The organism is Thiobaca trueperi (genome assembly GCF_004342175.1).
GTDB lineage: Bacteria > Pseudomonadota > Gammaproteobacteria > Chromatiales > Chromatiaceae > Thiobaca > Thiobaca trueperi.
Map to the genome: position 1 here is coordinate 223,121 of NZ_SMAO01000005.1, position 55,986 is coordinate 279,106.

At 60.2% G+C, this 55,986-nt stretch carries 58 protein-coding genes (2 of these 58 only partly in view); 30 read left to right on the plus strand and 28 right to left on the minus strand.

Translation table 11 applies throughout. The features are described from left to right. From rpmJ to EDC35_RS11510, 8 genes are all read left to right on the plus strand, one after another. Positions 1-2 carry a 2-nt sliver of a 50S ribosomal protein L36 gene (rpmJ, locus tag EDC35_RS11475; protein WP_132977386.1) on the plus strand. It extends 112 nt beyond the left edge of the window, so only 2 of the gene's 114 nt are visible here; its start codon lies off the left edge, out of view; only part of the stop codon is in view: it crosses the left edge, with 2 bases visible at positions 1-2. A gap of 86 nt (positions 3-88) precedes the next feature. Next, the gene (gene rpsM, locus EDC35_RS11480; RefSeq protein WP_132977387.1) at positions 89-445 is read left to right on the plus strand and encodes a 30S ribosomal protein S13; all 357 of its coding nucleotides are present in this window, start codon (positions 89-91) and stop codon (positions 443-445) included. Between the two features lie 38 nt (positions 446-483). Further along, the gene (gene rpsK, locus EDC35_RS11485) at positions 484-873 is read left to right on the plus strand and encodes a 30S ribosomal protein S11 (protein WP_132977388.1); all 390 of its coding nucleotides are present in this window, start codon (positions 484-486) and stop codon (positions 871-873) included. Positions 874-892: 19 nt separating this feature from the next. Next, positions 893-1,513: a 30S ribosomal protein S4 gene (gene rpsD, locus EDC35_RS11490; protein WP_132977389.1), complete on the plus strand. Its 621-nt coding sequence runs from the start codon at positions 893-895 to the stop codon at positions 1,511-1,513. Between the two features lie 22 nt (positions 1,514-1,535). Further along, positions 1,536-2,546, plus strand: coding sequence for a DNA-directed RNA polymerase subunit alpha (locus tag EDC35_RS11495; protein ID WP_207896195.1), 1,011 nt, complete (start codon positions 1,536-1,538; stop codon positions 2,544-2,546). A gap of 78 nt (positions 2,547-2,624) precedes the next feature. After that, positions 2,625-3,017: a 50S ribosomal protein L17 gene (gene rplQ, locus EDC35_RS11500; RefSeq protein ID WP_132977390.1), complete on the plus strand. Its 393-nt coding sequence runs from the start codon at positions 2,625-2,627 to the stop codon at positions 3,015-3,017. Positions 3,018-3,149: 132 nt separating this feature from the next. After that, positions 3,150-3,917 carry an SAM hydrolase/SAM-dependent halogenase family protein gene (locus EDC35_RS11505; RefSeq protein ID WP_132977391.1) on the plus strand — a complete coding sequence of 256 codons (768 nt, stop codon included), beginning with the start codon at positions 3,150-3,152 and terminating at the stop codon, positions 3,915-3,917. Positions 3,918-3,943: 26 nt separating this feature from the next. Further along, positions 3,944-4,636, plus strand: coding sequence for an ERCC4 domain-containing protein (locus EDC35_RS11510; RefSeq protein WP_132977392.1), 693 nt, complete (start codon positions 3,944-3,946; stop codon positions 4,634-4,636). Positions 4,637-4,874: 238 nt separating this feature from the next. Here the strand turns inward: EDC35_RS11510 and EDC35_RS11515 are convergent, their stop codons facing one another. After that, positions 4,875-6,236, minus strand: a complete 1,362-nt coding sequence (locus EDC35_RS11515; RefSeq protein ID WP_132977393.1) for a DEAD/DEAH box helicase — start codon at positions 6,234-6,236, stop codon at positions 4,875-4,877. Positions 6,237-6,728: 492 nt separating this feature from the next. Between EDC35_RS11515 and EDC35_RS11520 the strand changes: the two genes are divergently transcribed. The 7 genes from EDC35_RS11520 (at position 6,729) to EDC35_RS11550 (ending at position 15,581) form a co-directional block, all read left to right on the plus strand. Next, positions 6,729-8,651: a PrkA family serine protein kinase gene (locus EDC35_RS11520; protein WP_132977394.1), complete on the plus strand. Its 1,923-nt coding sequence runs from the start codon at positions 6,729-6,731 to the stop codon at positions 8,649-8,651. A 23-nt stretch (positions 8,652-8,674) separates the two neighbouring features. Next, the gene (locus EDC35_RS11525; RefSeq protein WP_132977395.1) at positions 8,675-8,983 is read left to right on the plus strand and encodes a DUF2442 domain-containing protein; all 309 of its coding nucleotides are present in this window, start codon (positions 8,675-8,677) and stop codon (positions 8,981-8,983) included. A gap of 26 nt (positions 8,984-9,009) precedes the next feature. Next, positions 9,010-10,278: a YeaH/YhbH family protein gene (locus tag EDC35_RS11530; protein ID WP_132977396.1), complete on the plus strand. Its 1,269-nt coding sequence runs from the start codon at positions 9,010-9,012 to the stop codon at positions 10,276-10,278. Further along, positions 10,275-11,765 carry a SpoVR family protein gene (locus EDC35_RS11535; protein ID WP_132977397.1) on the plus strand — a complete coding sequence of 497 codons (1,491 nt, stop codon included), beginning with the start codon at positions 10,275-10,277 and terminating at the stop codon, positions 11,763-11,765. The genes EDC35_RS11530 and EDC35_RS11535 overlap by 4 nt, the downstream gene beginning before the upstream one ends. A 322-nt stretch (positions 11,766-12,087) precedes the next feature. Continuing rightward, positions 12,088-13,794: a L,D-transpeptidase family protein gene (locus tag EDC35_RS11540; RefSeq protein ID WP_132977398.1), complete on the plus strand. Its 1,707-nt coding sequence runs from the start codon at positions 12,088-12,090 to the stop codon at positions 13,792-13,794. A 245-nt stretch (positions 13,795-14,039) separates the two neighbouring features. Continuing rightward, on the plus strand, positions 14,040-14,480 hold the full coding sequence (locus tag EDC35_RS11545; protein WP_132977399.1) for a septal ring lytic transglycosylase RlpA family protein: 441 nt from the start codon (positions 14,040-14,042) through the stop codon (positions 14,478-14,480). Positions 14,481-14,876: 396 nt separating this feature from the next. Then, on the plus strand, positions 14,877-15,581 hold the full coding sequence (locus tag EDC35_RS11550; RefSeq protein ID WP_132977400.1) for an FHA domain-containing protein: 705 nt from the start codon (positions 14,877-14,879) through the stop codon (positions 15,579-15,581). Here the strand turns inward: EDC35_RS11550 and EDC35_RS11555 are convergent. From EDC35_RS11555 to EDC35_RS11580, 6 genes are all read right to left on the minus strand, one after another. Next, the gene (locus tag EDC35_RS11555; RefSeq protein WP_132977401.1) at positions 15,543-16,250 is read right to left on the minus strand and encodes a class I SAM-dependent methyltransferase; all 708 of its coding nucleotides are present in this window, start codon (positions 16,248-16,250) and stop codon (positions 15,543-15,545) included. The genes EDC35_RS11550 and EDC35_RS11555 overlap by 39 nt on opposite strands. A gap of 815 nt (positions 16,251-17,065) precedes the next feature. Next, complete coding sequence (locus EDC35_RS11560) at positions 17,066-17,584, minus strand: hypothetical protein (RefSeq protein ID WP_132977402.1); 519 nt, start codon at positions 17,582-17,584, stop codon at positions 17,066-17,068. A 6-nt stretch (positions 17,585-17,590) separates the two neighbouring features. Then, a complete protein-coding gene (locus EDC35_RS11565; protein ID WP_132977403.1) occupies positions 17,591-18,325 on the minus strand; it encodes a hypothetical protein in 735 nt (244 codons plus the stop codon). Positions 18,326-18,405: 80 nt separating this feature from the next. Then, positions 18,406-19,131: an anaerobic ribonucleoside-triphosphate reductase activating protein gene (locus EDC35_RS11570; protein WP_132977404.1), complete on the minus strand. Its 726-nt coding sequence runs from the start codon at positions 19,129-19,131 to the stop codon at positions 18,406-18,408. Positions 19,132-19,209: 78 nt separating this feature from the next. Further along, positions 19,210-19,398 (minus strand): anaerobic ribonucleoside-triphosphate reductase, encoded by a 189-nt coding sequence (nrdD, locus tag EDC35_RS11575; RefSeq protein WP_132977405.1) that lies wholly within the window; start codon positions 19,396-19,398, stop codon positions 19,210-19,212. Positions 19,399-19,454: 56 nt separating this feature from the next. Further along, a complete protein-coding gene (locus EDC35_RS11580) occupies positions 19,455-22,439 on the minus strand; it encodes a ribonucleoside triphosphate reductase (RefSeq protein ID WP_132977406.1) in 2,985 nt (994 codons plus the stop codon). Between the two features lie 329 nt (positions 22,440-22,768). On the opposite strand from EDC35_RS11580, the gene EDC35_RS11585 reads away from it, so the two are divergent. The 6 genes from EDC35_RS11585 to EDC35_RS11610 all read left to right on the plus strand — a co-directional run bounded on the left by EDC35_RS11585 (position 22,769) and on the right by EDC35_RS11610 (position 29,633). Further along, on the plus strand, positions 22,769-23,938 hold the full coding sequence (locus EDC35_RS11585) for a hypothetical protein (protein ID WP_132977407.1): 1,170 nt from the start codon (positions 22,769-22,771) through the stop codon (positions 23,936-23,938). A 1-nt stretch (position 23,939) separates the two neighbouring features. After that, a complete protein-coding gene (locus tag EDC35_RS11590; RefSeq protein ID WP_132977408.1) occupies positions 23,940-25,706 on the plus strand; it encodes a sialidase family protein in 1,767 nt (588 codons plus the stop codon). A gap of 190 nt (positions 25,707-25,896) precedes the next feature. Further along, positions 25,897-27,222, plus strand: coding sequence for a tRNA (N6-isopentenyl adenosine(37)-C2)-methylthiotransferase MiaB (gene miaB, locus EDC35_RS11595; RefSeq protein ID WP_132977409.1), 1,326 nt, complete (start codon positions 25,897-25,899; stop codon positions 27,220-27,222). 6 nt (positions 27,223-27,228) lie between these two features. Next, positions 27,229-28,230, plus strand: a complete 1,002-nt coding sequence (locus tag EDC35_RS11600; protein ID WP_132977410.1) for a PhoH family protein — start codon at positions 27,229-27,231, stop codon at positions 28,228-28,230. A gap of 8 nt (positions 28,231-28,238) precedes the next feature. After that, the gene (ybeY, locus tag EDC35_RS11605) at positions 28,239-28,739 is read left to right on the plus strand and encodes an rRNA maturation RNase YbeY (RefSeq protein WP_132977411.1); all 501 of its coding nucleotides are present in this window, start codon (positions 28,239-28,241) and stop codon (positions 28,737-28,739) included. Between the two features lie 6 nt (positions 28,740-28,745). Beyond that, entirely contained in the window at positions 28,746-29,633 is an 888-nt protein-coding gene (locus EDC35_RS11610) for an HlyC/CorC family transporter (protein WP_132977412.1), read from the plus strand. Here EDC35_RS11610 and EDC35_RS11615 read toward each other — a convergent pair whose 3' ends face one another. The 17 genes from EDC35_RS11615 to EDC35_RS11695 form a co-directional block, all read right to left on the minus strand. After that, positions 29,634-30,437 (minus strand): TatD family hydrolase, encoded by an 804-nt coding sequence (locus EDC35_RS11615; RefSeq protein WP_132977413.1) that lies wholly within the window; start codon positions 30,435-30,437, stop codon positions 29,634-29,636. An 8-nt stretch (positions 30,438-30,445) separates the two neighbouring features. Beyond that, on the minus strand, positions 30,446-30,805 hold the full coding sequence (locus tag EDC35_RS11620) for a PilZ domain-containing protein (protein ID WP_132977489.1): 360 nt from the start codon (positions 30,803-30,805) through the stop codon (positions 30,446-30,448). A 5-nt stretch (positions 30,806-30,810) separates the two neighbouring features. Continuing rightward, the gene (gene holB, locus EDC35_RS11625; protein WP_132977414.1) at positions 30,811-31,830 is read right to left on the minus strand and encodes a DNA polymerase III subunit delta'; all 1,020 of its coding nucleotides are present in this window, start codon (positions 31,828-31,830) and stop codon (positions 30,811-30,813) included. Then, the gene (locus EDC35_RS11630) at positions 31,823-32,440 is read right to left on the minus strand and encodes a hypothetical protein (RefSeq protein WP_132977415.1); all 618 of its coding nucleotides are present in this window, start codon (positions 32,438-32,440) and stop codon (positions 31,823-31,825) included. The genes holB and EDC35_RS11630 overlap by 8 nt, the downstream gene beginning before the upstream one ends. A gap of 20 nt (positions 32,441-32,460) precedes the next feature. Next, the gene (gene budA / locus EDC35_RS11635; protein WP_132977416.1) at positions 32,461-33,246 is read right to left on the minus strand and encodes an acetolactate decarboxylase; all 786 of its coding nucleotides are present in this window, start codon (positions 33,244-33,246) and stop codon (positions 32,461-32,463) included. A gap of 34 nt (positions 33,247-33,280) precedes the next feature. Beyond that, the gene (locus EDC35_RS11640) at positions 33,281-33,592 is read right to left on the minus strand and encodes a hypothetical protein (protein WP_132977417.1); all 312 of its coding nucleotides are present in this window, start codon (positions 33,590-33,592) and stop codon (positions 33,281-33,283) included. Next, positions 33,589-34,251, minus strand: a complete 663-nt coding sequence (gene tmk, locus EDC35_RS11645; RefSeq protein ID WP_132977418.1) for a dTMP kinase — start codon at positions 34,249-34,251, stop codon at positions 33,589-33,591. Before tmk ends, EDC35_RS11640 begins: the two co-directional genes overlap by 4 nt. 174 nt (positions 34,252-34,425) lie before the next feature. Then, entirely contained in the window at positions 34,426-35,430 is a 1,005-nt protein-coding gene (gene mltG / locus EDC35_RS11650) for an endolytic transglycosylase MltG (RefSeq protein ID WP_132977419.1), read from the minus strand. A gap of 9 nt (positions 35,431-35,439) precedes the next feature. Next, positions 35,440-36,309, minus strand: coding sequence for an aminodeoxychorismate lyase (gene pabC / locus EDC35_RS11655; RefSeq protein ID WP_132977420.1), 870 nt, complete (start codon positions 36,307-36,309; stop codon positions 35,440-35,442). A gap of 35 nt (positions 36,310-36,344) precedes the next feature. Beyond that, positions 36,345-37,583: a beta-ketoacyl-ACP synthase II gene (gene fabF, locus EDC35_RS11660; protein WP_132977421.1), complete on the minus strand. Its 1,239-nt coding sequence runs from the start codon at positions 37,581-37,583 to the stop codon at positions 36,345-36,347. A 79-nt stretch (positions 37,584-37,662) separates the two neighbouring features. After that, positions 37,663-37,899: an acyl carrier protein gene (acpP, locus tag EDC35_RS11665; protein ID WP_132977422.1), complete on the minus strand. Its 237-nt coding sequence runs from the start codon at positions 37,897-37,899 to the stop codon at positions 37,663-37,665. 154 nt (positions 37,900-38,053) lie between these two features. After that, positions 38,054-38,794, minus strand: a complete 741-nt coding sequence (fabG, locus tag EDC35_RS11670; protein WP_132977423.1) for a 3-oxoacyl-ACP reductase FabG — start codon at positions 38,792-38,794, stop codon at positions 38,054-38,056. Beyond that, the gene (gene fabD, locus EDC35_RS11675; RefSeq protein ID WP_132977424.1) at positions 38,781-39,728 is read right to left on the minus strand and encodes an ACP S-malonyltransferase; all 948 of its coding nucleotides are present in this window, start codon (positions 39,726-39,728) and stop codon (positions 38,781-38,783) included. The genes fabG and fabD overlap by 14 nt, the downstream gene beginning before the upstream one ends. A 26-nt stretch (positions 39,729-39,754) precedes the next feature. After that, complete coding sequence (locus EDC35_RS11680; protein WP_132977425.1) at positions 39,755-40,711, minus strand: beta-ketoacyl-ACP synthase III; 957 nt, start codon at positions 40,709-40,711, stop codon at positions 39,755-39,757. Further along, positions 40,711-41,739, minus strand: a complete 1,029-nt coding sequence (gene plsX / locus EDC35_RS11685) for a phosphate acyltransferase PlsX (protein ID WP_132977426.1) — start codon at positions 41,737-41,739, stop codon at positions 40,711-40,713. Before plsX ends, EDC35_RS11680 begins: the two co-directional genes overlap by 1 nt. 62 nt (positions 41,740-41,801) lie before the next feature. Next, entirely contained in the window at positions 41,802-41,978 is a 177-nt protein-coding gene (rpmF, locus tag EDC35_RS11690) for a 50S ribosomal protein L32 (protein ID WP_132977427.1), read from the minus strand. 113 nt (positions 41,979-42,091) lie between these two features. Then, positions 42,092-42,652 (minus strand): YceD family protein, encoded by a 561-nt coding sequence (locus EDC35_RS11695; RefSeq protein WP_132977428.1) that lies wholly within the window; start codon positions 42,650-42,652, stop codon positions 42,092-42,094. A 366-nt stretch (positions 42,653-43,018) separates the two neighbouring features. Here EDC35_RS11695 and EDC35_RS11700 point away from each other — a divergent pair, with 366 nt between their 5' ends. The 3 genes from EDC35_RS11700 (at position 43,019) to EDC35_RS11710 (ending at position 44,226) form a co-directional block, all read left to right on the plus strand. Next, positions 43,019-43,423 carry a Rap1a/Tai family immunity protein gene (locus EDC35_RS11700; protein WP_132977429.1) on the plus strand — a complete coding sequence of 135 codons (405 nt, stop codon included), beginning with the start codon at positions 43,019-43,021 and terminating at the stop codon, positions 43,421-43,423. Positions 43,424-43,502: 79 nt separating this feature from the next. Next, positions 43,503-43,730, plus strand: a complete 228-nt coding sequence (locus tag EDC35_RS11705) for a glycine zipper family protein (protein WP_132977430.1) — start codon at positions 43,503-43,505, stop codon at positions 43,728-43,730. 217 nt (positions 43,731-43,947) lie between these two features. Continuing rightward, a complete protein-coding gene (locus tag EDC35_RS11710; RefSeq protein WP_132977431.1) occupies positions 43,948-44,226 on the plus strand; it encodes an RNA recognition motif domain-containing protein in 279 nt (92 codons plus the stop codon). 97 nt (positions 44,227-44,323) lie between these two features. On the opposite strand, the gene ubiD is transcribed toward EDC35_RS11710, so the two are convergent. The 4 genes from ubiD to EDC35_RS11730 all read right to left on the minus strand — a co-directional run bounded on the left by ubiD (position 44,324) and on the right by EDC35_RS11730 (position 49,826). Beyond that, complete coding sequence (gene ubiD / locus EDC35_RS11715; RefSeq protein ID WP_132977432.1) at positions 44,324-45,817, minus strand: 4-hydroxy-3-polyprenylbenzoate decarboxylase; 1,494 nt, start codon at positions 45,815-45,817, stop codon at positions 44,324-44,326. Positions 45,818-45,830: 13 nt separating this feature from the next. Next, a complete protein-coding gene (locus tag EDC35_RS11720; RefSeq protein ID WP_132977433.1) occupies positions 45,831-46,697 on the minus strand; it encodes a class I SAM-dependent methyltransferase in 867 nt (288 codons plus the stop codon). Next, positions 46,694-48,727, minus strand: coding sequence for an oligopeptidase A (prlC, locus tag EDC35_RS11725; protein ID WP_132977434.1), 2,034 nt, complete (start codon positions 48,725-48,727; stop codon positions 46,694-46,696). Before prlC ends, EDC35_RS11720 begins: the two co-directional genes overlap by 4 nt. A gap of 529 nt (positions 48,728-49,256) precedes the next feature. Then, positions 49,257-49,826, minus strand: a complete 570-nt coding sequence (locus tag EDC35_RS11730) for a CNP1-like family protein (RefSeq protein WP_132977435.1) — start codon at positions 49,824-49,826, stop codon at positions 49,257-49,259. A 394-nt stretch (positions 49,827-50,220) separates the two neighbouring features. On the opposite strand from EDC35_RS11730, the gene miaA reads away from it, so the two are divergent. From miaA to EDC35_RS11760, 6 genes are all read left to right on the plus strand, one after another. Further along, positions 50,221-51,210, plus strand: coding sequence for a tRNA (adenosine(37)-N6)-dimethylallyltransferase MiaA (gene miaA / locus EDC35_RS11735; RefSeq protein ID WP_132977436.1), 990 nt, complete (start codon positions 50,221-50,223; stop codon positions 51,208-51,210). A 171-nt stretch (positions 51,211-51,381) separates the two neighbouring features. Further along, positions 51,382-51,639 carry an RNA chaperone Hfq gene (gene hfq / locus EDC35_RS11740; RefSeq protein WP_132977437.1) on the plus strand — a complete coding sequence of 86 codons (258 nt, stop codon included), beginning with the start codon at positions 51,382-51,384 and terminating at the stop codon, positions 51,637-51,639. A 5-nt stretch (positions 51,640-51,644) separates the two neighbouring features. Further along, positions 51,645-52,979, plus strand: a complete 1,335-nt coding sequence (hflX, locus tag EDC35_RS11745; RefSeq protein ID WP_132977490.1) for a ribosome rescue GTPase HflX — start codon at positions 51,645-51,647, stop codon at positions 52,977-52,979. A gap of 297 nt (positions 52,980-53,276) precedes the next feature. Next, a complete protein-coding gene (hflK, locus tag EDC35_RS11750; protein WP_132977438.1) occupies positions 53,277-54,458 on the plus strand; it encodes an FtsH protease activity modulator HflK in 1,182 nt (393 codons plus the stop codon). Beyond that, complete coding sequence (gene hflC, locus EDC35_RS11755; RefSeq protein WP_132977439.1) at positions 54,458-55,369, plus strand: protease modulator HflC; 912 nt, start codon at positions 54,458-54,460, stop codon at positions 55,367-55,369. Before hflK ends, hflC begins: the two co-directional genes overlap by 1 nt. Positions 55,370-55,888: 519 nt before the next feature. Further along, positions 55,889-55,986 carry the 5' portion of a DUF2065 family protein gene (locus tag EDC35_RS11760; protein ID WP_132977440.1) on the plus strand. The gene runs 85 nt beyond the window's last position, so only the first 98 of its 183 coding nucleotides appear in the window; it begins with the start codon at positions 55,889-55,891; the stop codon falls past the right edge of the window.

Genomic DNA, 55,986 nt, shown 5'->3' on the forward strand with positions numbered 1-55,986 from the left:
AATCCAGTCGTTGGTTGACCTGAATGAACCGTTTGATATACTGCGCGGTTTACCCGCTGAGCATTTAGGACTAAGGGGTTCGTAAACTATGGCCCGTATCGCCGGCGTCAATATCCCAGATAAAAAGCACGCTGTAATCGCCCTGACGGCGATCTATGGCATTGGCCGCACCACTGCAGGCCAGATTTGCGACGCGGCAGGCATCCCGCGTGAGACCAAGATGCAGAAACTCACGGAAGAAGAAGTCGATAGGCTTCGCAATGAAGTTGCGAAATTCACGGTTGAGGGCGATCTGCGCCGTGAAGTCTCGATGAATATCAAACGCCTGATGGATCTGGGCTGCTATCGCGGTATCCGTCACCGTCGCGGTCTGCCGCTGCGTGGTCAGCGTACCCGCACTAATGCCCGGACCCGTAAGGGGCCGCGTCGTCCGATCAAACGCTAAAAGCGCTCGCGCGCAGCAGACAGGCTGGATAATGTCGAATGGCTAAACCGATTCGCAACACGAAAAAGAAGGTCAAGAAACAGGTCGCGGACGGGGTTGCCCACGTCCACGCCTCCTTCAACAACACCATTATCACCATCACTGACCGGCAGGGTAACACCCTGTCCTGGGCGACTTCCGGGGGGTCCGGTTTCCGGGGCTCGCGCAAGAGCACGCCCTTTGCGGCTCAGGTGGCGGCGGACAAGGCCGGTCAGGCCGTCAAGGAATTTGGTTTGCGCAACCTGGATGTGAATATCAAAGGTCCGGGGCCAGGGCGTGAGTCTGCCGTGCGTGCGCTCAACAACGCCGGCTTCAAGATCACCAGCATCACCGACGTGACGCCGATCCCGCATAACGGCTGCCGTCCGCCTAAAAAGCGGCGCGTCTGACAGAGCAACAGGAAGAAACATGGCACGTTACACAGGCCCAACCTGCAAGCTGGCGCGTCGCGAAGGCACGGATCTCTCGCTGAAGAGCCGCGCGCGCGCTTTGGATACCAAGTGCAACCTGGAGAAGCAGCCGGGTCAGACGACCGACCGTCGTCGTCGGCTCTCCGACTATGGTGTGCAGTTGCGCGAAAAGCAGAAAGTACGCCGGATCTACGGCTTGCTGGAAAAGCAGTTCCGCAATTATTACAAGAAAGCCGCTCAGTCCAAGGGCGCAACGGGTGAAAACCTGCTTCAGCTCCTGGAGCGTCGGCTGGACAATGTGGTGTTCCGCATGGGTTTCGGCGCGACACGCGCGGAAGCGCGCCAGTTGGTGAGCCACAAAAGCATTCTCGTCAATGGGCGGGTGGTCAACATCGCTTCCTATCAGGTGAGCGCCGATGATCATGTCGAAGTGCGCGAGCCCGCTAAAAAGCAGGTGCGGATCCAGAATGCGCTGGCGTTGGCCGAACAGTACGGATTTCCGGACTGGGTCGAGGTCGATAGCAAGGGTCTGAAAGGCGTCTTCAAGCGTGTTCCGGATCGTTCCGATCTGCCGGCCGACATCAACGAATCGCTGATCGTCGAGTTGTACTCCAAGTAAGGAGTTTTCTGAGAGGCACTGAATGACTGACGCTATTGGCGAATTTCTCAAGCCGCGCATCGTAAAGGTCGAGTTTGTCAACGGCAGCTCGAACCATGCCAAAGTCTCGCTGGAGCCACTTGAGCGCGGTTTCGGGCACACGCTTGGGAACGCACTTCGCCGGATTTTGCTGTCTTCGATGGACGGTTATGCCGTAACGGAAGTCGAAATGCAGGGTGTTCTCCATGAGTACACCACGCTCGCTGGCGTCCAGGAAGACGTTCTCGAAATCCTGCTGAATCTCAAGCAGTTGGCGATTTCGTTGAAAGGCAAGGATGAGGCGACCTTCACCTTGAGCAAGAGCGGTCCCGGCCCGGTGACGGCGGCGGATATCGCCATCGACCACACGGCTGAGATCGCCAACCCCGAGCTGGTGATTGCCAACCTGACCGAAGGCGAGCTGAGCATGGCGCTGACCATTCGTCGTGGTCGCGGTTATGAACCGGCCACGCAGCGCGAGCTTGAGGACACGGAAGACCGCCCGATTGGCAAATTGCCGATCGATGCCTCTTACAGTCCGGTGCGCCGGGTGGCGATTGAGGTCCAGTCCGCCCGTGTCGAACAGCGTACTGACCTGGATCGGCTGGTGATCGATCTGGAGACCAATGGCACCATTGATCCCAAAGAGGCGATTCAGCGCTCGGCGGCGATCCTGCGTGACCAGTTGTCCAGCTTCGTTGCCCTGGAAGGCACCGTGCCTTCGGATCATCAGGTTCTGGAGACCCGCGACGAATCGCCTTACGATCCGATTCTGCTGCGCCCGGTGGATGATCTTGAGCTGACGGTACGCTCGGCCAACTGTCTGAAGGCGGAAAACATTTATCTGATCGGCGACCTGATCCAGCGCACCGAAGTGGAGCTGCTGAAAACTCCGAATCTGGGCAAGAAGTCGCTCACCGAGATCAAGGACGTGCTGGCCACACGCGGTCTGTCGTTGGGCATGCGTCTTGAGAACTGGCCGCCGGAAAACATCGCCGAACTCAGTATTCGCTAGCGGCGCTGGTTGCGGACCCCGTCTGCAACCGCCGCTCCATCACAGAAATCGATAAAAAGTACATTCGGGATCAGGACCATGCGTCACCGTAAAGCCGGAAGGCAACTCAATCGTACCAGCTCACACCGTGAGGCGATGTTTCGCAATATGGCGGCGTCGCTGTTCCGTCATGAGCTGATCAAGACCACCCTGCCCAAGGCCAAGGAACTGCGTCGGATCGCCGAGCCCTTGATTACCTTGGCCAAGACGGATTCGGTCCATACCCGTCGTCTGGCCTTCGCACGCCTGCGCGACAAAGAGGTCGTCGGCAAGCTGTTCGTCGATCTGGGGCCGCGTTATCAGGAGCGTCCGGGTGGTTATCTCCGTATCCTCAAGTGCGGTTACCGCGCCAGTGACGCAGCGCCAATGGCTTATGTCGAACTGGTTGATCGCCCGATCACCTCGGTTGCGGTTGAGGATGATGAGGATTGAGGACTAAGACATCCCAGGTGGCTGTTTTAGATCAAAACCGGGCGTATGCCCGGTTTTTTTATGTCTCGGCCGTCTCAAGGCTTACTTGATAGACGGATGCGAGATCGAATCAGGGGCGCCGGGAGTGGATAGGTGAAGGCACTGGTTGTTCAGCGCATCGTGCTCGTGACTGATTTCGGTGGCGGACTCTATGTCGGTCAGATGCGCGCCCGTCTGGATGCTTTACTCCCGGCGACGCCGGTGATCGATCTCGTCCATGACCTGCCGGCCTTTCGCCTGGATCTGGCCGCCTATCTCCTCCCGGCGCTGGTCCGCGACATGCCGGATGACACGCTCTATCTCTGTGTCGTCGATCCCGGTGTCGGCGGCGAACGCGCCGCACTCCTGATCCAGACCGATAACGGATGGTTCATCGGTCCCGACAATGGGTTGCTGGCGCCATTGGTTCGGCGCGCTGACAGCGCGAATGTGTGGCGGATCGGCTGGCAGCCAGTTCGCATGTCTGCCAGCTTTCATGGCCGTGACTGGTTCGTGCCGGCTGCGGCGCGACTCTGTCAAGGGTCGGATCTTCAGATGGCCCCGCTTGATCCGGATACGCTGGTCGGAGCCGAGTGGCCGGCAGAACTGTCGGCCATTCTCTATATTGATCATTTCGGCAATCTCATCTCAGGACTGAATGCATCCGGACGCGACTGCCAGTCCAGGCTGCAAGTCGGGACTCATCGGCTGCCACAGGCGCGCACCTTTTGCGAGGTCGCGCCCGGCGCGCCGTTCTGGTATGAAAATGCCTTCGGGCTGGTCGAGATTGCGGTCAGTCAGGGGCGCGCCGATCAGTTGCTTGGTCTTGCTGCTGGCGATCCCATTGGTCCCTTCATCCGGGCAGCCGATTCAGAAGACTGACCCGTTCTCATTCCCAGGTTGCATGCGTGCAGAGTCAGCAAATCATCAGCGTCCAGGTCGATGACCGGGAGTCCCGGAGCGCCGTTCTGGATGCGCTCAAGGAACAGGACGGTGTGCAGATAGAGGTCGTGCGCCTCTCTGTTGGCGATTATCTGATTGACGATCTTTTCCTGTTCGAGCGCAAGACGCTGATCGACCTGACAGGCTCAATCAAGGATGGGCGTCTCTTCTCGCAGGGATTGCGGCTTGTCGGGTCGCCTCAGCGAAGCGCCCTGATCCTGGAGGGCACGTCAAAGGATCTGGCCGGCAGCCGGATGCGCCGTGAGGCGATTCAGGGTGCGCTGGTGAGTCTGACCCTCTTTCTCGGTGTGCCGCTGCTGCGAGCGATGGATCCCGCAGAGACGGCTCGATTGATGCTTTTTGCCGCCCGTCAGGGCCGTCAGTTTGCGGCTGATGCACGCCCGCGCAAAGGACGCCGTCCACGCGGCAAGGCGCGGGTGCAGCATCATATCCTTCAGGGACTTCCCGGCATTGGCCCGGCGCGCGCCAGGCGTCTGCTGGATCGCTTCGGCAGTATCGAGGCGGTCATGACCGCCGATCTTGACGAACTGGCCGGGATTCAGGGAATTGGTCCAGCCACTGCTGAAATGATTCGCTGGGCGGTGCAGGAGCCGCCCGCTTCATTCGGATCGGATGAAGACGATTGGCTGCCTTTTTAAATCGCGCCCGATGCGGTATGCGATGTTGTTGGGTTGGATCAATCTTGGCGGCATCGACCAACGTTGGAGCTGGCGCGATTTAAGGGGACGCAGTTTAAGGTGACTTTCTGAAAAATTTATACCTGATACACGCCTTAAATAGACAGGATAGATAGGCTTTTCAAGCCATTGTTTTTAATCCTGTTAATCCTGTCCATTGACGGCGTTTCTGGCGGGTACGAGCTTTCCTGGAAATCGCCTAAATCCCAGCCTTCGGCGCATCCGTCCGGCGTTTGCCGAGCGGTGCATGTCCGGCATCGACACCCTGAGCGCCCGTCGGCTGGCGGCGTTTGCCGATATTCTTGCGGTCACGCAGCCGCTCTTTGACCTTTGGCGTCTCCTTCTTTCCGGTCGCGGCGTTCAGCTTGCGCGCGGCAGGCGACGGCTTGCCCGCTCCCTTGCGTTTGCTGGGCCCCTTGAATTTCGCCTTGAGCCCTTCGATCACCCGTGACTCGAAACTGAGATTGAGATAACGGGTGATGCTTTCCATACGATTCCATTCCGGCGGCCCGACCAGCGAGATGGCCACGCCCGGCTCGCCTGCGCGCCCGGTGCGCCCGGTGCGGTGCAGATAGTCGTCGCCACTGCGCGGCAGATCGAAATTGAAGACCCGTTGCACGCCCGGCACATCCAGCCCGCGCGCCGCCAGATCGGTCGCAATGAGGATGCTGACCCGTCCGCTGTGCAGCAGCCCCATGACCCGGTTGCGCTCGCGCTGATCCAGTTCGCCATGCAGCACGGCCACGCGCTGCTCTCGACCCATCAGAAAATTGCCCAGGGCCACCGCGCCGTCACGGGTGTTGGTGAAGACCAGCGCCTTGTCGAAGGTCTCGTGTTCCAGCAGCCAGTGCAATTGCTGCTGTTTGTGCTCCGGGCCGTCGCTCAACAGAAGCTGGTGGGTGATATGTGGGTGCTGTTCGCGCACCGGATTGACGATCACGGTTTGAGGGTCGCGCAGGAGTCGGTCGGTGATGCTTTTCAGCCCGCGATGATGCAGGGTCGCCGAAAACAGCAGCGACTGACGTTGCGGATTGCAGTGCGCCAGAATCGCCAGCACGTCATCGGTAAAGCCCATGTCGAGCATCCGATCCGCCTCGTCGAGCACCAGGAATTCCAGGTCGCCGAGCTTCGCCTGACCGCTTTGCAGCAGTTCCAGCAACCGGCCGGGCGTGGCGACCAGGATCTCCGGATTCTTGCGCAGGGTCGCAATCTGATGGGCCTTGGAATCGCCACCGGTGATGACGCCGGACGTCAGCCGGGTATAGCTCCCAAGCCGCATGAAATGGATATGGATCTGGCGCGCCAGCTCGCGGGTCGGCACCAGAATCAGCGCCCGCGTGCCGCTGTCATGGGCGGGGACATCGATAAAGCGCTGCATCATCGGCAATAGGAAGGCCGCTGTTTTGCCCGAGCCGGTGGCGGCCGAGACCAGCAGGTCCAATCCATCCATCGCCAGCGGAATGACCTGTGACTGCACCGGGGTCGGGGTCGCGTAGTCTTCGCTGGCCAGGCCGCGCATCAGCGCATCGGGAAAGAGAAAGTCAGAAAATTGTGCGTTCATGGCGCGCAACATACCTCAAAATGGTGAGTGGGTGGGATCGAAATCATCCCCTGGAAGAGGCGACCGGATCGGTGATGATTCCCAGCGACGATCCGGGCAGGCCATTGGATCCGCGAAGACACAGCGCCATATTCGCCCTATCGATCAAACGGCAGCGCCGGAACCAGGCCGCTGGAGCGTTGCCCTAAAGCGGGGCGTCGGTTGAAAGGTCGCTTGAATCAGGTAGACCGGGCTATTGAACCGAGTGCTGTACAGACTCCATCGCTTGATGCACTGATTCAGTGCGGATTAGCTTTGAGTTCATCTTTCGCGAGGCGCACGCAGCGGGGCGACCGCTGATGGCGGTTTCTCCGCAGTGAACCGGCTTCGTATGGCGTAGTTTTTGCTAGAAAGTGGGCGTATCTGGTTTTGATCTTCAGCTTGCCCCGGTATCCGCGATCAGCGACGCCGGAGTCGGGCAGGCATCGTCAGCTTCCGAATGAGGTTACCGCTATGTCGATCTTCGAACGCTATCAGGCACGGTACGAAGCCTCCCGCGAGGAGGTGTTGAGCCTGAACGAGTATCTGGAACTCTGCAAGACGGATCCAGGTGCCTATGCCGGCCCGGCGGAGCGTCTGCTGATGGCGATCGGTGAGGCGGAGATGGTCAATACCCGCGACGATCCGCGCCTGAGCCGCATCTTTCAGAACAAGGTGATCCGCCGCTATCCGGCCTTCTCCGAATTCTATGGGATGGAGGAGGCCATTGAGCATCTGGTGTCCTATCTCAAGCACGCCTCTCAGGGGCTGGAAGAGAAAAAGCAGATCCTTTATCTGCTCGGCCCGGTCGGTGGCGGCAAGTCATCGCTGGCCGAAAAGCTCAAGGAGCTGATGCAGGAGCGGCCCTTCTACGCCATTCAGGGCTCGCCGGTCTTCGAGTCGCCGCTCAGTCTCTTCTCGCCGGAAGAAGACGGTCCCATCCTGGAAGAGGACTACGGGATTCCGTCGCGTTATCTCAAGACCATCATGTCGCCCTGGGCCGTCAAGCGGTTGCAGGAGTATCACGGCGATATCACGCGCTTCAAAGTGGTCAAGCTCTATCCCTCGATCTTGGAGCAGATTGCCATCGCCAAGACCGAGCCGGGCGACGAGAACAATCAGGACATCTCCTCGCTGGTGGGCAAGGTCGATATTCGTCAGCTCGAACGTTTCGCCCAGAACGACGCGGATGCCTACAGCTATTCCGGCGCACTGTGTCGGGCCAATCAGGGTCTGATGGAATTCGTCGAGATGTTCAAGGCACCGATCAAGGTGCTGCATCCGCTGCTGACCGCGACTCAGGAAGGCAATTACAACGGCACCGAGGGGCTTTCGGCACTGCCCTTCCAGGGGATCATTCTGGCCCACTCCAATGAGTCGGAATGGCAGACCTTCCGCAACAACAAGAACAACGAGGCCTTCCTGGACCGCGTCTTCATCGTCAAGGTGCCTTACTGTCTGCGGGTCAATGAAGAGGTACGGATTTACGAGAAGCTGCTGCACAGCAGCTCGCTGTCGCAGGCGCCCTGTGCCCCCGGCACGCTGGAGATGCTGGCCCAGTTCTCGACCCTGACACGACTCAAGGAGCCGGAGAACTCCAGCATCTTTTCCAAGATGCGCGTCTACAACGGCGAAAATCTCAAGGACACGGATCCCAAGGCCAAGTCGATGCAGGAATACCGCGACTATGCCGGGGTCGATGAAGGCATGTCCGGGATCTCCACGCGCTTCGCGTTCAAGATCCTGTCTCAGGTCTTCAATTTCGACCATACCGAAGTAGCGGCCAATCCGGTTCATCTGCTCTATGTCCTGGAGCGCCAGATCGCCCGCGAGCAGTTGCCGACGGAGATTCAGGAACGCTATCTGAGTTATCTCAAGCAGTATCTCGCGCCGCGTTATGCCGAATTCATTGGCAAGGAATTGCAGACCGCCTATCTGGAGTCCTATGCCGAATACGGCCAGAACATTTTTGATCGTTATGTGGTCTATGCCGATTACTGGATTCAGGATCAGGAATACCGCGATCCCGACACCGGCGAGATGATGAACCGTGCTGCGCTGAATGAAGAGCTGGAGAAGATCGAGAAGCCGGCGGGGATTTCCAATCCCAAGGACTTCCGTAACGAGATCGTCAATTTCGTGCTGCGCGCCCGCGCCAACAATGCCGGCTCCAATCCCAAATGGACCAGCTATGAAAAACTGCGGGTGGTCATCGAGAAAAAGATGTTCTCCAATACGGAGGAGCTGCTTCCGGTTATCTCGTTCAATGCCAAGTCATCGGTCGATGAGCAGAAGAAGCATGATCAGTTCGTTGATCGCATGACCCAGAAAGGCTATACGCCAAAGCAGGTTCGTTTGCTGTCAGAATGGTATCTGCGGGTCAGGAAGTCGCAATAAAATCGATCCGCTGTGAGGCGCATATGTACTGGGATGTGAAGTTCGTCAACCCATTATCTGATTTTCGTCTTTATGTCGAAATTGAGGATGGTCGGAGCGGCGTTTTCGACATGAAGTCTTATCTCGATCATGGCGCCTTCCGTGAGTTGCAAAATGTGCATTATTTTAACCAGGTGTGCATTTTGTTTGGTGCGCTGACCTGGCCCAATGAGCAGGACATCGCCCCTGAGACATTGGTTGATGAAATGTTGCCGGCAGACTCCATCGCATACGACCGAGTCCTGCAAAAACTGCCGCCCGAAGGCGCACAGCGGTATTCTGAAATCGAATGACAGCGGGCGGGGCTAAGCGAGTCTTTATGTCACACTTCATCGATCGGCGTCTGAATGGCAAAAAGAAGAGCACGGTCAACCGTCAGCGTTTTCTCAAACGCTACAAGACCCAGCTCAAACGCGCCGTGGCGGATGCGGTCAATCAGCGCAGCATTACCGATCTCGATTCGGGTGAAAAGGTCGGGATTCCGTCGCGGGATATTTCCGAGCCGGTGTTTCATCATGGCAAAGGCGGTATTCGCGACATGGTCCATCCGGGTAACCGGGACTTTCTGACGGGCGATCAGATCCGTCGGCCCGAAGGTGGCGGGGAGGGTTCCGGACAGGGCAAAGCAGGGCAGGGAGGGCAGGGCGATGACGATTTCATCTTCGAACTCTCGCGCGAGGAGTTCATGGATCTGCTCTTCGAGGATCTGGCGCTGCCGAACCTGGTCCGCAATCAATTGCTCGGCACGACTGAATTCAAATCGGTTCGTGCCGGTTATGCGACCGATGGTTCACCATCGAATATCGACGTGGTGCGTTCGCTGAAAGGTGCCATCGCGCGCCGTACCGCCATCGGTGCGCCCTGGCGCACGCGCATTCGCGAACTGGAAGCGGAGATCGCGGTACTGCTGTCAAGCGGAGTCGTCGAGGACGACCCCCGGCTGTGCGTCCTGCGTGAAGAGATCGACCGGCTCAAGACCCGGATTGCCGCACTGCCTTTCATCGACACCTTCGATCTGCGTTATCAGAGCTTTGTCAAACAGCCGGAGCCGACCAGCAAGGCGGTCATGGTCTGTATCATGGATGTGTCCGGCTCAATGGATCAGGCGCGCAAGAATCTGGCCAAGCGCTTTTTCATCCTGCTTTATCTCTTTCTGCAGCGCAATTACGAAAAAATCGATGTCGTCTTTATCCGTCATCACACCATTGCGCAGGAAGTCGATGAGCAGGAGTTCTTTTATTCCAGAGAGACCGGCGGTACGGTCGTTTCCAGCGCCCTGAACCTCGCCCATGACATCCTGCGCGAGCGCTATGATCCGGGCATCTGGAATATCTATGCCGCGCAGGCTTCGGACGGCGATAACTGGGACTCCGATTCCAGCATCTGCCGCGATATTCTCATTGATCAACTCATGCCGCTGATGCGCTATTTCGCCTATGTCGAGATCACCCCGCGCCAGCATCAGAGCCTCTGGTATTCCTATCAGGAGGTCATGGCGGCGCATGAGCACTTTGCCATGCAGGAAATCGATGGGGCTGATGACATCTTTCCCGTTTTCAGAGAATTGTTCAGGAGGAAAGAGGTATGAGCAAACATCTGATTTCGGATTCATCTGAATGGTCTTTTCCGCTGCTCGAACGCTTCGATCAGGAAATCGCCAGGCTGGCCCATGGTGTCTATGGACTGGATACCTATGCCAATCAGATCGAGGTCATCAGTTCGGAGCAGATGATCGATGCCTATTCGTCGGTGGGTCTGCCGATCAATTATCAGCACTGGTCCTTCGGCAAACAGTTCGTGGCGACCGAACAGACCTATCGGCGCGGTCAGATGGGTCTGGCCTATGAGATCGTGATCAATTCCGATCCCTGCATCGCCTATCTGATGGAAGAGAACACGCTGCCGATGCAGGCGCTGGTGATTGCGCATGCCTGCTATGGCCATAACAGCTTTTTCAAGGGGAATTATCTCTTTCGCACCTGGACCAGTGCTGACGCCATCATCGATTATCTGGTCTTTGCGCGAAAATATATCGCCCAATGTGAAGAACGCTATGGTCAGGAAGAGGTCGAGCTGTTGCTCGATTCCTGCCATGCGCTCATGAATCATGGTGTGGATCGCTATAAACGTCCGGCACCACTGAGCATGGCGGAGGAGCAGCGCCGTCAGCGCGAGCGCGAAACCTATCTCCAGTCGCAGATCAACGACCTGTGGCGCACCATTCCGCTGGTCGATGAGACGGAAGATGACCAAAAATCATCCCGCTGGCCGGAAGAACCACAGGAAAATCTGCTCTATTTCATTGAAAAGAACGCGCCCCTGCTCGAACCCTGGCAGCGCGAGGTGGTGCGGATCGTGCGCCGGATCAGCCAGTATTTCTACCCGCAACGCCAGACGCAGGTCATGAACGAAGGCTGGGCCTGCTTCTGGCACTACACGCTCATGAACGACCTCTATGACGAGGGTCTCGTCAGCGACGGTTTCATGATCGAGTTTCTGCAATCGCACACCAGCGTGGTGTTTCAGCCGCCATTCGATGCGCCCTATTACAACGGCATCAATCCCTATGCGCTGGGATTCGCGATGATGCGCGACATCCGCCGGATCTGCGAGTCACCTACCGCCGAGGACCGCGAGTGGTTCCCTGAGATCGTTGGTGGCGACTGGAAAAAGGTGCTGGATTTCGCCATGCGCAACTTCAAGGATGAGAGCTTCATCGCCCAGTATCTCTCGCCGGCCCTGATGCGCGAGTTCCATCTGTTTGCGGTGCGCGACGACGATCATCAGGAAAATCTGGAAGTGACGGCGATCCATGAGGAACAGGGCTATCGGGCGCTGCGCCGGGCGCTGGCGGAGCAATATAATCTTGGCAGCCGCGAACCTAATATCCAGGTCTTCAATGTGGATCGTCGGGGCGACCGCTCCATGACCCTGCGCCATTTTGCCCATCACCGTCGCCCGCTGGGCGATTCGGTGGATGAGATGCTGCGTCATCTCCGGCGTCTGTGGGGGTTTACCGTGCGCCTGGAGACGGTCGATGACGCCGGGCGGGTGCAGTTGATCGGCGAGTTGTGATCTAAACCGCGTCCAGAGTGATAGAAGTTGTTTCGAATGGGGGCGACCTTGCTGCAACCAACGACGTTCGGTGCAACGCGGTTTAGATGAAATTTTAAAATCAATTGTTTAAACCGCGTCTCCACTGAAGTTGGTGACATCCCCAGAGTTAAACTCAAACTGAGAATTACGTATATCGCGCTGGACGCGGTTTAGCCCTGACGTTCATCCATTGCCAGCGAAACTTGACCCAATGCACCGACACTGTCGGTTCCCATCGTCGGCTCACGCACACAATCCTGTATAGTTGCCGCTCTTTGCGCCGGTCCTGGAAGGAGGGACGATGCCATTTTCCGTTTACCTGAGACTCGTCTCTCTGCTGCTGATCCTGATGCCGGTCCTGGCGTCGGCCAATACGCTGCTGGGCAACACGCTTGATTCGCTCCGCGAGCCCAAAACAGCGGCCCTGGATGGTGTGCCGCTACTGTCTGGCCGTCTGCTCGCCGAGTTCTATGCGCAGCGGGACAACGCGCTGGTCTGGACCGATCCGGCCCGGATCGATGCGCTGTTGCAGGTGGTCGAGGCCAGTCCAGCCGAAGGTTTTGTCCCCGAAGATTTTCATGTCGCGACTCTGCGTCTGCTGCGTGAGCCGCGTGCATTCGATGCCCTGTCCGAATCCGCGCGCATCGCCGCAGACATCAAGCTGAGCGATGCGCTGCTGCGTTATGTCCATCACACCCGTTTCGGCAAACTCGATCCCGTTGCGGTTGATCGCAAATGGAATGATCGGGCGCCCGTTCCTGCCGAGCGACTGATCGCCGACATGCGGGGCGCGCTGGAGGCAGCCGACCTCCAGGCGTTTCTGGCGTCCCGCTTGTCGTATCCCTTCTGGTATGAGCACCTCAGGCAGGCACTGAACCAGTCCGCTGGCGCGGCGCGTCTGGCGGGTGTGCCACCTGTGCCGCCCGGCCCGGCGCTGGTCAAGGGCAACCGTGGTCCGCGCGTCGCCCTGCTGCGTGAGCGTCTGCATCGGCTCGGCGATCAGGGCGCGCCGCTCTCGGCGACCCCCGATCTGTTCGACGACGCCCTGCACGCCGAGGTCGTCACCTTTCAGCGTCGTTTCAAACTGTCTGCCGATGGCGTCGTCGGTCCCGCCACGATTGCCGCCATCAACACCCCCTTCGATGCCAGGAAAGTCGAGCGGATGCGCATCAATCTGGAGCGCATGCGCTGGCTCTATGACGACCTGTCGGCGGACTATGTCTTCGTCGATGTCGCCAATTACATGGCGCATGTGGTGCGGGATGGCGACATCGTCTGGAGTACGCGCGTCGTTGTGGGAGCGGAGGACGCGCAGACGCCCATGTTCCGGGACAACATGGATCATCTGGTCTTCAACCCCACCTGGACGGTGCCGATCTCGATCCAGAAAAAGATGGGAAAGGTTTCCGCCAGCTATACCCTGGTTGATCGGCAGACCGGGCGCAAATTCAGCGGTGGCGACGCCAGCAACTACAAACGCTACCGGGTCATCCAGCAACCGGGTCCGCGCAATGCCCTGGGACAGGTCAAGTTCATGTTCCCGAACCGGCACTCGGTTTATCTCCATGACACACCCAGCAAGGCGCTGTTCGGGCGCTCGACCCGCGCGCTCAGTCATGGCTGCGTGCGGGTGCAGAATCCCACCCGGCTGGCCGAAATGCTGCTCAATCGGCCCGACTGGGATCAGGCACGCATCGCAACTGTGATTCAGGGTGAGCGGACCCGCTATGTGAATCTGGATCGGCCCCTGCCCGTGCTGCTCTATTATCTGACGGCGAAGGCGGACGAGCAGGGCGCGGTCAGTTTCAGGTCCGATGTCTACGGACGCGATCAACGGTTGCAGGAACTGTTCGCCGAGCCCGTGCTCAGTGCCCGCATCGCCTTCGAGCCGCCGGTCACGGCACCGCCGCCTGACGCGGAACCGGCAGACGGAGAGGAAGCGGACAGGCCGCTCCAGGTCAACACTGAATCGCAGAATGGTGTACGCCTGACCCAGGCCGATGACTAGTCCGTGGTTGCTGTCTTCTGACCCTGGATGCACATTTCAGGCGTGTCCGCAACCCGTTCAGCTTGAAGGATTATGAGTAAATTCGAGAAGATGCATCCATCTTCTCGATCAGAGGAATCAGTCCCGATGTCGTTTGATCAGGGGTAGCCTTGAACCCGGACTAGCATGTAGAATCGGCCCCGGATCGAAAAAGCCGGGGCCTTCCGAGGCGCCCAAACACCAAACGACATACGAGAGGAAGCGTTTTGGTTAAACGACGCAAATGGCTATCCCCAATTCTACTGACACTTTCAATCCTGCCAATCGTGCCGGCACAGGCAATCGTGACTGAAGGCACGGCCTCCTATTACGCAGATCGCTTTGACGGCCGACGGACCGCCAGTGGCGAACGGTTCGACAAAGATGCACTGACGGCCGCCCACCGGACCTTGAGTTTCGGTACCAGGGTGATGGTGACCAACAAGGCCAATGGCCGCTCAGTCGAAGTCATCATCAATGATCGTGGTCCTTATGGGCACGGTCGCACCATTGATCTCTCAAAAAGCGCCGCTAAAGAGATCGGCATGCTGGGCAGAGGAGTGGCCCGGGTCGAACTCCAGATCCTGGACGACGACAGCGTTTCTCTTCCCTCCGGCTCCAGCCCCAGGCTTGCGGCCGCTCAACAGATCATGATGGATCTCTTCTAAACCGCGTTCAGCGTGACCACCACCTTTGGTGGCCTGCTTCAATCTTCGCGGCCACCCCTGACCTTTGCTGAGACGCGGTTTAAATGGTTTTCAAATAAACCACTTAAACCGCGTCTACGCCAAGGCTGGCGAGTTCAGATAATACCCGCTCACCGCAAAAACGGCGCACGCCAGACTGGACGGAACGCCATCCGCCTCCGGTTATCGATTGCCGGTCTTCCCGAAGTGCAGACACAGGCCAGCCGATGGCTGAAGAGCGCCCGTTTGCGGAAATCAGCCGCCAGAGCGCATATCATGGCCCATGATGGATAATGCGACGGGGTCGGCACAGACATCGATGACGCGCAGTCGGCCTGGGATAAACACGCCACCAACATCAATATGGAGCCTTGATCCATGCCTTTTTTGCGACTGTACTCAGGCGGAACTCTCCAAAAACAGTGGGAGCTGGGAGCCAACCGTCTCACTATCGGCCGCGCGACAGACAACGATATCGTTCTCCAGAATCCCGAAGTCTCCAAATATCACGCGCACATCGAAACCGACGGCCACGACTACATCCTGGTCGATGACGGCAGCGCAAATGGCGTCTTCGTGAACACGAGGAAGGTCGGCCGACACACGCTCGCCTTTTGGGATGAGATCCAGATCCACACCCATAAGCTGGTGTTTATGTCAACGGCCAGATTGCCTGGTGAAACGACAGGGCAGGAGGTTCAAAAGCAACCTGAGCTGAAGCAATCCGAAACAGTCCTCATGAAGGCCGCCGACATGGCCTCGCTGCGCAGAAAACTGGAGGAATCCCGCGTCGCCTACATCACGGTCGTCGCTTCGGGTGTCAAAATACTGTTGGAAAAGAAAGACTTCACTCTGGGTCGCAGCTGTAACAGCGACCTGCGCTGCGGCGGCTGGTTCGCTCCCAAACTGGCTGCGACGATTCAGCAGCGCCAGGACGGCCACTACCTGATTCCCGCTAGGCCGGGACGAGTGTTTGTCAACGGAGAATATCCTCGCGATCCCGTTCGGCTGGTGGACAACTCCGACCTGAAGGTCCAGGGGATTTCACTGAAATATTATTTCCGGGCGATCGACGGCGGCTGAACCGCGATCAGGCAGGGGGAAAGGCCCCCGACCGCCAGTCTTCTCGAAGTGCATGACATAGGCCAGCCGATGGCCGAAGAACGCCCGTTCATGGAAACCAGCCGCGACCGCAAGCGCGGTCAGCCTGCCGCGCGGCTGGAAATGCGGGTCGAAGATCACCTCAGTGACTGAGAGGATGCCGCCGGGCCTGAGCGCCTCGAACAGCTCGCGCAGCGCGGCGGCCTGATTCGGAATCTCGCCCAGCACCGTCACCAGCAGGACACGGTCGAACCGCTCGTGCCCCAGCATGCCGTCGCCCAGCCCGGCGTGCAGACGCTCGACGTTGGTCAGCCCGGCGGCTTTCGTCCGCTCCGCCAACCGCGCCAGCATCCCCGACTGGAGATCCATCGCCACCACCCGTCCGCTCGGGCCGATCCGCTCCGCCACCGGAATCGTCAGCCGGCCCGGTCCGCAGCCCGCATCCAGCACGCTCATGCCCGGCTCCAGCCCCAGTTGCTCCACAATGAAGGCCGCTCGATTGGTTTTCGTGAAGGGGTTGTCCAGCTCCACCATCCAGCGCAGCCAGACAGGGCAGGGGAGTGAGTGACGACGCGACGCCAGCCGCCAGAGTGCCGTGATGACCAGCAGGGCGAGCGCGGTGCCGATGAAGAGGTTGGCAGAGGTGGTCATGAGATTGGGCGCCGTGACGGTTCACGAAGAAGCGGCGATTCTACGGCGTGGGGCGCAATAGCGCAGCGTATTGCGCCGAAAGGAAGCCGCTGCCGAGGTCGCCGTTTGGCGGTGAAATGCCATGCATCATCGAGCCGGAGCGGTGTGTGAGATTGATCATGCTCGGCAGTGGGTGGCGGTTCCCTCGCATGCGGCGCAATACGCTGCGTTATTGCGCCCTACGCGGGCTATGAGGGTTGAATGTTTGCCACAAGGCAAGGTCATCGCCGCAGTGGGGCGGATTGCTCCGCCCCATGACTACCTGGAAGCAGTCTCCCTGTCTCAGAAGAGACTCAGTTGACCAGGGTATGAGCGCCAATGCTCGCGAACACTCTCCCAGCGTCCGAATCGATATCGGACGTAGGTGCTCACATGCACCGGTTTATCGTTCGAGTAAGCCATAAAAGGCTCTCCTAACGAAAAGATGGGAAGGTTTTAGCTTGCTCGGTTCGAAAAACTGGCACTATACTGAGCCTGTCTGTAGCAAAGACAGCCAGTAGTGCGAGTCGATCCGAGTGGTCAGGCAGACCCTCTTTCGCCTCACCAAAAGGCCCAGAAGTGTTAGCGCACTTCTCGGGCTTTTTACTTGATAACGACGCGATACTGATTTCATCGCATCTTGTGTCCGAATACAGCAATCTCTTCATCAAGCTCCGTGAATCACAAAGCTCGCAAACTGTTTACTTTCCACCAACCAAATTCGCTCACTCATCGCCATCATAGCTCGCGTAAACCTATCCTAACCTATGCGGGCTTGAATTATCTTGTTGGGCAATTCACAAGTACTCACGAGAGAACCTAACAAGCTCATCTATGTAACCGATCCCTGTGTTTAAACTAGGAACGTAAAGTGTCGGATGTGCACATTGGTTCCTGGTTGCCAAATGACCCTGCAATATCCGTAAACGTGCTTTTCCAATATGCCCCACTTCTTTGGCTACATCTATTATCTGTGCTTCTCCCACATTCTCTTTCAGCTCAGTTAAATCTCTGAATTTCCATGCTGCCCTTTTTATCCGTATGTCAGCTTCTCTGGCAGAGAAGAGAGACAGCGCGAAGATTTCAAAGAATCCGCACCAAGCCATAACCATTCCCGCCCGAGTACAACCTGTTTCCAAGCACCGAATTGATTCCTGGAAGTATTCTTGGATGTCAATTGGCGCGCCGGATAGATGATTAAGCAGAGACTCCAGGTGGATGATGCGCGACCTGGATACTTCATGAGCAGCAAGAATCTTGTGGGCTTCTTTCTCTGCCGCTTTTGCCCGTTTTTTCCAGTCTTCGATTGAAAACACAAGCAATCACCCAGGGAACAGGTGGCGGCGAAGTGCCTTGAAAAGTTCTTCGTATACCTCAGGCTTATCCGTCTCCGGAAGTTGTAGTTGGATGTTGATGGCGATTGTCGGTGAACCAAACGTAGTTCCGGCGTTGACTACAGGGTGAGTCGTACTAATTGGAGTAGGCGTCGCAGTCTCAACTTGCGCTATCAGGAGTGACACTTCTGTACTTTGACTTTCGTCTATCGGTTCTGCTGATGCTGATTGCGGGACGGTGGTTGCAACACGCAACTTTCCGGCGTTTTCCTCGATCAACCCAGATAGGAGCAGCAAATCAGTTATAGTTTTCGCGCCAGTTTTATTCGCTTTCGTGTTCTTCGATTCAGAAGCGAAGAGAATGTGACGCATGACATCATCAGATGCCATGCCACCCTTAATGCGTATAGTTGAAACAATATTTGACAAGAACTCACTGCCTCGAATTACTTCTCGCCAAGAGGCGGATATTTCTTCTTGGAGATTATGCTCAAGGGCGCGTGATAGCTTTCGTCCCGTATCAGTGATTTGTTTCTTTCTCGCGCCTGCAATTATTCCCGCTTGCGTTAAGAATGGGTTGTTCGGGCTAATCGTCGTCCTGCCTATTGCAGTTAACTTAGAGAGTGTTTCGAGATCGACTTCTTTGCCTACATGACCGTAGCCCTTGATTATCTTTTCAAGTTCTCCGCGAGACGAAGAGGGCAAATTAATTTGATCAGCCATCGAATACTCCCCTTTTGAAGGTGATTTCCATATTGATTGCGTAGTTCGGCTATTTTGCCAAACGTTAGCCCATGAGCTTGTCATTTCCCCCGAACAACAAACCTCCCAAACCTCTCCCTCTCCACCAACCCAATCCGCTCACTCATCGGCATCGCAGATGGCGCGAGCGTCTCATCCAACGCCCGCCTGCTATCGCAAGCCTGCACGCAATAATTCTTCACCCCCGCATCCGCGAGCGCATGCGCGAGCGTTGCGATCTGCTCGGGCGTCCAATCCGGCATGAGCGTGGTGCGGACCTCCATCGGCACGCGGGCGGTGAGCAGGATGCTGAGGCTTTCCCAGGCCCGTTGGCCGGAGTCGGAGACGCCGGTGATGGCCGGGTAGTCGTCCGGCAGGGCTTTGATGTCGAGCCCGACCCAGTCGATGAGCGGGAGCAGTGCGCGCAGGCGGTCGGGGTAGACGCCGCTGGTGTGCAGCCCGACCTTGAAGCCGAATGCGCGGGTCTCCTGCATGGCGGTTTCGAGCGCGCCCTGTGCGGTGGGTTCGCCACCGCTGAAGACGACGCCGTCGAGCAGTCCGATGCGCTGTTTGAGAAAGCCACGGATGTCGGACCAGGGGATGAGCCCGTCGGTGCGGGCGTCGAGCAGGTCGGTGTTGTAACAGTAACGGCAGCGCCAGGGGCAGCCCTGGCAGAAGACGATGGCGGCCAGTTCGCCGGGATAATCGATGGTGGTCAGGCGGGTGAAACCGCCGATGCGCAGGATCGGCGTGGTTTCTGGCGCCGCGTGCCCGATGCGGCGCGCCATGTCAGGCGGGAATGCAGCAGATCGGGACGCGATGGGCATGATATGTGAGTGGATTGCGGCGAACCCTCTGGGATGCGCTTAAGCCGCCAGTTGCTCGGGCCGTTGCTGCGTGCCCTTGGGCTGTTCGCTGAAATAGCAGCGTTCGGCGTGTTCGGCCTTCTTGCCGTTGTTGAAGGCGGAGACCGGGCGGTGATAACCCATGACGCGGGTCCAGACCTCGCAGGGGGTGCGTTCGGCGTCATTGAGTTGGATGCGTGCGTTGTTCATCTTGCGTCTCCTTATGGCTTGCGGTGTTGTCCGGTGTTCAGCGAGTGATCCGGCGTTCAGTGAAGTTCATGCACGGCCAGGTTCTGCCTGGCCTGCTTGCGCGCGATCAGTTCCTGATCGCAGATCGGGCAATAGGGGTGCTCGCCGGCGAGATAGCCGTGTTTGGGGCAGATCGAGAAGACCGGCGTGACCGTGATGTAGGGCAGACGGAAATTCTCCAGCGCCCGGCGCACCAGCCGCTTGCAGGCATCGGTCGATGAGATCTGCTCACTCATATAAAGATGCAGCACGGTGCCGCCGGTGTACTTGCTTTGCAGTGTTTCCTGCATCGCCAGCGCCTCGAAGGGGTCGTCGGTATAGCCGACCGGAAGCTGCGAGCTGTTGGTGTAATAGGGCGTTTCCTCGGTGCCGGCCTGAAGGATGCCGGGGAAGCGCTTCTGGTCCTCGCGGGCGAAACGGTAGGTCGTCCCCTCGGCGGGGGTGGCCTCCAGGTTGTACATACTCCCGGTCGCCTCCTGGAACTCCACCATGCGTGCGCGGACATGATCCAGCAGCCGCACCGCCAGGGCATGTCCTTCCTGGGTCGTGATGTCCTCGGCATTGCCGGTGAAGTTGCGGATCATCTCGTTGATGCCGTTCACGCCGATGGTCGAGAAGTGATTGCGCAGGGTGCCCAGATAACGCTTGGTATAAGGAAAGAGCCCGGCGTCCATGTGGCGCTGAATGATCTTGCGCTTGATCTCCAGACTGTTGCGTGCGATCTCCAGCAACTGGTCGAGCCGCGCCAGCAGACCTTTTTCGTTACCACGATGGGTGTGGCCGAGCCGTGCGCAGTTGATCGTCACCACGCCCAGCGATCCGGTCTGCTCCGCCGAGCCGAAGAGTCCGTTGCCGCGTTTGAGCAGTTCACGCAGATCCAACTGCAAGCGGCAGCACATGGAACGAACCATGTTGGGCGAGAGTTCCGAATTGAGAAAATTCTGGAAATAGGGCAGGCCGTATTTCGCCGTCATCTCGAACAGATGATCGGCGTTCTCGCTCTCCCAGGGGAAATCCGCCGTGATGTTGTAGGTCGGAATCGGGAAGGTGAAGATCCGCCCCTTGGCGTCGCCCTCGGTCATGACCTCGATATAGGCGCGATTGATCATGTCCATCTCGGTCTGGAGATCGCCATAGGTGAATGGCTGCTCCACACCGCCGATCACCGGCACCTGCTCGCGCAGATCCTCGGGACAGACCCAGTCGAAGGTGAGATTCGTAAAGGGCGTGTTGCCGGTGATAAAGGTTTTGCCACGACGCCGGGCGACAAATGTGCCGTTGCGTGTGGTCGGACACCAGACCTTGCCCTTGTATGGCTTGCGCTCGATGAGCTGGATATAGGTCTCGCGGTTGCGCACGATGTTGAGCACATGGACGCCTGAGTCCTGGCGCGTGTGCACCGTGCTGCCATAGCCGGCGAGGGCGCAGAGTTCCTGGAGCGCATCAAGATTGTCGCGATCCTTGGTGTAGATGCGCGTGCGGCCATTCTCCTCGATATGACCATCGCCCTTGATATAGGTATCGAGAAAGAGCCGGATCTGACGTGCCGACAGGGTACGGATGACATCCGGGACGCACTTGCGCTCCAGATAGCCGAGCACAAAGTCGCTCGCGTCTTTGTTCAGGCGGTAGCGGCACACGGGATGGTTTGCATAGGTGCCGGTGTGCTCGTAGCGGTGCCAGCTCAGATTCAGCTCATGCAGCAGCCATTCGATCTCGGCGGCGTTCTCCGCGTTGCCGGTCGATTGATAGAGCGCGACCCGGCGACGACCCTCGCTGATGTCGATATTGCCCTCAGCGACCACCCACGCCAGCAGCATGACGACGTTGTCATCGATCTCATGCGCGGATGAAGTCTCCCAGGCATTGGGGATGATCACCGGCGACTTGAGTTCGGCGACCTGCTCGATGTCTTCCAGGATCCAGCGGTCCTCCGTGTTGAAGACCTTGCGCAGCACCTTATGCCGGGGCGTGATCCATTGCTCCTGAGTGCGGTTGCGCAGCACATACATCTCGCCCTCGAAGTCATAGGCCGTCATGGCCAGCGGCTCCAGGTATTCCAGGCGGTTATTGCGCCAGTCGAAGGTCGCGATCTTCTCGCCTGGCTGGATCTGATCGTGCCGTTTCCAGCCGTGTTCGGTCAGACACTCGGTCTCCTCATCGACGCACTGACAGCCCCAGCGCGAGGGAACATTGAGGTTGTAGATGAGTTCCTGAATCGCCTGCTTGACGTGCGGATAGTCCAGCCCATCGACACGGACGAATGGCGCCATGTAGGTATCGAAGCTCGAAAACGCCTGCGCACCGGCCCACTCGTTTTGCAGGGTGCCGAGAAAGTTGACGATCTGTCCGATGGCCGAGGACATGTGCCTGGGCGCACTCGCCTCGACCTTGCCCGGTACGCCGTTCAGCCCTTCATGCAGCAGGGTGCGCAGCGACCAGCCGGCGCAATAACCGGCGAGCATGTCGAGGTCGTGGATATGGATGTCGCCCTCGCGGTGCGCCTCGCCGATCTCGGGCGGGTAGACATGATTCAGCCAGTAGTTGGCAATCATCTTGCCTGAGGTGTTGAGGATGAGTCCGCCGAGTGAATAACCCTGATTGGCGTTGGCAGCGACGCGCCAGTCCGAGCGGTCGAGATATTCGTTGATCGAGCCGCCGACATCGACCAGGGTGCGGCCGTCGGTGCGCAGCTTTTTATGCTGCTCGCGATAGACGATATAGGCGCGGGCGGTCTCGAAATGGTTGGCGCTGATGAGGGTCTGCTCGACGACATCCTGGATGCCTTCGATGTCGGGCAGACGGCCATCGCCAAAACGATGGGCCAGCACCTTGATGACCTGGGCCGTCAACAGACTGGCCTCGGGCGCGCCGAATTCGCCGCTCGCCTGACCGGCGCGCAGGATGGCGGATTCGATCTTGGCGGCGTCAAAACGAACTTCCAGCCCGTCACGTTTGATGACGCGGGTTGGTGGGGTCGGAAAGTTCGTCTGGGTGGCCATCGGTGGTCCTCGGGGGCGCGTTTTGTCTGATCGGAACGGTCGGCGATTGGGTGCGAAAAGCAGTTTTCTGTTCCAAATCAGGGGGCTTGGAACGGCGCGGGGCGAAAAACCGATATTCATCGCAGACACTAGATGTTGTGGCGCGGGAGTTTAACGCTAACCAGATACTGTGGTCCAGAGTGAAATTATGCTTGACAGGCAAAGATTGGCGTGAGGTTGGGATGGCGATGCGCATGATGACAGCCCGGATCATGCCTTGCGGGTAACCGAGTCTTGAACTAGGCTGATTCTCAAGCCCTTTGGGGGTGGCTGGATGTTCCGATTCCTTGATGATTCAGGTGGAAACCATGATGAAGAAATTAGACGGCATCCGTCGGTTCGGTATCCTGACTCCTGTCGGTTTAAGCAGCTTGGCGGCACTGAGTGCGTTTACTGCGCATGACCTCCGTGCCGACGCCATGCTCTTCCCGATGATGACCAGAAGCCCATCGGTCGCGACCATCGTTTCGGTGGTCAACAAGGATCCGCAGGGGGTTCTGAACGTCAACTATTTCACCAAAGCCCCCGATCCCACCTCGCCTTGCACCGACGAAGGTGTTCGCCAGATCACGGCCTCAGGTCGCGCCAACGACATGGTGACATTCGATGCCTCCGGGGTTTTTTTGCCGAATGCGGGGAGTGGACCGCTCTTCAATGATCCGGCGACGCTGGCGCCCTACGGCAATGTCGAGTTCAGTACCTCCAACACGGGCGTTGCGCGCGGCTTTCTGATTGTGGACGATGGTGACGATACCAGTGAGGGCGGTACGGGCGCGGATCTTTACGGCGAGGCGATCATGCTCGAAATCTCGGGCGGAGCGGCCTTTGGCTATCGCGCACTCAATCCAGCGCAAGATCTATCTATTGCTCCCGGTCCTCTACTGGGCAATCTGGGGGGGCTGACCGCTTTCCTCGGCGAAGTATTGGACAACGGTATCGGCACCGGTGACGCTGGCGTCACCCTCATGCCGCCAAACGAATGGACGACCCGGTTTTTCGTTACCCCGGTTGCGGATGGTGCGGGCACGGCCACCAGTCAGCGTGATTGCGATACCTGTAGCGTCAGCATCTATCTGTCTCCCGATAAGGCGGGAACGCTTGCTGGAATCAATGACCGTGACACGGTCAGTCGCGCCGCGCCCTTTGCCCCAGCGCCCCTGCCGACCTCCGCGCAGAATATCGTTTGCACCGGCGCGGTCGACATGAAGGATATTCTGCCGCAGGCCGTCGTAAATCAGATCGCGAACCAAGGCGGCTGGGGTTATGTGCAGATACGCCCGGGCACCTCGGGCAATGTCGAGGACTCCGCCGTCGTGCTCAAGCTTGAATTCAACCTTGTCAATGGCGGCTCGGGGCCAACCACCACCATTTCGCCGGACACTGTCACCACCTTTAGCGGCACCGTCAATAATGGCATCTGGCTTAACAATAATGGTCAGCCAGGCACCAGCCGCTTCTAGGATGCGTATCCTGATCCTGGCGGCGGGATTACTGATCCCGCCGCTCTTACTGGCCGATGCATCCGTCTGGCGAGTCAGCGAGGACGGTTTTGATCCAAAACAAACCCCGCGTGCGGTCTCGGTTGCGGGCGAGGAGGCTTGCCTTGCCTACAGCGATCGCGATGGGCGACTCATGGTGCGCCGCCCGGAATCGCCGGCACTGGCGCTGACGGCGCCCAAGCGTGCCGCTGCGGGGATTGCGCTTGAGTCATTTGGCAAACGCCTCTATGCCGCCTGGCTTGATGCCGGCCCTGGGGATCCGCCGGCCATCGTGCTGCGCTGGCTCAATCAGGATGGTCAATGGTCCGACGCGCGGAGACTGGATACCGCCACCCAACCGCTGCCAAGAATTCGTCTGAGCGGCGATCCCGATGGCCAGCTTGCCGTCGTCTGGCTTGGTGATGCGCCGGATGCGCCAGATGGGAATAACCCCGCCGGTTCCGAGCCGGTCGCGCGGACCACGCCAAATTATCATCTCTATGGTCGTCTTTCAGCGGATGGCGGCCAGACCTGGGGCGATGTCAGACGTTTGACCGCCGGTTTCGAGAACGGCTTCTGGCCGGCCCTGACGATGGCGGGCGGGCGTGTGCATTTCTTTGCGGACGCCCGTCGGGATGGAGAGACCCATCTCGTTCATGCGCAGAGCGATGGTGCAGGAGGCTGGACCCCGGCGGAATCGATCAAGACGGTCGGGAGCGTGCTCTTGATTGCTGCCACCGAGACAGGGGGTGAGCCGCTGGCCCTGTGGTTTGGCACCCAGGGTGATGGGTTCAGCCTTGAATCGGCCGTGCGCAAGGGTGCGCAGTGGAAAACTTACCGCTTTCCAGGGAGCGAGGACTACGACATTGGCTCAATGGATCTTGTCGCACATGGCGATCAGGTGTACCTGGTCTTCAGTGCCCGCCCCGCGCTTGTCACCGCGCTGCCGCGCAAGAACCATGTCTATTTCACCCGTTCGCTGGATGGCGGACTGAGCTGGGAGCCGATCAGACACCTGAGACATGACCCCTTCGATCTGACTCAGGACCATCTTCCACAAATCGCGGTGGGGCCGGATGGTGTCTTGATCGTGGTCTGGAACGACTACCGCAATATCCGTGGCGATCTTTACTACAACGTCTCGGTTGACGGCGGGGCAAGCTGGCTGGCACAGGATCGACCCTTGGATATGCCCGGCGTGAACGAGGAAACGCTTTTTCCCTTCGTCAATAATCTGGTCTTGGCGCATGGCGTCTGGCATGTGCTCGCCGCACGGTATCCGGACGATGGACTGACCGCAGCCGATCTGTATCTCTATCCGGTGCCGACCACGCCGACGGTCCTCGCGGCGGATCCTCTGAACGACGAGGATTCATTGGCGAAGCGCGCGCAGCTCGAAGCGCGTGTGACGGCCTTCTGGGATGCGCTGCGCAAGGCCGATTACGCGACTGCGTATGCCTTATATGACCCCTATTTTCGGCGACGCATGCGTCAGGATGATTACATCGCGCAGTCGGGACGGGTCAGGCATCACTCATTCGCCATTCAGGAAATGCAGGTGACGGGCAATGTTGCGCAGGTCAAAGTCAGATTTGTCTACGAAATTCCCAAACTGACGCTGCCGCGCGGCGGTACCTACGACCGACCGCCAACCGCTACCGAGATCACTGAGACCTGGATCTTCATTGACGGACAATGGCATAAGGAATATCACAACGAAATGGGTGATTTTGCGTTTACGCGCTACTGACACAGGGTGCCCGTGAGCGGATATCAGTGCGTGAACGCCGTCCGTCGGTTCCATCGTGCTTGACACTCAGCCGCTGACTCTGGACGATACCCCACCCCCTGAGTGCCCGCATCAATCAGAGTGCGGGGTTGCCGATCTCTCCATTTCCCATCCTTGACTCCTTGTCAACTGCGACATCCCAACGCCATCCATGTCCCGCAAACTCTATATCCAGACCTACGGCTGCCAGATGAACGAGTACGATTCCGCGCGCATTGCGGACGTGCTGCGCGAGTCCGCCGGGCTGGAGCTGACCGACTGTCCGGAAGCCGCCGATGTGCTGCTGCTCAATACCTGTTCGGTGCGTGAGAAGGCGCAGGAAAAGGTCTTTTCGCAGCTCGGACGCTGGCGTCCCTGGAAAGTCGCGCGACCGGGGCTGGTGATCGGTGTCGGCGGCTGTGTGGCGAGCCAGGAGGGCGAGGCGATCCGCGAGCGTGCGCCCTATGTGGATCTGGTGTTCGGTCCCCAAACTCTGCACCGGCTGCCGCAGATGCTCCGCGATCTAGAGACCCGGCAGCAGCCGCAGGTGGATGTCTCTTTCCCCGAGATCGAGAAATTCGACTGTCTGCCTGCGCCGCGCGCCGAGGGGCCGACCGCCTTCGTCTCGGTGATGGAAGGCTGTTCCAAATACTGCACCTACTGCATCGTGCCCTATACGCGCGGCGAAGAGATCAGCCGCCCGGTCGCGGATGTCATCGCCGAGGTCGCCGGGCTGGCCGCGCAGGGCGTGCGCGAGGTCAATCTGCTGGGACAGAATGTCAACGCCTACTGTGGCCTCATGGCCGATGGCGAGCCCGCCAGTCTGGCGCTGCTGATCCATGCGGTCGCTGCCATTGATGGCATCGACCGCATTCGTTTCACCACCAGCCATCCGGTTGCTTTCTCGGACGATCTCATCGAGGTCTATACCGAGGTGCCCGAGCTGGTGAGTTTCCTGCATCTGCCGGTGCAGTCCGGTGCGGATCGCATCCTCGCCGCCATGAAACGCGGTCACACCGCGCTGGAGTATCGCGCCAAGATCCGCAAACTGCGTCAGGCGCGGCCCGACATCGTCATCTCATCGGATTTCATCGTCGGTTTTCCGGGCGAGACCGAGGCCGATTTTGCCGCGACCCTGGAGCTGATCGACGCCGTCGGCTTCGATCACAGTTTCAGCTTCATCTACAGCCGTCGCCCCGGCACCCCGGCGGCGGATTATCCCGACGATGTACCGCTGTCAGTCAAAAAGGAGCGGCTGGAGCGTCTGCAACAGCGCATCAACGCCAATGCCCAGCGCATCAGCCGCCAGATGGTCGGCACGGTGCAGCGGGTACTGGTGGAAGGACCGTCACGCAAGGATCCGGCGCAGCTTTCCGGACGCACTGAAAACAACCGGGTGGTCAATTTCGACGGCCCCTCTCACCTCATCGGCGGCTTCGTTGATCTGAGCATCACCGAGGCTCTTCCCAACTCATTGCGCGGGTGCCTGGCCCGCTAGGTCTGCTTGTCTACTCCAATCCAAACCGTCGATCTGCAACTCGAACCCGAGGACAATGCGCGCCTCGCCAATCTCTGTGGCCCCTTTGACCAGCATCTGCGTCAACTGGAGCGCCGGCTCGGGATCGAAATCAATAACCGTGGACTCGCCTTCCGGCTGATCGGCGATCCCGACGCCACCCGGTTCGGCGAGCAGATCCTGCGCGATCTCTATGCCGAGACCGCCGAGGCCGTGCTGTCGCCCGAGACCATCCATCTCGCGCTCCAGGGGGCCGGCGCGGACGCCCTGCTCGATGAGATCGAAGACCGGCTGCCCGAGGTCGTCATCAAGACCAAACGCGGGCTGATCCGGGCGCGCGGTCCCAATCAGCAGGAATATCTTCACGCCATTCTCAAGCACGACATCAATTTCGGCGTTGGCCCGGCAGGCACCGGCAAGACCTATCTGGCGGTCGCCTGCGCGGTTGAGGCGCTGGAGTCCGACCGGGTGCGGCGTCTGCTGCTGGTGCGTCCGGCGGTCGAAGCCGGCGAGCGGCTCGGCTTCCTGCCCGGCGATCTGGCGCAGAAGATCGATCCCTACCTGCGTCCGCTCTATGACGCGCTCTTCGAGATGTTCGGCTTCGAGAAGGTCAACAAGCTGCTGGAGCGCAATGTGATTGAGGTCGCGCCCCTGGCATACATGCGCGGAAGGACGTTGAATGACTCCTTCATCATCCTCGACGAGGCCCAGAACACCACGCCCGAACAGATGAAGATGTTCCTGACCCGCATCGGTTTTGGCTCCACCGCCGTCATCACCGGCGACGTGACCCAGGTCGATCTGCCGCGCGGTCAGCCGTCCGGTCTGCGTCAGGCGGTCGAAATCCTCAAGGACGTGCCGGGCATCAGCTTCACCTTCTTCAATGCGCGCGACGTGGTGCGCCACGTCCTGGTGCAGCGTATCGTCAATGCCTACGAGTCATACGAGCGTCTCAAACCCGCGCGCTCCTCACCGGATACCACTTCCTGAGCCACCGCATGTCTTTACAACTGGATCTCGATCTGCAACTGGCGACGGACTGTCCCGATCTGCCGCTGCCGCCGCAATTTGAGCGCTGGGTGATGGCCGCGCTCGATGGCCGTCGCGAGCGGGCCGCCCTGACGATCCGCATCGTCGATGTTGATGAAGGCACGGCGCTGAATCGTCAGTATCGCGGCATCGACCGTCCAACCAACGTCCTTTCCTTTCCCTTTGAGCTGCCGCCGGGCCTGACGCCGGATGCGGACGACCCGATTGCCGACCTGATCGGTGATCTGGTGATCTGCGACGAGGTTGTGCGGCGCGAGGCGCAGGAGCAGGGCAAGGAACCGCACGCCCATTGGGCGCATCTGGTGGTGCATGGTGTGCTGCATCTGCTCGGTTACGATCATCTGACCGATGGCGAGGCCACAGCGATGGAAACGCTGGAAACCGACATTCTGTGCGGGTTAGGATTCCCGCCACCCTATGAACATCAGGCAAACCTGAAGGAGCCCTAAACTCTCATGACGAGCGAGCGATCTAGCGAGGGTTCGCGTTCACGCAACTGGTTTGAACGCATCGGCCAGTTGCTCGGAGGCGAACCACAGGACAAAGAACAGCTCATTGAGCTGCTGAAAGATGCGCGTCAGCGCGAACTGCTGGACACCGACGCCTTGAGCATGATCGAAGGCGTGTTGCAGGTCTCGGACCTGCGGGTCCGCGACATCATGATTCCACGCGCCGAAATGATCTCGCTGCGGCGCGATGATCCGCTGGAAAAGATTCTTCAGGTCGCGGTCAAATCCGCCCATTCACGTTTTCCGGTCACAAGCGACGACAAGGGCGAGGTCGTCGGCATCCTGCTGGCCAAGGATCTCCTCTCATTCTGCGTCGATGCCGGACGACGCGCCTTCAACATCCGCGATCTGCTGCGCTCCGCCGTCTTCGTCCCGGAGAGCAAGCGGCTCAATGTGCTGCTCAAGGAATTCCGTTCCAGCCGCAATCACATGGCCATCGTGGTGGACGAATACGGCGGCGCGGCGGGACTGGTCACCATCGAAGACGTGCTGGAACAGATCGTCGGCGAGATCGACGACGAACATGATTACGACGAAGGTTCCGGCATCTTCCGGCGTGGTCAGAACGAATTCAGCGCCAAGGCCCGCACCACCATCGAAGACTTCAACGAATACTTCGGCAGCGATTTTTCAGACGAAGAGTTCGACACCATCGGCGGACTGGTCGTGAATGCGCTGGGCCATCTGCCCAAGCGCGGCGAGTCAGTCGAATTTGGCCGTTTCCGCTTCACCGTCATGCGCGCTGACAGTCGCCGCGTGCATCTGCTGAATGTCGAACATCTGGATCCGGATGATGAGATCCCGGCAGCCTCCGGCGAGCATGAGGACGACTGATCAGCCGAGACTATCCAGGAGCGGGTAGTGCCCCCCCGGTGCGAACAATCGCTGGTAATTGTCACGAGTGATGGCGGCGATTTCCTGCGAATCCATGCCGCGCAGTGTGGCGATGCAGTCTGCGACATGGCCGACATAACGCGGTTCATTAGGCTTGCCACGATGCGGGACGGGGGCGAGATAGGGGGCGTCGGTTTCGATCAGCAGCCGGTCCAGTGGCGTCTGACGCGCGACCTCGCGCAGTTCATCGGCGGCCTTGAAGGTGAGGATGCCCGAGAAGGAGAGGTAAAAACCCAGGTCGAGACCCTGTTTCGCCATGGCCCAATTCTCGGTGAAGCAGTGCAGGACGCCGCCGACCTCGCGTGCCTGCTCTTCGGTGAGGATACGGATGGTGTCTTCGCGCGCATTTCGGGTATGGACGATCAACGGCTTGCCACAGACACGGGCGGCGGCGATGTGGTTGCGAAAACGCACCTGCTGCCAGGCCGGATCGCCTTCGCTGCGGAAATAATCGAGTCCAGTTTCGCCAATGGCGACATTGCGCGGATCCGCCGCCAGCGCCACCAGTTGTTCGATGGTGGTTGTGTCGTCTTCGTCATGGTTGGGATGCACACCGACCGAGACATCGATCTGCGGAAAGGGATCGACCAGACGGCGCATCGCCGGATAGTGCTCCAGATCAATGGAGACGCAGAGCATGCGGGACACGCCGACATCCAGGCTGGTCTGCATCAGGCGTGCGAAGTCGCCGTCATAGGGTTTGAGATCCACCCGGTCGAGGTGGCAGTGCGAGTCAATCAGCATGACGGGCCTTACATGGTATGAGTGGGGCGGTCGGCATTGAGCGCGCCGGCCAGGTATTCCTCGATTTTACGGCGCGCGCCGCCTTTGTCCTGCTCGCTGAATTGGACGCCGACCCCGACCGAGCGGCTGCCCTCGGCCCCCGGCGGCGTGACCCAGATGACCTTGCCGGCGACCGGGATGCGGTCGGTTTCTTCCATCAATTGCAGCAGCAGAAAGATCTCGTCGCCGAGCTGGTAATTCTTGTTGGTGGGGATGAACAGCCCGCCATTCTTGATGAAGGGCATGAACGAGGCGTAAAGCGCGTTTTTGTCCTTGATGGCGAAACTGAGGATTCGCTGCTGTCCACCCAGCGAGCCGGCTGAGTTCATGGGGTTCATGGTCGGGGTCTCCAGGTGTTGCGGCCCTGGTTGATCCTTGACCAGTCGATGGCCAGGGATTCCAGCAGCAGTTGAGGGTTCGCATTGGATTCGGCCAGGGCGCGCGCCTCCAGCACCCGCTGCAGAAAGCGATGGCCGGCGGCAGGCTGGATCCGCCCGGCGAGACGTGCCAGATCGGCGCGCTGGTCCGGGTTGTCGAGTCTGGCTGAATCGGTGGCGCTCATCAATCGCAGCAGATCGCATGACCAGCCGGCGAGCCAGTCCAGCAGCAGCGACGCGCCGAGACTGTTCCAGGCCATCGCCTCTTTAACCGGATCCTGAGTGCCTGCCGCGACGGCGAAGAAACCGGCCAGTCGCTGGCGGCGCTGCTCAAGCAGGTTGTCGTCGAGTTCGCTCAGGGCGCGCAGCGGTGCGCCGTGGGCGAGACGCAGCCGCAGCGCCAGATCGCCCTGTGCGGTCTGTCCGCGCAGCCAGTCGAGCGCGTCGGCTTCAGACGGGATCGCCGCCTTGATCTGCTGACAGCGGCTGCGGATCGTCGCGGGAAGCTGGCCGATCCGCTCGCCGATCAGACAGAGAATGGTGCGTCCGCTGGGCTCTTCGAGCGTTTTGAGCAGCGCGTTGGCTGATGCCGGATTGAGCCGGTCAGCCGGATCGATGAGCGCCACCTTCCAGTCGGCGCGGCTTGGCGTCAGCGATTCATGCTCGGCCAGGGCGCGGATCGCGGCGATGGGGATTTCGTCCGACTTGGCCAGCGGATCCGGGCCGACCCGGATCAGATCGGGATGGCTGCCTGCGTCCAGTAAACGACAGTCTGCACAGACTCCGCAGGCCGTACCATTGGCCGCGCGCGAACGGCACAGCAGCGACCGGGCGAGGCATTCGGCCAGATGCCGTTTCCCCACCCCGCGTGGTCCGCTGATCAGCAGACCATGAGCGAGCCGATCCGCCGTACGCGCGGCCTGGAGTCGTGACCAGATGTCAGTCAGCCAGGGCAGGGGGACGTATCCCTTATCCATCGGCATCGGATCGGCCTGAGCAGGACTGATCGAGCCACACGGATCCGCCGTCGTCCGGGCTGGATCCGCCGAGGATCTGGCCGGATTGATCCGTGACCGTCAGCTCCAGCGCCTGGTTGTCGGCGTGTGCATCGCGGCAGAAGTCCCAGACGAGGTGCCAGTGTGCCAGATCGGCCAGCCGTTTGTCGGCGGGTTGCGCCAGCCAGTCGGGCGTGACCTCGACCAGCAGGCGGTTGTGGCCCTGTGGCTGAATGCGTGCGAGATGCGCTGAGGACAGTCCGCGTTGCTGACCGGGTGGTCCCGTGATCCAGCGTTGAAACGCCTTCAGGTTTTTCTGATCGCCGCGCGGACGGTTGAAGATTCCAGCGGCATTGAGCGCCATGACCGTCAGGGGCGGCACCAGCAGGCCCGGCAGCGCGGCGATCTCCAGGCCGACGCCGAGCCGGATCAGGCCGATGGTGATCAGGAGGCTCAAGGCCACCCAGGTCAGAAAGACCGCCACCATTCCCGCTATCCGGGCCAGGATCCGCGCGGGGGTCAGGGGCGGGAAAAACTCATCGTGCCAGCTATGGGTATCGATGATCCGGGTCAGGATGTTCGGCTGGTTCATGTTGGATCAGATTCAGAGCTTTATTGCGCCGGCGGGCCTTGCTCAATGGCATGCAGCGCCTCGCTCTGATCTGCGCCGAGCTGGGTGCCGAGAAATGCCGGATCGAGCGGCAGTTGAACCGTCCAGCCGTTGGTTGGATCGAGCTGGACCCGCCCCCCGGTGAGCGTGAAGTCCAGCACATGCCCGCCCTGCTGCCGATCAGCGGAGAGGAAATGGAGATGGAAGCCGGGGACATTGACGCCCTGCATGAAGGTCGGGCACCAGAAGCCGATCAGGGTGCCAGTGACCGCATCCTGTCTGAAGACAGTCTGCTGACTGGAGATCGCCGCGAGTGGCGGATAGGGTTTGCTCTGCTTAGGGACGCTGCGAAACACCATGCGTTCAAATGTCCCGTCCAGCCGGATCGCATAAGCGAGATTGCGGCTGGGAAACTGCGCCTCCAGCCAGGTCTTGAAGCTGGTGTAATCCTGACCCGCTGGTGGATTGAGGGTCTGATCGGCGTCGAAATGGGTGACGGCGATAAAGGGCGTTCCGATGTCGGGATCAGACGGCAGGTGTCTGACCTGACCGTCGGCGGTGGCCTGATAGACCTGCCCGTCCAGCAGAATGAGTTCGCCGTCGAGGTCGGTGAAGGTGCCGAGCCCGACATCGCCGTGCGGCAGGGCGTCGCGGATGCTGGACAGCGGGTCGTAGACCCCGGTCAGCAGTGCATCGATGGTCGAGATCTGATAGAGGGTCTCACGGTCGGTGTCGGCCTGCGCCGAGAGGGCGACAGCGAACGCAAGCATGGCAAGGCGTCTGGGCATGGCGGTGATCCTGAAGGCAGATGGATGCTGGCGCTCATCCGATGCGGTGATTCGGGTTGTTTGAGGATCCATGCCGCATCGTCAGTTCGTTGCGGAGTGCATGGCTGGTGATGTCATGGTAGAGCAGCGCCAGTGGCCCGAAGATTCTGAGGAATTCGGGATGCCGCGACCAGCGGGGGGAGAGATGCAGGCTGTCGTTGATCGCCTCGTGCAGAAAGTGCAGATCGAACGTATCCAGGCGGGCGCCCTGGGTGACGCGCCGACGCAGGGCCAGCAGACGCGGCAGACGCTGGGTCCGCAGGCGCTCCAGCAGCACAAAGAGAATTCCTCTGTCGCGTGGGTTCATAGTTGACTCTGTTTGTCGGGGGCGTCGATGAAATTGGCGGCGATGATCTGGACTTGGGCTGAAATATCGGGCAGGGGCTGACTGGCATCCAGCACCCGATAACGTTTGGGGCAGGCTTGCGCGCGGTCGAGATAAACGGCGCGGGTGGCCTCGAAGAAACGCACGGCCTCCTGCTCGAACCGATCTGCATGGCCGGTACGCTCGCGTGCCCGTTCCAGACCCAGGGCCGGAGGCAGATCGAACAGGAGCGTCAGATCGGGACGCAGTTCTCCCTGCACCAGATCTTCGAGGATGGCGATGTGCGCCGGATCGATCCCGCGTCCGCCGCCCTGATAGGCATAGGTCGCGTCGGTGAAACGGTCGCAGATTACCCAGGTTCCGGCCACAAGTGCCGGACGAATGGTCTTTTCCAGATGCTCGGCGCGGGCGGCGAACATCAGCAGCAGTTCGGCGGTCTCGCTCATGCCGCTGTTGAGCGGATCGAGCAGCAGCGTGCGCAGACGCTCGGCAATCGGCGAGCCGCCTGGCTCGCGGGTGGTCAGCACCTTGATACCGCGTTTGCGCAGAACATGGGCCAGCGGCTCGATCTGGGTCGATTTGCCGGCGCCCTCAATGCCTTCGAGCGTGATGAAACAGCCGCGTTGAATGGTGTTGATCATTTAAGGTGATTCCCTGAAAAATTCATACCTGATACGCGCTTCAAATAGACAGGATTTTCCAGGATGGACAGGATTTTCAAATGATTGTTTTTAATCTTGTTAATCTTGAATCATCCCGTTAATCCTGTCCAATTGGCGATATTTCAGGCAGGTAGACATTTTCCTGGAAAGCGCCTAATGCTGCCCCAGGATATAGCGACGAACGGCGCGGTTGTGTTCGTCGAGCGTCGCCGAGAAGACATGGCTGCCATCGCCCTTCGCGACGAAATACAGACTGTCGTCATCCGCTGGCTGGAGCGCGGCGCGAATCGACTCACGCCCTGGCAGCGCAATGGGGGTCGGCGGCAGACCCTGGATGACATAGGTATTGTAAGGCGTCGGCTCGCGCAGATCGGCGCGCCGGATGTTGCCATCATAGCGCACGCCCAGACCATAGATGACGGTTGGATCGGTCTGGAGACGCATGCCTTGCTGAAGACGCCGCGCAAAAACGCCGCCGATCTGAGGGCGCTCGGCGGGAACGCCGGTTTCTTTCTCGATGATGGAGGCCAGGATCAGCGCCTCATAGGGCGTGGCGAGCGGCACATCCGGACGGCGCTTTTCCCATTCTTCAGCCAACACCCGATCCATGCGCTCCAGGGCGCGACGCAGGATATCCAATCGCTTGGCGGTGCGCGGAAAACGATAGGTATCTGGAAAGAAGCACCCCTCCGGGTGTTCGCCGGGACGCCCGAGCTGTGTCATCAACTCGTCGTCGGAGAGGGCGGTCAGCGATTCGCCACCGAAACGCGGGTGGGCATCGATGGCGGCGAGCGCCTGCCGAAAGGTCCAGCCTTCGACCAGCGTAATCGGGTACTGAATGACCTGGCCCGAGACGATGCGCGCCAACACCTGCGGTGGCGTCATGCCAGCGGTCAGCTCGAACTCGCCGGCCTGGATGCGCGCCTGATCGCCCTGAAGCCGGGTCAGCGCCATGAAGTAATAGGGATGCTTCAGGATGCCCTGCTCGGTCATCTGGCGTGCGAGCGCGTGGAGCGAGGTGCCGCGTGCGATGTCGAGTGTCGTCCTGTCGCCGGAGATGGCAACCGGTGTGGTGACGAAGCGATGATAATCAAAGCCTGCGCCAACCCCGATAGACGCGATCAGAAGCAGCGCGAGAAAAAGGATTCGCCAGGACATCGAGCCATCTCATCCAGGTGTGTGTGCGGACTGTTGCACCCTGTCCAGCAGGATCCAGGGCAGGCGATTCAGATCGAATCTCTGTCCGGCGAGTTCACGCACCGGCCAGATGCCGGCAATGGCGTTGGTCAGGAACAGACCATGCGCCTGTTCGAGATCGGCGGGCGCGAGCCGTGTTTCGAGACAGTCGATCCCCATCTGTACCGCCAGCTCCAGGGTGAGTGCCCGGACAGTTCCAGCGATCCCGCTCTGCTCGACAGGCGGTGTCAGAAGTCGGTTGCCATCCCAGAGAAATACATTGGTCATGGTGCCGCCGACCAGCGCGCCGGATGGGTCGAGCATCAGTCCCTCGGCAATGGCCGGATCGCTCCATTCGCGTCGGGCAAGCACGGAGTCGAGACGGTTCAGATGTTTGATGCCGGCCAGCGCCGGGTTCATGGATGCGGGTGTCTGACAATAGCGAACACGGACGCCGGTGCGCCAGGATGGTTCCGGATCGGGCGGCAGGGGATAGGTCAGCAGGATACGGCGTGGCGCCGACGACTCAGGCGGACGGTAGCCGCGTCCCCCGCTGCCACGGGTGAGGATCAGCTTGAGCACGCCATGATCCAGGGTCTGCGTCAGACTCAGGACTTCGGCCTCAAGGATGCCGGGATCAGGCGGCTGAATCCCCAACCGCCCGGCTCCAAGCATCAGGCGCTCAAGATGCCGTCGCCACTGACAGGGCTGTCCGGCGTGAATGCGGATGGTCTCGAAGAGACCATCACCATACTGAAGTCCCCGATCGATGACCTCGATCAAATCCTGATTCCGGCCATCAATCACCACCCGCAGTGGCTTGATGCCGACTGTGGGCGGATCCAGTCTCGCATTCATCATCTTCGATTTTTCAACGGGACCGTTGAAAAATCGAATCAGAGCCGACGGAAGATCAGCGTCCCGTTGGTGCCGCCGAAGCCGAAGGAGTTGGAGAGCGCGACATCGATCGTCATCTCGCGCGCCGTGTTGGGCACATAATCGAGATCGCAGTCCGGGTCGGGCGTCTCATAGTTGATGGTCGGTGGCGCCACCTGATCACGGATGGCCAGGATGGTGAAGATCGCCTCCGCGCCGCCCGCCGCGCCCAGCATGTGGCCGGTCATGGACTTGGTCGAACTCACCGCCAGCTTGTAGGCGCCATCGCCAAAGGCGCGCTTGACCGCCATGGTCTCGGCGGCGTCGCCGGCTGGTGTCGAGGTGCCGTGGGCGTTGATGTAATGGACCTGATCGGTGTTCAGGCCAGCGTCCTTGAGTGCCAGCAGCATGCAGTCGGCGGCACCCTCGCCATTTTCGGACGGGGCGGTCATGTGATAGGCGTCGGAGTTCATGCCGACGCCGACCAGCTCGGCATAGATGGTCGCGCCGCGCGCCTTGGCATGCTCGTATTCTTCCAGAACCACGACGCCCGCGCCGTCACTGAGGACGAAACCGTCGCGGTCCTTGTCGAAGGGACGGCTGGCGGCCTCGGGATTGTCGTTGCGGGTCGAGAGTGCGCGCGCAGCGGCGAAACCGCCGAGCCCGACCGGTGAGGTCGCCATCTCGGCGCCGCCGGCGATCATGACATCCACATAGCCGTGGCGGATCATGATGGCGGCCTCGCCGATGTTGTGCGAGCCGGTGCTGCATGCCGAGACGATGGAATAATTCGGTCCCTTGAGCCCGAATTTGATCGACAGATTACCGGCGACCATGTTGATGATGTTGGCCGGGACGAAGAAGGGTGAGATCCGACGCGGTCCCTTGTCCTTGTAAGCCTGATAGTTGTTCTCGATGCCGGTGATGCCGCCGATGCCGGAGCCGATGGCGACGCCGATCCGCCGGCAGTTGGCGTCATTGATCTCCAGGCCTGAGTCAGCGATGGCCTGACAGCCGGCGACCATGCCGTAATGGATGAACTTGTCCATCTTTTTGGCTTCTTTTTCCGAGATGTATTCGCTCGGATCGAAGCCATAGATCGGCCCGCCGAAGCGGGTGCTGAACGGTTCGATATCGAAATGGGTGATGGGCTTGATCCCGCTCCTGCCGGCCAGGATGCTGTCCCAGGAGGACTTGATGTCCAGTCCAACGGGGGCCACGAGACCTAATCCGGTGACGACTACCCTTCTACCTGCCATTACTTACCTCTAATCGTTCAGAACGCCACAATCGACGGGCACGAACCGCGTCCCGCTGGACGCGATCCGCAGTCCTGGATCAGGCCTGATGGGCGTTGATGTAGTTGATGGCCTGCTGGACCGTCGTGATCTTTTCTGCATCTTCGTCCGGAATTTCGGTTTCGAACTCTTCTTCGAGGGCCATGACCAATTCCACGGTGTCGAGGGAGTCCGCGCCCAGATCGTCGACGAATGACGCCTCGGCGGTAACCTCCTCCTCCTTGACGCCCAACTGGTCGACCACAATTTTGCGAACTCGATCTTCAACGCTGCTCATAGGATGGATTCCTCCGGATGAATAGAAGGTGGCCCTCGCTGGACCACGGCGTATTCTAGTGACAAACGATGGTGGATGAAAGCGGCGATACAGACCGGCGATCACCATTTAAAAAACTGATTTGCAAGGGCTATTCGATTGAGAAACCGGTTTTTCACGCCATGTGCATGCCGCCGTTGACATGCAGTGTCTCGCCGGTGATATAGGCGCCGCCCGGTGACGCCAGAAAGACCACGGCGCTGGCGATCTCTTCCGGCTGGCCCAGCCGCCCGAGCGGGATGGAACCGAGCAGGGCGGTGCGCTGCGCCTCGGGCAGTTCGCGGGTCATGTCGGTGTCGATGAAGCCGGGTGCGACACAGTTGACCGTGATGGCGCGCGAACCGACCTCACGCGCGAGCGATTTGGTGAAGCCCATCATGCCGGCCTTGGCGGCGGCATAGTTGGTCTGGCCGGCGTTGCCCGTCGCACCGACCACTGAGGCGATATTGATGATGCGCCCCTTGCGGGCCTTGGTCATGCCGCGCAGACAGGCCTTCGAGAGCCGGTAGAGCGAACTCAGATTGGTGTCGATGACGCTGTTCCATTCATCGTCTTTCATGCGCATCAGCAGATTGTCGCGGGTGATGCCGGCATTGTTGACCAGAATGGACGGCGCACCGAGTCGTTCGCCGATCTGGGTCAGGGCGGCGTCCACCGACGCCTGATCCGAGACATTCAGTACCAGACCAATGCCCGGATAACCGGCCTCGGTCAATGCCTGTTCGATTCCAGCCGCGCCGGCCTCAGTCGTGGCGGTGCCGGCGACCGCAGCGCCCTGGGCGGCCAGAGCTAAAGCAATGGCGCGGCCAATCCCGCGCGAGGCGCCCGTGACGAGCGCGATTTCACCTTTCAGCATGGGTTGTCTCCAGTGCCGCGTCCAGCGTCTTGGGATCGTAGACCGGCAGTGTCGTCAGATTGTCGTCGATGCGTTTGCAGAGTCCGGCCAGCACCTTGCCCGGACCGCATTCGAGCGCGGTGCCGATGCCCTGCCGGGTCACGGCCTGGACCGTCTCGACCCAGCGCACAGGGCTGTAGAGCTGCTGCACCAGCCGCTCGCGCAGTCTCTCGACGCTGTCGGCAGCGGTCACGCTGGCGTTATGGATGACCGGAACCGCCGGCAGTGTCAGCGGGACATCGGCCAGACGCTCGGCCAGACGCTCGGCGGCGGGGCGCATCAGGTCGCAGTGCGAGGGGACGCTGACCGGCAGCGGCAGCGCGCGCTTGGCGCCGGCTGACTTCGCGGCAGTAATGGCGCGGGCGACGGCGGCACTGGTGCCGGCAATCACGATCTGTCCCGGCGAATTGAAATTGACGGCAGACAGCACCTCGCCCTGCGCCTGCTCGGCGCAGAGCGCGATCACCTGCTCGTCGGTCAGGCCCAGCACGGCGGCCATGGCGCCTTCGCCGACTGGCACGGCCTCCTGCATGAAACGGGCCCGGTCGGAAGCCAGCCGCACGCCATCCGCGAAGGGCATGGCCCCGGCAGCGACTAGCGCGGCATATTCGCCCAGACTGTGACCGGCCATGAGCGCAGGCGAGGGTCCGCCGGCCTGTTGCCAGACGCGCCAGACCGCGATCCCGGCGGCGAGCATGGCTGGCTGGGTGTTCTCGGTGCGGTCCAGATCCTCTTTCGGTCCCTGACTGACCAGTTGCCAGAGATTCTGACCCAGGGCGTCGGAGGCTTCCTCGAAGGTGCGGCGGACATCGGGCCAGGCATCGGCGAGCGCGTCGAGCATGCCGACCGACTGCGACCCCTGACCCGGAAAAAAAACGGCGAGTGTGTTTGTCATGGCTATGGACGAATCTGCGTGACAGATCAGTAACGGATGAGGGCCGAGCCCCAGGTGAAGCCGCCGCCGAACGCCTCCATCAACACCATCTGGCCACGCTGGATGCGACCGTCGCGCACCGCCTGATCGAAAGCGAGCGGGATGGAGGCGGACGAGGTGTTGCCATGCTCGGCAACCGTCACCACCACACGCTCCATCGGCAGATCGAGCTTGCGGGCGGTCGCCTGGATGATGCGGATATTGGCCTGATGCGGCACCAGCCAGTCGATGTCGGACTGACTCAGACCATTGGCCTCCAGCGTCTCCTCGACGATGCGGCCCAGGGTGTTGACGGCGATCCGAAAGACCTCGTTGCCCTTCATCTCCACGAAGGCGTCCTGCTGACGCCCGTTGCCGATGCCGCCCGGAACCTGAAGCAGGTCTTTATAGGATCCGTCCGCGTGCAGATGCGTGGAGAGGATGCCCGGTTCGTCGGACGCGCCGAGCACTACCGCGCCCGCCCCGTCGCCGAAGAGCACGCAGGTCGTGCGGTCGGTCCAGTCGAGGATGCGCGAGAAGGTTTCGGAGCCGACGACCAGCGCATGTTTCGCTGCGCCGGTACGGATGAATTTATCGGCGACATCCAGGGCATAGACGAAACCGGCGCAGACCGCCTGAAGGTCGAAGGCGGCGCAGCCGCGCACGCCAAGCCGCTGTTGCAACAGACAGGCCGTGCTCGGAAAGAACTGATCGGGCGTGGTGGTCGCGACCAGGATGAGATCCAGGTCAGACGCCTGAATCCCCGCCGCCTCCAGTGCCCTGCGCGCAGCGGCCTCGGCGAGATCGCAGCAGGTCTCGCCATCAGAGACCAGATGACGCTTCTCGATTCCGGTGCGTTCCAGGATCCAGGTGGCGGTGGTATCGACGATCAATTCGAGATCGGCGTTGGTCATCACCCGCGAGGGGAGATAACTGCCGGTGCCGAGCACACGGGAAGACTTCATCAGGCCGTTTCTCGTTGAGGTTCGACGCCCAGATGCCGGCCAACCTGCTCGCCGATGCGCTGCGGGATGTTGGCGCGAATTTCCTTTTCGGCGATATAGATGGCGTTCTCGAAGGCGAGCTCGTCGGCACCGCCGTGACTCTTGACCACGATCCCGCGCAGACCCAGGAGACTGGCGCCATTGTAGCGGCGGGGATCCATGGTGCGGCGGAAGCTCTTGAGAATGGGCAGCGCGGCCAGACCGGCGAGTCGGGTAAACCAGGTGCGTCTGAATTGGGCCGAGAGCGACTGGCCGATGAACTTGGCGATGCCCTCGCTGCATTTGAGCGCAACATTGCCGACAAAGCCGTCGGAGACCACTAGGTCCACGTCTTCGAGAAAGATCCCGTTGCCTTCCACGTAGCCGATGTAGTTCAGGCCGCTGCGCGCCAGCAGCTCATGGGCCTGCTTGACCTGTTCGTTGCCCTTGATCTCTTCCTGACCGATGTTGAGCAGCGCGACCTTGGGCCGGGCGACGCCCTCGACAGCCGAAATCAGCTCACTGCCCATGACCGCGAACTGAAAGAGATGTTCAGCGGTGCAGTCCACGTTCGCGCCGAGATCCAGCATGTGCGTATGCCCATGCATGGAGGGGACGGCGGTGCAGATGGCCGGGCGGTCGATATTGGGGAGCGTCTTGAGCACGAAGCGCGCAGTCGCCATGAGCGCGCCCGTATTGCCGGCGCTGACGCAGGCGCCAGCCTCGCCTTCCTTGACCAGATCGATGGCGACCCGCATCGACGAATCTTTTTTGCCGCGCAGCGCCTTGGACGGTGATTCGTCCATGGCGACCTCCTGCGTGGTCGGGCGGATGCGGATGCGCTCGCGGGAGGCGTCACCCAGATGGGCGTCGATCTGCTCGGCGTTGCCGACCAGAATCAGCGTCACATGCGGATTGTCGGCGAGAAAGCGCAGGGCCGCCGGCACCACGACCTTGGAGCCGTGGTCGCCGCCCATCACATCCAGCGCAATGACGCAGGGTTGTACCATGGGTTGATGCCGGGCGCGACGCGCGCGTGCCGAATGCAGGATGCTGGAGCGACCTGATTGAATCACTCTGCTTTGTCCACGACCTTGCGGCCGCGGTAAAAACCGTCCGGGGTGACATGATGACGGCGATGGGTCTCGCCGCTGGTGGCGTCAACCGACAGCGTGGGCTTGGTCAGGGCATCGTGCGAACGACGCATGCCGCGCTTCGAGGGGGTCTTGCGATTCTGTTGGACAGCCATTCCGATCTCCAGACAGGACATCCGCCGGCGATTCGCCGTCGCGCCTGATGATATGTTTGATGAAATTACGAAAATAGACGCTTTTGGCGCGCGCTGGTTGTTAAGGCCCGGCGTTACTCATGCCGCTCCGGCTTGAGCGCGGCCAGGACGGCGAATGGGTGAGGCGGATCAACCGCTTCATCCTGTTCGACCTTCGCGACCGATTCGCGTGCCGCCGGAACGACCGACAGATCCGGCGGTTGACACAAACCGCTGTCGTGTCGCGGCACGACCGGAATCGCAAGCAGCAGTTCATCCTCAATCAGATCCAGAGGATGCAGCGGCTCGTCACCCACCACCAGGGGATCGAGGTCATCCGCCAGCGATTCGACCGCCTGCTCGGTATGCAGCAGACCCAGCCGCAGCGGGACATCGATCTCGATCACCACCTCGCCGAGACAGCGCTGACAGGGGAGACGCAACTGCGACCAGACCTGCCCCAGCACGACCGCGCGGCCATTCTGGTCACGCTCGAAGCGCAGACGGTAATTGACCGGCGCATCCAGCCCCGCATCGCGATCCACCACGACCGCCGCCAGACGCGGTAAATGACGCAGGAGAACCTGACCGGAAAAGGACAGGCCGGTCTTCACCGCGCGCCAGGGATCGAGATGATCAGGAAGGGCAGCCGACATAAGCGCGCAACTGTAACGGATCGCTGGTGATTTCGTCAATTAGCGGCTGGCGACTGCTTCAGGATCGATCAGGGCCAATCCGGGATGCGGTCCTGTCCGACCGAGTCGCGGCGTTGTGTCAATCACCGACTGCGCGCGGAGTCGGGCTGGAGCGGCGTTATCTGATTTTCGTCGATGGCCCGCGAGCCTGTTTGACGTCGGCGGAACGGCCTGTCTGATCCATTACAGACATTTGGTTGTCAGGATAGAATGGTTCGGGGCTGTGCCGAAGACCTTTGCCGGCTCCATCTGGCGAGACGTCGATCCCGGCGCGACCCAGCAGGCGCTCCGGTCACCAATTACTCACGATCAAACAGGGAACTCGACATGAAAAAAACCAAACCGGCCTTTGTCACCGCCCTTGCCGCCGCCTGTGTTGGCGGGCTCATCAGTCAGCAGACGCTGGCGGTCGAAGACGCGAACTTCCGCTTCGACAGCACTGCCGACCTTTATGCCGTCTGCGCGGTCAAGGCGGATGCCGCTGAGTTTCCGGTCGCCAACCAGGCCTGCCGCGCCTTCATCGAGGCATCGGTGCAGTACCACGATCAGATCAGCAAGCGCAAGAAACTCAATCGTCTGATCTGTTATCCGACGACGGCGACCATCGAAGAGGGCCGGGACGCTTTCGTCACCTGGGCGAAAGATCATGCCGGGGATAAAAAGCTGATGGCCGAACAGCCGGTCGTCGGTCTGGTTCGCGCACTCGCCGCCAAATATCCGTGCAAAGGCTGACAGCCGTTACGCTGCGCACATCATCAACCTCGGGCATGGTCTCTGACCAATCCGCCCCGAATTTCCTGAGTGTCAAGACATGAAAAAAATCACGATTCCACTGATTCTGCTCACCACTCTGACCCTGGCTGGCTGCGGCTCCACCACTGGCAGTCGTGCTGGAAGCGGCGCCGCGATGGGTGCGGCCGGCGGTGCACTGATCGGCTCGCTGAGTGGCAGTGCCGGCACAGGGGCGCTCATCGGCGCCGGTGCTGGCGCCATCGGCGGCTATCTCTTCGATCAGCACCAGCGCGGCAATATCGACTGATCATTCAGATTTCAGCGCCAGGGACGGCATCTCAGCAGGCGTGGATTGGCATAAAATTATCAGGTTTTTTACTGCCGCCCGGTTGACGCCCTGCCTTCTATCCACTAGTTTTCATCAGCATATTGCGAGATTCCTGTCGTCCCGCTGTCGAATCAGCTTGTGTGTTGGCTCCCGACAGCATTCGTTCGATCAACGCACGCAAGCGCGAGAGATAGCGATGAGGATTTACGTAGGCAATCTGCCCTATAGCGTGACCGATGATGATTTACGGAACATCTTCGGCGAGTTCGGCGACCTGGCGGCGGCTGAAGTCATCAAGGACAAATTCTCCGGTCAGTCCAAAGGCTTCGGTTTTGTTGACATGCCCAACAATTCCGAGGCCGATGCCGCCATCAAGGCTCTGAATGAAACCGACATGAAGGGCCGCAAGCTGACTGTCAACGAGGCGCGCCCGCGTGCCGAACGTCCGCGCGGGGGAGGCGGCGGGCGCTACTGATGCAGCCTGGAAATAGACAGGATGAACAGGATTTCGCAGGATCGACAGGGTTATTTAAGCCTATTGTTTTCAATCCTGTTAATCCTGAATCATCCTGTTAATCTGTCCAATGCTCTTGCTCGGGCAGTCTGATGCCCAGATCCTCCCAGATGCGGTCGATCCGCTCTCTCACCTCATCATCCATGCGAATCGGCTGACCCCATTCGCGGCTCGTCTCGCCCGGCCATTTGTTGGTGGCGTCGAAGCCGATCTTCGAGCCGAGCCCTGACACCGGCGAGGCGAAGTCCAGATAATCGATCGGGGTGTTCTCCACCATCACCGTATCCCGCGCCGGATCCATGCGGGTGGTCATGGCCCAGATCACATCCTTCCAGTCCCGCGTATTGATGTCCTCGTCCACCACGATCACGAACTTGGTGTACATGAACTGGCGCAGGAATGACCAGACGCCCATCATCACCCGCTTGGCGTGTCCCGGATACTGCTTCTTCAGGCTGACCACTGCCAGCCGATACGAACAGCCCTCCGGCGGCAGATAGAAATCCTGGATCTCGGGAAACTGCTTCTGCAGGATGGGGACGAAGACCTCGTTGAGCGCCACGCCCAGCACGGCTGGCTCGTCGGGCGGACGTCCGGTATAGGTGCTGTGATAGATGGGATTGCGTCGCTGGGTGATGCGTTCGATGGTGAAGACCGGGAAGGAATCGACCTCGTTGTAATAGCCGGTGTGGTCGCCGAACGGACCTTCCGGGGCCAGGTCATCGGGATAGATATGGCCCTCCAGCACGATCTCGGCGCTGGCCGGCACCTGGAGATCGGACTCCAGGGCATTCGCCAGCTCGGTACGGCTGCCGCGCAGCAGGCCGGCGAAGGCATATTCCGAAAGACTGTCGGGCACCGGCGTTACCGCCCCCAGAATGGTCGCCGGATCGGCGCCGAGCGCGACCGCGACCGGATAGGGCTGGCCGGGATAGGCGCGCTGCCAGTCGCGGAAATCGAGCGCGCCGCCGCGATGCGACAGCCAGCGCATGATGACCCGGTTGCGCCCGATGACCTGCATCCGGTAGATCCCGAGATTCTGGCGTGGCTTCTCCGGGCCGCGTGTGATGACCAGTCCCCAGGTGATGAGCCGCGCGGCATCGCCCGGCCAGCAGTGCTGGATCGGCAGGCGTCCGAGATCGACCTCCAGCCCACTGAACGAGACCTCCTGACAGGGCGCGTTGCGTCGTACCTTGGGGGCCATGTCCAGCACCTTCTTGAAGATCGGCAGCGTCTCCCATGCCTGCCTGATCCCCTTGGGCGGATCGGGTTCCTTGAGGAAGGCGAGCAGACGCCCGACCTCGCGCAGCGCCGCGACCGACTCCTCGCCCATGCCGAGCGCGACCCGCTTGGGGGTGCCGAAGAGATTGCCCAGCAGTGGAATATCAGACCCTTTCGGTTTCTCGAACAACAGGGCCGGACCACCGGCGCGCAGGGTGCGGTCGCAGATCTCGGTGATTTCCAGATGGGGATCGACCGGAACCCGCACACGCTGGAGCTCGCCGCGCTGTTCGAGCTGGTCGATGAAATCGCGCAGATCTTTATATTTCATTCGGTTGCACCGCCTATGCAGCCTGTTTCCGGAGGACAAGGAAGACGAACTTCGTTTGACCCATTTCAGCGATATCGACCCAGAGCGTATCTAATCCGGATTCCCGGAGCGTATTGATGAGATCTGGCCATGGCACTTCGCAGCCATGCCAGGCGTCGAACTCCGAAAAATGGCCGATCAAATCGGTCTTCATCTCGCGCTCTCGCCGGACGATCCCCTCGTTCCACCAGAGCTGTTGCGAGAGTGGTCTGCCGATCCGCCTGAGTTTGCTGCGCAGCCTGGCCTGCGACCAGTCGGGCAAATCCCGTACGCGCATATGCAGTAAGGCATGGCCTCCATCTTTGAGGACGCGCCCGGTCTCCCGAACATAGCCGAGCACGACTTCCGGATTCGTGACGTGATTCAGGACGTAGAAGGAAAACACAAAATCGATGTCCGAATCCGCGACAGGTTTCAAGTCCGCCCCGTTGCCTTCGATGAATCGAACATGCTCAAGGTGCCCCCAAAAATCGCGCGCTCGGGTGATCATTTCCCTGGAGATATCCATGGCCGTCACTTGAGCGAAACATTCGGCGAAAAAATGTGTCATCCGCCCGACGCCGCATCCGATTTCGACCATAGAGAGATGATTGAGATGGCGTAGCGGAACCTTCTGCAAAAGATTGTGGGCATGAATCCGCCCAATATCCCAAAAATAGGCGGTGTCGAGCTGTGCCGAATCCTCGAACTCCGGCCAACTGGTAATGCCGAAAAAAGGGTTCATCTCGGCCATCCGCTGCCATTGCTGCTTCATCAAAGCCGTCCTGCTGGATGCGTTCGACGGCTGATCTCCGATCCGAATGTCAGTCGAAGTCCGCTTGCTTTCGGTTTGGAGGCTCATGCCGCAATCCCCGAATGCCGCAGCAGCGCATCGGTCGTCGGTTCGCGCCCACGGAACTTGACGAACAGCGCCATCGCGTCCTCCGAGCCGCCTTTCTCCAGGATGTTCTCCAGGAAGGAACGCCCGGTGTCGGGATCGAAAACGCCGCGCTCCTCGAAGAGCGAGAAGGCATCCGCCGACAGCACCTCGGCCCATTTGTAGCTGTAGTAACCCGCTGCATAGCCACCAGCGAAGATGTGCGAGAAGCCGTGAGCAAAGCGGTTGAAGGCGGGCGGGCGAATCACTGCAACCTGATCGCGGACATCTTCAAGGATCGGATAGATGCGTGCGCCCTGCGCCGGGTCATATTCAAGATGGATGCGGAAATCGAAGAGCGCGAATTCCAGTTGACGCACCATCTGCATCGCCGACTGGAAATTCCTGGCAGCGAGCATGCGCCCGTAGAGATCCGCCGGCAGCGGCTCGCCGGTCTCCCAATGGGCGGCGAAGAGATCCAGCGATTCGCGCTCCCAGCACCAGTTTTCCAGAAACTGGCTGGGCAGTTCGACCGCATCCCAGGGCACCCCATTGATCCCGGCGACGCCCGGATAATCGATCCGGGTCAGCATGTGGTGCAGGCCGTGGCCGAATTCATGAAAGAGCGTTTCGACCTCCTGATGGGTCAGGAGCGAAGGCTTGTCGCCGACCGGCGGGGTGAAATTGCAGACCAGATAGGCGACCGGGATCTGATCGCAGCGGCTGCTGTGGATGCGGTTGGTGCAGACATCCATCCAGGCGCCGCCGCGCTTGTGCTGACGTGCGAAGGGGTCGAGATAGAACTGACCGCGCAGTTCGCCCGAGGCTGTCTCGCGGATCTCGAAAAAGCGCACCTCGGGATGATAGGTCTCGAAGGTGTCGATCTCCTGAATCCGCACCCCGAACAGACGCTCGACCACGCCGAACAGACCTGAGAGGACGCGCGAGATGGGGAAATAGGGACGCAGCTCCTCCTGACTGATCTGGTAGCGATGGACGCGCAGCTTTTCGGCGTAATAGGCGATGTCCCAGGGTTCCAGTTTCTCCACGCCATGCTGCTCGCGGGCGAAGGCTTCCAGCTCGGCCAGTTCGCGCCGGGCCTGCGGGACCGAGCGCGCGGCGAGATCCTTGAGGAAGGCCAGGACGGTCTCGGGCAAACGCGCCATCTTGGTGGCCAAAGACCGTTCGGCGTAGTTGGCGAAGCCGAGCAGTTGGGCCAGTTCGTGACGCAGCGCCAGGATGCGCTCCATGTTGTCGCTGTTGTCCCACTGACCGGCGTGCGGTCCCTGGTCCGAGGCGCGGGTGCTGAAGGCTTCGTATAGCTCGAAGCGCAGCTCCCGGTCGTCTGCATAGGTCATGACCGGGATATAGGACGGCATGTCGAGCGTGAAGCGCCAGCCGTCCTGTCCCTGCTGTTCGGCCTGCTGACGGGCGAGACCCAGCGCCGACTCGGGCAGGCCGGCGAGTCGGGCAGAATCCTCGATCAACCGGCTCCAGGCGTTGGTGGCGTCCAGCACATTCTCCGAATACCTGCTGGTGAGCTGCGACAGTTCCTGACTGATGGCCTTGTAACGCGCCTTGTCGTCCGCTGGCAGATCGATGCCGGACAGATGGAAGTCGCGCAGCGTGTTGTCGAGCAGTTTGCGCTGCACCGGGTTCAGATGCTCCTGTGCGGCAACCGCCCGATAGGCGCGGAACAGGTCTTCGTTCTGTCCGACCTCGGTGCCATAGTCGCTCAGTTTGGGCAGGCAGGCGTTGTAAGCGACGCGGAGCGCGTCGCTGTTGAGCACGCCGTTGAGATGGCCGACCGGCGACCAGGTGCGGTTCAGCGCGTCGTCCATCTCATCCAATGGTTCGACGATCGTTTCCCAGGTCGGGATCGCCACCTCGTGGGTCAGACGGGCGATCAGTTCGCGGCAATCCGCGAGTCGCGCATCGATGGCGGGCTCGACATGCTCGGGGCGGATCAGCGAAAAAACGGGGAGGCCGGTTTGGTCGATCAAGGGATTGGACATAGGCGTGTTTTCAGTTGGCAGATCGTAGGTGTGAATTTATTCGCACGGGCAGTTGGGGCGCTTTCCAGGAAAGTTTCTGGTGCAGCAGTGCAGATGTTCCGGGGCAGTCTCTGATCGTTGTCGGCTTGCGAATTTTCGATTACGACAACGACAACGAACGGCTCCGTGATTTCCAAGTGCTGAACTAGCTGCCTGAAAAACATCGATTTAGACAGGATTGACAAGATGATTCAGGATTAAACCGCGTCCAGTGCGATATGCGTGGTTTTCAATTTGTGTTTAGCTCTGGGGAAGTCAACGACATCAGTGGGGACGCGGTTTAAAATTTCATATTATTGAATATCTTAAACCGCGCCAGCGCCAAGAGTCGTCGATTCTGCTAAGGCCAACCCAATCCCCAAACATCACATACCGCACCGGGCGCGGTTTAACAGTCATGACTTGGAAAAATCCTGTTCATCCTGCGAAATCCTGTTAATCCTGTCTATTTTGGGGGCGATATTTCAATTCAAACGGTTGGATAATAAGGCTAATCGGCCTGAAACCCAGTGTTCTGGCGTGGCGCGATCTGACCCCGCAGCGAGCGGATCATGTCTTTCTTGGGTCGTGGCTTCATTTCGCGCGGAACGCAGAAATGAAAACGCCACAGATCACCACGATAGCGTTCGGATGCCTGCTCGGAAATGGGCTGCCATTCCGCCCCTTGCGTCAGATCGAATCGTCCCGAGGCGCCATAGGCGAAGACCTTGTATTGTCCCCTCAGGGTGCAGCGGATACCCTCGAACGAGAGGTTGCGGGTGCCGCCGGAACTCTCGACGACCAGCGTATAGCGCACCACGCCATCGGCGCTGACTTGCAGATGTTTGCTATCGATGAAATAACGAAAGGCGGTCGGGGGTCCGTCGGGCGTGAATTCGACCAGATCCGCGTTGTCCGGCCAGGGCGGCAGCGCAGTCGGCCCTTCGCGCCAGGCTTCGGGATCCTTCACGCTCGACGGTACGGGCGGCTCGGCGTCGGGGACGAAGATCTCATTGGCCGCCTGACTCGATGCGGTCCAGATCAGGAGCAGGCAGAGCGGCGGAAAGCAGGCGTGTCTCATGGCGAAATCGGTCGTGTGTCGAAATTTGCAGGACAGGGAATAATGCGGGATGCGCTGGCCGGGGTCGAGCGATTCGTCAGAACCTATCCAGGGGAAACCTTATAAATAGACAGGATTAACAGGATTTCTCAAGATTAAAAATCTTTGCTCATGGGGTGAATCATGTGACGCTGTTTTCCAAGGATGCTGCCAAGCGGCTTGCGAGCAATCTCTCTCTAGGTCAGTGATTTTGCAGTCACACGTCTCGCCCCATGAGCCAAAATTTATATTATTTTTAATATCTTAAATCGCGCTAGCGCCGACTGTCGTCGATGCCGCCAGGGTTGATTCAACCCAAAAACATCACATGCTCCACTGGGCGCGATTTAATTTGACGCAGACCGCAGATTTTTCAATGCAAGCCACATCCGCTCAAGAGCCATCCGACCCCCGCCCCTGGGCCATCCTGCTGATGGGGCCGACCGCCTCCGGCAAGACTGATCTGGCGGTGGAGCTGGTCCGGCGTCTGCCCTGCGACATCGTCAGTGTCGATTCGGCCATGGTCTATCGCGGCATGGATATCGGCACGGCCAAACCCGTTCCCGCGATCCTGGCCGAGGCGCCGCATCGTCTGATCGATATTCTGGATCCGGCTGAAACTTATTCGACCGCGCGCTTTCGTACCGATGCGCTGGCGGCGATGGCTGACATCGCGGGGCGCGGTCGTATTCCGCTGCTGGTCGGCGGGACCATGCTCTATTTTCGCGCCTTGCAGCAGGGGCTGGCCTGGCTGCCAAGCGCGGATCCGGAGGTGCGTCGCACCCTGCTCGACGAGGCGGAGCGGATCGGCTGGCCGGCCATGCATGAACGCCTGGCGCGGCTCGATTCCGCGACGGCGGCGCAGATCCATCCCAACGATCCGCAGCGCATCCAGCGTGCGCTGGAGGTGCAGGCGCTCACCGGTCGTCCGATGAGCGAACTGATCCGGGAGTCCGATCAATCTGCGCAGTTGCCCTACCGGCTGTTGAAGCTGGTGCGTGCGCCCGCTGAACGTCAGATCCTGCATGAGCGGATCGAGCGGCGCTTTCGCAGCATGGTGGACGCGGGGCTGGTGGATGAGGTGGCGGTGCTGCGGGCGCGCGGCGATCTGACCGAGGATCTGCCGGCGATGCGATGTGTCGGTTATCGACAGGTCTTGCAATATCTCGCTGGCGCGTACACCTGGGATGAGATGCTGCATCGCGGCATCGTCGCTTCCCGACAGCTTGCCAAGCGTCAGATGACCTGGCTGCGCGCCGAGTCGGACTGTCACTGGCTGGCGGATGAGCCCGCTCCACTTGAACTGGCCCTGCGGCTTATTGATCAGGCGCTGTCGGAGCAGGTTCCGATATCTGTTCTGACGTAAAATACGATGGTATGACAAGGCATTTTCAACGACACTGATAGTGTCTCTTGCGGTGGGTTTGTCCGTCCCGGCTGCGGCCCACCTTTATCCGGCGTGGTTTCCGAATCAGGAGCCACGGAGGTTTCAAGCCGGGCAGTCATGCTCGATCACAACAACAAGGAGCCAATCCCAATGTCCAAGGGCCAAAGCCTGCAAGACCCTTTTCTCAATGCGCTGCGGAAAGAGCGCGTCCCGGTTTCGATCTTTCTGGTCAACGGCATCAAACTGCAGGGCCAGATCGAGTCCTTCGATCAATTCGTGGTGCTGCTGAAAAACAATGTCAGCCAGATGATCTACAAGCACGCGATTTCAACTGTGGTGCCTGCTCGCAATGTCAAGTTGCCGGCGACTGACATCGACGGCGATCTGCCGGAGCCCGGCAACACTTGAGCGCCATGCCTGACGAGTCACCAGCGCGCCAGACATCCAATACTGCCGGGCATTCGCTCGTTTTCGAGCGCCCCTCGGTCGGCGAGCGGGCGATCCTGGTGCAGCTTGACATCGGGGGCCATGCCGAGCCGGACGAGCGCGAGGAATTCCGGCTGCTGGCGCTGGCTGCCGGGGCCGAGGTTGTCGGCACGCTCGGCGGCTCGCGCGCCGTGCCCGATCCGCGTCTTTTCATCGGCACCGGCAAGGCCGACGAATTGAAATCGCTGGTGGCGGCGACGGAGACCGAGCTGGTGATCTTCAATCATCCGCTGTCGCCGGCCCAGGAGCGCAATCTGGAGCGTCTGCTGCAATGCCGGGTGGTGGATCGCGCCGGTCTGATCCTGGATATTTTCGCCCAGCGGGCGCGCTCGTTCGAGGGCAAGCTCCAGGTCGAGCTCGCGCAGCTCAAGCATCTCTCGACCCGTCTGGTGCGCGGCTGGACCCATCTGGAGCGCCAGAAGGGTGGCATCGGTCTGCGCGGTCCCGGCGAGACCCAGCTCGAAACCGACCGGCGTCTGCTCGCCAAACGGGTGGACATGCTCGATCGGCGTCTGGAGCGTATCGAAAGTCAGCGCGCGCAGGGGCGTAAGGCGCGGGCCAAGGCCGAGCTGCCGGTGATCTCGCTGGTCGGCTACACCAATGCCGGCAAATCGACCCTCTTCAATCGATTGACCGAGGCCGGCGTTTTTCAGGCCGATCAATTGTTCGCGACGCTTGATCCGACCCTGCGCCGTCTGGCCCTGCCGAGCGGGGGCAAGGTGCTGGTGGCGGATACGGTTGGCTTTGTCAGCCGTCTGCCGCATGAGCTGGTGGCGGCCTTTCGCTCGACCCTGGAGGAAACCCGCAACGCCACCCTGCTGCTGCATGTGATCGACGCGGCAGCGCCCCATCGCGCCCGTCTGATGGCCGATGTCGAAACCGTCCTGGCCGAGATCGGCAGCGACGAACTGCCGCGCCTGGAAATATTCAACAAGATCGATCTGCTCGACGGTGAATCGCCGCGTCTGGAGCGCAATGCCGAGGGGCTCCCCGTGCGGGTCTGGCTGTCGGCACAAAGCGGCGCTGGGATCGATCTGCTGTTGCAGGCGCTGGGCGAACTGACCGGCGGCGAGCCGGTTCATCGCACCATCCGGCTGGAGCCGGGCGAGGGCAGGCTGCACGCCTGGCTCTTCGAGCATGCGCGGGTGCTGGCGGACCGTCCGATCGAGACGGGCGGCTGGGAGACCGAATTTGTCATCGGACGCCCCGACCTCGAGCGCCTGCTGGCGCGTCACGAATCTCTGGGGCGGCGCTTGCTGTAGGCGATCGATCTGGCACTCATCTTAAAATCGACTTCACCGGCGCGGGCGTTTGCCGTGACCCGACCGGTCACTTACAATCAGCCGCTCTATGGCCTGCAAGGCTTGCTTTTGCCGTGTCCGAGCTTGATATCGCAAATCGGTGTCGGCATCTTTGGCCGGACAAGCCGATTGTACGCATGGCCCGATGCCAGCGGATTTGATCTGGCGCCCTGTCGGAAGTGGTTTCAGCGTCACCTCTGATGCGACAATCCCGGACGATTTCCCCCAACTCAAAATCTGAATAAAGACGGAGAAGCTATGGCCTGGAACGAGCCAGGTGGCGGTCAAAAAGACCCCTGGAGCGGCAAGAATGGCAACGATCAGGGTCCGCCGGATCTTGATGAAGTCGTGCGCAAGCTCCAGGAGCGTCTTGGCGGACTGTTCGGCGGCCAGAAACCGGGCGGTGACGGTTCATCGGGCGGAGGAGGGCGCTTTGGCGGCACGGGCGGGGGTTTCAGTGCACGCGCCGTCGGCATCCTCATCGGTGTCCTGCTCATCGTCTGGCTGGCGACCGGCATCTATATTGTCGAACCCGCCGAACGTGGCGTTGTGATGCGCTTCGGACGTTATGTCGACACGACCGGTCCTGGTCCGCACTGGCACATTCCGGCGCCGATCGAATCGGTCGTGAAGGTCAATGTCGATGAGATCTCCACCTTCAGCCATCGCGCGGCCATGCTGACCCAGGACGAGAATATCGTCGAGGTTGAGCTGACCGTGCAGTCACGCATCCAGGACGCGGCGGATTATCTCTTCCAGGATCAGGATCCTGAACGCACCCTCAACGATGCGACGGTCACGGTCGTGCGTGTCACCATCGGTCAGAGCAAGCTCGACTATGTCATGACCGAAGGGCGCGGCGCGGTGGCCGTCACCATCAAGGAGCGGATCCAGGAGCTCATGGATCAGTACCGTACCGGTTTGGTGGTGACATCGGTCAACATGCAACCGGCCAAGCCGCCAGATCAGGTCAAGAGCGCCTTCGACGACGCCATCAAGGCGCGCGAGGATAAAGAGCGGCTCGAAAACCAGGCCGAAGCCTATGCCAACGAGGTCTTGCCACAGGCACGCGGTCAGGCGGCGCGCATCCTCGCCGACGCCAAGGCCTATCGCGATCGTGCCATCGCTGAGTCCGAAGGTGAGACGGCACGCTTCACGGCGGTGCTGGAGCAATACAGCAAAGCCCCTGAGGTCACGCGCCAGCGCCTTTATCTGGAGACAATGGAGCAGGTGTTCAGTCAAAACAGCAAGGTCTTGCTGGACGTGCAGGATGGTGGCAACAGCCTGCTGTATCTGCCGCTGGATCAGTTGCTCAAGCAGCGCCAGACTCAGCCGGCCGAACCGGTGCTGTCGGAGCCGGTCAGCACCCTGGCGCCGCCACCGACCAATATCGAGACCGCTCCCCAGCGGATGGTTGATCGCGAGCGGAGGACGCGCTGATGGCTCAGCCCAACAATCTTAAAACCCTGCTGCCAGTCGGTCTGGCCTCGCTGGTGCTGTTCTTCTATGCCTTTACCTTCGTGGTTCAGGAATACGAGGTCGCCATCAAGCTGCGACTGGGTGAGATCGTCTCGGACGATTACCGTCCCGGTATCCACTTCAAGATCCCGCTGATCAATCAGATCAAGACCTTTGACCGGCGCATTCAGACCCTGGATTCGCAGCCTGAGCGGTTTCTGACGATCGAGAAGAAAGACGTGATCGTCGATTCCTACGCCAAATGGCGGATCGCCAATGCCGCGCAGTTTTACCGTTCCACCGGCGGCAACAGCGCGCGCACCAGCCGGCTGCTGTCGGAGCGGATCAACACCAGTCTGCGTGACGAATTCGGCAAGCGAACCATTCAGGAAGTGGTCTCCGATGATCGTCTGGCGCTGATGCAGATCCTGACCAACGAGGTCAACACCAATGCCGGTGATCTGGGTGTCGAGGTCATCGATATCCGGGTCAAGAAGATCGATCTGCCGCCCGAGGTCAGCGAATCGGTGTATCAGCGCATGCGCGCCGAGCGTGAGCGTGTGGCGCGGGATCTGCGCGCCAAGGGCTCGGAAGCGGCGGAGCGGATTCGCGCCGATGCGGATCGCCAGCGCACGGTCACCATCGCGGAGGCCTATCGGGAATCCGAGCAGATCCGGGGTGAAGGTGATGCCAGGGCATCGGCCATCTATGCCGAGGCATTCAATCAGGATCCCGCTTTCTATGCCTTCTATCGCAGTCTCAATGCCTACCGGACGACCTTTAGCAAAGGTGGTGACATGATGGTTCTGCAGCCTGATTCGGATTTCTTCCGTTTCTTCCGCGAGCCGTCCGGCGAGCCCTGGGGCGCGTTCAAGGAGCGATTCTCGCGTTAAACCGCGTTTAAACCGCGCCCGGTGCGGTATGTGATGTTTGGGGATTGGGTCGGTCTTGGCCGCACGACGACTGTCGGGACTGGCGCGGTTTAAAATATTCAATCATTGAAATTTAAACCGCGTCTCCGCTGAGGTGAGTGACATCCCCAAAGCCAAACACAAATTGAAAATCACGCATATCGTGCTGGACGCGGTTTAGGCTTCCCGAAAAATCCCCCTCGTGGGGATTTTTTGTGGTTGGACAAACGCCGGCTGGTCTGAAAAGATAAACACCCTTTGACGGTTTGCTTTCTGTTGGAAGGCGTGCGTCCATTTGTCAGAATCCTTGCTAAACCGCGTCCAGCGCGAGAGGCTGAGTTTTGAGTGAATTTCGACGTTCGGCGCATCCGCAACCCTTGGCAGGGACGCGGCTAAAATTCATATTTTTTAATATTTTAAACCGCGCCAGCTCCGACAGTCGTCGATGCCGCCAAGGCCGACCCAAACCACAAAACTCACATAACGCACCGGGCGCGGTTTATGCGTGACCTCCTCGTTGCTTTGGCGCTCATGCTGGTCATCGAAGGCATTTGGCCCTTCCTGAATCCAGCGAGCTTTCGGCGCGTACTGGCGCTGAT

Excerpts from the sequence above, each read along its gene's own strand:
- rpsM (WP_132977387.1), top strand. The coding sequence starts at position 89 with ATGGCCCGTATCGCCGGCGTCAATATCCCAGATAAAAAGCACGCTGTA.
- rpsK (WP_132977388.1), top strand. The coding sequence starts at position 484 with ATGGCTAAACCGATTCGCAACACGAAAAAGAAGGTCAAGAAACAGGTC.
- rpsD (WP_132977389.1), top strand. The coding sequence starts at position 893 with ATGGCACGTTACACAGGCCCAACCTGCAAGCTGGCGCGTCGCGAAGGC.
- EDC35_RS11495 (WP_207896195.1), top strand. The coding sequence starts at position 1,536 with ATGACTGACGCTATTGGCGAATTTCTCAAGCCGCGCATCGTAAAGGTC.
- rplQ (WP_132977390.1), top strand. The coding sequence starts at position 2,625 with ATGCGTCACCGTAAAGCCGGAAGGCAACTCAATCGTACCAGCTCACAC.
- EDC35_RS11515 (WP_132977393.1), bottom strand. The coding sequence starts at position 6,236 with ATGAACGCACAATTTTCTGACTTTCTCTTTCCCGATGCGCTGATGCGC.
- EDC35_RS11520 (WP_132977394.1), top strand. The coding sequence starts at position 6,729 with ATGTCGATCTTCGAACGCTATCAGGCACGGTACGAAGCCTCCCGCGAG.
- EDC35_RS11525 (WP_132977395.1), top strand. The coding sequence starts at position 8,675 with ATGTACTGGGATGTGAAGTTCGTCAACCCATTATCTGATTTTCGTCTT.
- EDC35_RS11530 (WP_132977396.1), top strand. The coding sequence starts at position 9,010 with ATGTCACACTTCATCGATCGGCGTCTGAATGGCAAAAAGAAGAGCACG.
- EDC35_RS11535 (WP_132977397.1), top strand. The coding sequence starts at position 10,275 with ATGAGCAAACATCTGATTTCGGATTCATCTGAATGGTCTTTTCCGCTG.
- EDC35_RS11540 (WP_132977398.1), top strand. The coding sequence starts at position 12,088 with ATGCCATTTTCCGTTTACCTGAGACTCGTCTCTCTGCTGCTGATCCTG.
- EDC35_RS11550 (WP_132977400.1), top strand. The coding sequence starts at position 14,877 with ATGCCTTTTTTGCGACTGTACTCAGGCGGAACTCTCCAAAAACAGTGG.
- EDC35_RS11555 (WP_132977401.1), bottom strand. The coding sequence starts at position 16,250 with ATGACCACCTCTGCCAACCTCTTCATCGGCACCGCGCTCGCCCTGCTG.
- EDC35_RS11565 (WP_132977403.1), bottom strand. The coding sequence starts at position 18,325 with ATGGCTGATCAAATTAATTTGCCCTCTTCGTCTCGCGGAGAACTTGAA.
- EDC35_RS11570 (WP_132977404.1), bottom strand. The coding sequence starts at position 19,131 with ATGGCGCGCCGCATCGGGCACGCGGCGCCAGAAACCACGCCGATCCTG.
- nrdD (WP_132977405.1), bottom strand. The coding sequence starts at position 19,398 with ATGAACAACGCACGCATCCAACTCAATGACGCCGAACGCACCCCCTGC.
- EDC35_RS11580 (WP_132977406.1), bottom strand. The coding sequence starts at position 22,439 with ATGGCCACCCAGACGAACTTTCCGACCCCACCAACCCGCGTCATCAAA.
- EDC35_RS11585 (WP_132977407.1), top strand. The coding sequence starts at position 22,769 with ATGATTCAGGTGGAAACCATGATGAAGAAATTAGACGGCATCCGTCGG.
- EDC35_RS11590 (WP_132977408.1), top strand. The coding sequence starts at position 23,940 with ATGCGTATCCTGATCCTGGCGGCGGGATTACTGATCCCGCCGCTCTTA.
- miaB (WP_132977409.1), top strand. The coding sequence starts at position 25,897 with ATGTCCCGCAAACTCTATATCCAGACCTACGGCTGCCAGATGAACGAG.
- ybeY (WP_132977411.1), top strand. The coding sequence starts at position 28,239 with ATGTCTTTACAACTGGATCTCGATCTGCAACTGGCGACGGACTGTCCC.
- EDC35_RS11610 (WP_132977412.1), top strand. The coding sequence starts at position 28,746 with ATGACGAGCGAGCGATCTAGCGAGGGTTCGCGTTCACGCAACTGGTTT.
- EDC35_RS11615 (WP_132977413.1), bottom strand. The coding sequence starts at position 30,437 with ATGCTGATTGACTCGCACTGCCACCTCGACCGGGTGGATCTCAAACCC.
- EDC35_RS11620 (WP_132977489.1), bottom strand. The coding sequence starts at position 30,805 with ATGAACTCAGCCGGCTCGCTGGGTGGACAGCAGCGAATCCTCAGTTTC.
- holB (WP_132977414.1), bottom strand. The coding sequence starts at position 31,830 with ATGGATAAGGGATACGTCCCCCTGCCCTGGCTGACTGACATCTGGTCA.
- EDC35_RS11630 (WP_132977415.1), bottom strand. The coding sequence starts at position 32,440 with ATGAACCAGCCGAACATCCTGACCCGGATCATCGATACCCATAGCTGG.
- budA (WP_132977416.1), bottom strand. The coding sequence starts at position 33,246 with ATGCCCAGACGCCTTGCCATGCTTGCGTTCGCTGTCGCCCTCTCGGCG.
- EDC35_RS11640 (WP_132977417.1), bottom strand. The coding sequence starts at position 33,592 with ATGAACCCACGCGACAGAGGAATTCTCTTTGTGCTGCTGGAGCGCCTG.
- tmk (WP_132977418.1), bottom strand. The coding sequence starts at position 34,251 with ATGATCAACACCATTCAACGCGGCTGTTTCATCACGCTCGAAGGCATT.
- mltG (WP_132977419.1), bottom strand. The coding sequence starts at position 35,430 with ATGTCCTGGCGAATCCTTTTTCTCGCGCTGCTTCTGATCGCGTCTATC.
- pabC (WP_132977420.1), bottom strand. The coding sequence starts at position 36,309 with ATGATGAATGCGAGACTGGATCCGCCCACAGTCGGCATCAAGCCACTG.
- fabF (WP_132977421.1), bottom strand. The coding sequence starts at position 37,583 with ATGGCAGGTAGAAGGGTAGTCGTCACCGGATTAGGTCTCGTGGCCCCC.
- acpP (WP_132977422.1), bottom strand. The coding sequence starts at position 37,899 with ATGAGCAGCGTTGAAGATCGAGTTCGCAAAATTGTGGTCGACCAGTTG.
- fabG (WP_132977423.1), bottom strand. The coding sequence starts at position 38,794 with ATGCTGAAAGGTGAAATCGCGCTCGTCACGGGCGCCTCGCGCGGGATT.
- fabD (WP_132977424.1), bottom strand. The coding sequence starts at position 39,728 with ATGACAAACACACTCGCCGTTTTTTTTCCGGGTCAGGGGTCGCAGTCG.
- EDC35_RS11680 (WP_132977425.1), bottom strand. The coding sequence starts at position 40,711 with ATGAAGTCTTCCCGTGTGCTCGGCACCGGCAGTTATCTCCCCTCGCGG.
- plsX (WP_132977426.1), bottom strand. The coding sequence starts at position 41,739 with ATGGTACAACCCTGCGTCATTGCGCTGGATGTGATGGGCGGCGACCAC.
- rpmF (WP_132977427.1), bottom strand. The coding sequence starts at position 41,978 with ATGGCTGTCCAACAGAATCGCAAGACCCCCTCGAAGCGCGGCATGCGT.
- EDC35_RS11695 (WP_132977428.1), bottom strand. The coding sequence starts at position 42,652 with ATGTCGGCTGCCCTTCCTGATCATCTCGATCCCTGGCGCGCGGTGAAG.
- EDC35_RS11700 (WP_132977429.1), top strand. The coding sequence starts at position 43,019 with ATGAAAAAAACCAAACCGGCCTTTGTCACCGCCCTTGCCGCCGCCTGT.
- EDC35_RS11705 (WP_132977430.1), top strand. The coding sequence starts at position 43,503 with ATGAAAAAAATCACGATTCCACTGATTCTGCTCACCACTCTGACCCTG.
- EDC35_RS11710 (WP_132977431.1), top strand. The coding sequence starts at position 43,948 with ATGAGGATTTACGTAGGCAATCTGCCCTATAGCGTGACCGATGATGAT.
- ubiD (WP_132977432.1), bottom strand. The coding sequence starts at position 45,817 with ATGAAATATAAAGATCTGCGCGATTTCATCGACCAGCTCGAACAGCGC.
- EDC35_RS11720 (WP_132977433.1), bottom strand. The coding sequence starts at position 46,697 with ATGAGCCTCCAAACCGAAAGCAAGCGGACTTCGACTGACATTCGGATC.
- prlC (WP_132977434.1), bottom strand. The coding sequence starts at position 48,727 with ATGTCCAATCCCTTGATCGACCAAACCGGCCTCCCCGTTTTTTCGCTG.
- EDC35_RS11730 (WP_132977435.1), bottom strand. The coding sequence starts at position 49,826 with ATGAGACACGCCTGCTTTCCGCCGCTCTGCCTGCTCCTGATCTGGACC.
- miaA (WP_132977436.1), top strand. The coding sequence starts at position 50,221 with ATGCAAGCCACATCCGCTCAAGAGCCATCCGACCCCCGCCCCTGGGCC.
- hfq (WP_132977437.1), top strand. The coding sequence starts at position 51,382 with ATGTCCAAGGGCCAAAGCCTGCAAGACCCTTTTCTCAATGCGCTGCGG.
- hflX (WP_132977490.1), top strand. The coding sequence starts at position 51,645 with ATGCCTGACGAGTCACCAGCGCGCCAGACATCCAATACTGCCGGGCAT.
- hflK (WP_132977438.1), top strand. The coding sequence starts at position 53,277 with ATGGCCTGGAACGAGCCAGGTGGCGGTCAAAAAGACCCCTGGAGCGGC.
- hflC (WP_132977439.1), top strand. The coding sequence starts at position 54,458 with ATGGCTCAGCCCAACAATCTTAAAACCCTGCTGCCAGTCGGTCTGGCC.